Raw genomic sequence first — 57,671 nt, 5'->3', positions numbered from 1 at the left:
GCACGTGGTGCCGGCCAATGAACACTGCCCGTACCTGCGCCTGGTCACCTCCGGCATGAGCGACCTGCCGATGACCGTGCCCGCCGAGGCGGATGCGGACGTGCCGCGCTACATGGAGCTGATGGTGACCCTGCCGGCCGACTGGCCGATGTCCCAGGATGCCTTCGAGGATGAGCGCAACTATTGGCCGGTGCGCCTGCTGAAGGGCATGGCGCGGCTGCCGCACGAGTACGACACCTGGTTGGGCTTCGGCCACACCATTCCCAACGGCCATCCCAGCGAGCCCTACGCGCCGGGCGTGGGTTTCGACGGCGCCATCGTGCTGCCGCCGGTGACTACCCCGGAGAACTTCGCCACGCTGGAACTGGACGACGGCAGGATCATCAGCTTCATGAGTCTGGTTCCGCTGTATCCGGAAGAGATGGACCTGAAGCTGAAGAAGGGCGACGACGTCCTGCTCGACCGCTTCGATGCGAAACAGATCAACGATGTGATCGAGCCCGGCCGCACCAACGTGGCGAAGAAGCGTTTCGGTTTGTTCTGAGACCGGTAACATCGGGGGCCTGAACTTCGTTTCCAGGCCCCTGTCATGACCATTCTGCTCACCGGCGCTGCCGGCTTCATCGGTGCCTACACCGCCCGCGCGCTGCTGGAGGCCGGCCAGCCCGTGGTCGGCCTGGACAACTTCAACGACTACTACGACCCGCAGATCAAGCGCGACCGCGTGGCCGCGCTGTGCCCGGCACTGGACCTGCGCACCCTGGACCTGACCGATCAGCAGGGCCTGGCGGCACTGTTCGACGAGGTGCAGCCGACTGCGGTGATCCACCTGGCTGCACAGGCCGGCGTGCGCTATTCGCTGGAGAACCCGCACGCCTACGTCGACAGCAACCTGGTCGGCTTCGTCAACATGCTCGAGCTGTGCCGCCACCGTGGCGTGCAGCACCTGGTCTATGCCTCCAGCAGCTCGGTCTACGGTGATTCGGCCACGCCGCCGTTCTCCGAGGACCAGCGCGTGGACCAGCCGCGCTCGCTGTACGCGGCGACCAAGGCCGCCAACGAGCTGATGGCCTACACCTACGCGCAGCTGTACGGCCTGCATGCCACCGGCCTGCGCTTCTTCACCGTGTATGGCCCGTGGGGCCGGCCGGACATGGCACCGCTGCTGTTCTCGCGCGCGGTGCTGGCCGGGCGGCCGATCGACGTGTTCAACGAAGGCCGCATGCAGCGCGATTTCACACATGTCTCCGACATCGTGTCGGGTATTCTCGGCGCGCTCGCGCATCCGGCCGATGGTCCGGTACCGCACCGGGTGTTCAACCTCGGCAACCATACGCCGGTCGAGCTGGAGCGCTTCATCAGCGTGATCGAGCAGGCCGCCGGTCGCCCCGCGCAGAAGGTCTACAAGCCGATGCAGCCGGGCGACATGGTGCGCACGATGGCCGATACCCGGCGCGCCCATGACGCATTCGGCTTCGACGCGGTGACCCCGATCGAAGAAGGGTTGCCCCCCGTCGTGCAGTGGTGCCGCGAGTATTTTGGCGATCGCGCCTGAGGACGGATCCTCACACAGCCGGATTCATCTTCGGATAACCTCGGCTTCGGAGAATGCGCGGTCTTTGTCCCCCTTTGGCCGAGTGCCTTATGAGCCAACCCGAGCTTTCCGTTGTCGTCCCGGTGTTCAACGAACGCGACAATGTCGCCCCGCTGGTTGCCGAAATCACCGCTGCACTGCGTGGACTGCTGCCGTTCGAGATCGTCTACATCGACGACCACTCGCGCGATGACACCCTGGCGGTGCTGCAGGGCCTGAAGGCGACCACGCCGGAACTGCGGGTGCTGCACCACGTGGACCAGAGCGGGCAGAGCACCGCCGTGCGCACCGGCGTCAAGCACGCACGTGCGCCGTGGATCGCGACCCTCGATGGCGACGGGCAGAATGATCCGGCCGACATTCCCAAGCTGCTGGCCGCGCGCGATGCGGCCGAGGCGCAGGTGAAGCTGTTCGCCGGCTGGCGGGTCAACCGCCAGGACAGCGGCAGCAAGCGCTGGGCCAGCAAGTGGGCCAACGCCATCCGTGCACGCATGCTGCGCGACGATACGCCCGATACCGGCTGCGGCATCAAGCTGTTCGAGCGCAGCGCGTTCCTCGACCTGCCGTACTTCGACCATATGCACCGCTACCTGCCGGCGCTGATGCAGCGTGCCGGCTGGAAGACCATCAGTGTGCCGGTCAACCACCGCCACCGCACCGCCGGCGTCTCCAAGTACAACAACCTGGGCCGTGCGCTGGTCGGCATTCGTGATCTGCGCGGCGTGGCCTGGCTGATCACCCGCAGCAAGCGCACTGCGGTGGAAGAGCGGTGATGGGCCTGGAACTGCACTGGCTCGACCAGCCGCTGACCTGGCTGTACTGGACCGGCCTGCATGTGACCGGCTGGAAGCTGATCGGCTATACCGGCGCGCTGATGTTCGGTGGCCGCTGGCTGGTCCAGTTCGTCGCGTCCAAGCGTGCGGGCAAGCCGGTGATCCCGCGGCTGTTCTGGTACATGAGCGTGGTCGGCAGCCTGATGACGCTGAGCTACTTCCTGTTCTCGGCCAAGCAGGACTCGGTGGGCGTACTGCAGAACCTGTTCCCGGCGTTCACCGCGCTGTACAGCCTGCAGCTGGACATCAAGCACCGGGGCTGGAAGCGGGACAAGGCGAGCCACTGAGGCCTGCGGGGCCCATCCTGTAGGTGCAGGCCTTGGTCGGCGCAGGTGTATCCGGGCCCGGCGCATCTACGCATGGCGTGGATCTACTGCTTGCCTGGCTACCGTGCCTGGTAGCTGCCAACCTTGGTTGGCACACGGGGAAATCCAGCGCCAACCAAGGTTGGCCGCTACCGGGGCCCGGCCTGCTGCGCAGGCAGGACCTTCGTCCCATGCCACGGACGGTGAGCGGTGCCATCATCGGGGTCTGCCTTCCCGGGAACCTGTGCTCGTGAAAACCCGTCTTGCTGTAGCCCTGCTGCTCGCCCTGTCCGCCCCCACCGTGGCCCTGGCCGCCGCGCCGCCCGCCACCGCCGCGCCGGCCAGCGTGGCCGCCGAATCGCCCGCCGACGCCGCCTTCCGCGCGCTGTACGAGAAGGAATGGAAGTGGCGCCAGCAGGGCGGCGGTGAGGCCAGCGAGGACGAGGACGCCCCGGCCAATGCTACCCGCATGCCCGACATCGGCCCGGCCGCGCAGCAGGCGCGCCTGAAGGTGTGGGACGAGACCCTCGCCGCGCTGAAGAAGATCGACCCGAAGACCCTGTCGCCCGACAACCAGGTCAACTACGCAATCTACCGCGACCAGGTGTTCAACCTGGCCGAAGAGACGCGTCTGCGCGGCTACGAGATGCCGTTCAACGCCGACTCCTCGTTCTGGTCCAACCTGTCCTTCATGGCCCGGCGCGAGATGAAGACCGTGCAGGACTACCAGAACTACATCGCACGGCTGAACGATGTGCCGCGCTACTTCGGCCAGCAGACCGAGAACATGCGTGCCGGCCTGAAGCGTGGCTTCAGCGTGCCGCGTGCCGTGCTCGATGGCCGCGAGGTCTCCATCGCCACCGTCGCCGAGCTGATGGATCCCACCGAGTCGCCGCTGTACGCGCCGTTCAAGAAGCTGCCCAACAGCATTCCGGCCGCCGAACAGGCCAGGCTGCAGGCACAGGCGCGTGAAGCGATCAGCGGCAAGGTGGTGCCGGCGTTCCAGCAGCTGCGTACCTTCTTCGTCAACGAGTACGTGCCGCAGGCGCGTACCACGCTGGCCGCCGAAGCGATGCCCGATGGCAAGGCGTACTACAAGCAGCAGATCCACGAATACACCACGCTGGACCTGTCGCCGGATGAGATCCACCGCATCGGCCTGGATGAAGTCGCACGCATCCAGAAGGAAATGAACGACATCATCAAGCAGGTGAAGTTCAAGGGCAGCTTCGCCGAGTTCCTGACCTTCCTGCGTACCGATCCGCAGTTCTACGCCAAGACGCCGGAAGAGCTGTTGTCGCGTGCCGCGTGGATCTCCAAGCGGGCCGATGGCCAGCTTGGCAAGTACATGACGCTGCCGCGCGCGCGCTTCACCATCGTGCCGGTGCCGCCGGACATCGCCCCGTTCTGGACCGCCGGCCGCGGTGGCATGGGCACCTACTGGCTCAACACCTACAACCTGCCGTCGCGCCCGCTGTACAACCTGCCGGCACTGACCCTGCATGAGTCCGATCCGGGCCACGCGCTGCAGGGCGCGATCGCCGCCGAGCAGAAGAACCTGCCCGAGTTCCGCCGCAACGCCTACATCTCCGCCTATGGCGAAGGCTGGGCGCTGTACTGCGAGAAGCTGGGCGTGGAAATGGGCATCTACGAAACCCCCTACGAGGATTTCGGTCGCCTGACCTACGAGATGTGGCGCGCCACGCGCCTGGTGATCGACACCGGCGTGCACAGCAAGGGCTGGACCCGTGAGCAGGCGCTGGCCTACCTGCGTGACCACACCGCGCTGAGCGAGCACGAAGTGACCACCGAAGTGGACCGCTACATTTCCTGGCCGGGCCAGGCGCTGAGCTACAAACTGGGCGAGATCGCCATCGTGCGCCTGCGTGCGCAGGCCGAGAAGGAACTGGGCGACAAGTTCGACATCAAGGGCTTCCACGACACCCTGCTCAAGCAGGGCTCGGTGCCGCTGCCGGTGCTGGAACAGCAGATCCAGGCCTACATCGCCGAACGCAAGAAGGCCTGACCGCTACCGGGTAGTGCCGGCCGCTGGCCGGCAACCTGCACGCACCGCGATCGTTCGACATTGCCGGCCAGCGGCCGGCACTCCCTCGGACCGGGAAACGGGGTCGGATCACAGGATCCGACCCCGTGGTCTTTCAGCCCACCGCCCGCGGCTTGGCCACCCGTGCAGCGAAGGTCGGCAGCACCAGCAGGGTCAGCACGGTGGCGGTGATCAGGCCACCGATCACCACCGTCGCCAGCGGCTTCTGCACCTCCGCACCGGAACCGCTGGCAATCGCCATCGGAATGAAGCCGACGATCGCCACCAGCGCGGTGGTCAGCACCGCGCGGATACGGCTGGAGGCACCGTTGATCGCCGCCATCATCGGCAGGTCACCGGCATCCAGGCGCTCGCGGATCGCCTGCATCAGTACCAGGCCGTTCAACGTGGCCACGCCGGAGACGGCGATGAAGCCAACCGCCGCCGACACCGAGAACGGCATGCCACGCAGCAGCAGCGCGAGGATGCCGCCGACCAGCGCCAACGGTACGCAGCTGAACACCAGAATGGCCTCCTTGCCACTGCGCAGGGCCATGAACAGCAGGCTGCCGATCAGCAGGAACACCACCGGCACCACCGTCGCCAGTCGCTTCTCCGCGCGCTGCAGGTTCTCGAACTGGCCACCCCAGGTCAGGTAGGCACCCGGCGGCAGCGCCACGTCGGCCACCGCCGCCTGCGCCTCGCCGACGAAACCGCCCAGATCGCGGCCACGCACGTTGGCCTGCACCACCACGCGGCGGCTGCCGTTGTTGCGGCTGATCTGGTTCGGCCCTTCGCTCACCGTGATGCGCGCTACCGATGACAACGGAATCACCAACCCCGAGGGCGTAGCAATCGGCAGCGAGGCCAGCTGGTCCGGATCGTTGCGCGAGGCATCGTCCAGGCGCACCACCACGTTGAAGCGGCGGTCGCCTTCGAAGATCTTGCCGGCCGCCGTGCCACCAATGCCGGTGGACAGTGCATCACTCACATCCGCAGCAGTCAGGCCGTACTGCGCCGCCGCCACGTGGTCGATTGCCACGTTGAGCGTAGGCAGACCGGAGATCTGCTCCACCCGCACGTCGGCCGCGCCGTTCACCGCACGCAGCTTCAGCGCCACCTGGTCGGCCACCTTCTGCAGCTGGCTGAAGTCATCGCCGAAGATCATCACCGCCAGGTCGGTACGCACGCCGGAGATCAGCTCGTTGAAGCGCAGTTCGATCGGCTGGCTGAACTCGAAGCTGTTGCCCAGCTGCTGCCCGGCCAGTTTCTCGAAGCGCGCCACCAGTGCTTCCTTGTCCAGCTTCGGATCGGGCCAGTCCTTGCGTGGCTTCAGCACGATCACGCTGTCGGAGATATTGGTCGGCATCGGGTCGATGGCCGCCTCGGCGGTACCGGTACGCGAGAACACGGTCTCCACCTCCGGCTGCTTGGCAATGGCCTTTTCCAGTGCCAGCTGCATCGCCAGTGACTGCTCCAGCGAGGTCGACGGCACGCGCAGGGCCTGCATCGCCACGTTGCCTTCGTCCAGCGTCGGCATGAACTCGCGGCCCAGCAGCGTGAACGAACCGATGCCCACCACCACCATCATCACCGCACCGGCCAGCACCGTACGCGGATGTGCCACGGCCTTGCGCACCACCGGTTCGATGCGCCCACGCAGCACGCGGATCAGCTTGGTTTCGTGCTCGCCGTCGTCCGCATGTGCATCGCCATCCTTCACCTTGGGCTCGCGCACCAGCAGCGCGGCCATCGCCGGCACGAAGGTGAAGGAGAAGATGAAGGCACCGACCAGGGCCAGCATGAAGGTCGCTGCCATCGGGTGGAACGTCTTGCCCTCCACGCCTTCCAGCGTGAGGATCGGCGCGAACACCAGCAGGATGATCAACTGTCCGAACGCCGCCGGACGCGCCATCTTCATTGCCGAATCGGCGGCCACGCGCAGGCGTTCCATTGCGGTCAGCGCACGGCCCAGTTCGGCGCGGCGCTGGCCCAGCATCAGCAGCGTCGACTCGACCACGATCACCGCACCGTCCACCAGGATGCCGAAGTCCAGCGCACCCAGGCTCATCAGGTTGCCGCTGATGCCGAAGCGGTTCATGCCGATCACTGCGAACAGGAACGACAGCGGAATCACCAGCGCGGTGATCGTCGCCGCACGCAGGTTGCCCAGCAGCAGGAACAGCACCACCACCACCAGCAGCGCACCCTCGGTGAGGTTCTTGGCCACGGTCTTGATGGTGGAATTGACCAGCACGCTGCGGTCCAGCACCGGTGCCGCCACGATGTCGGCCGGCAGCGACTTGTTGACCTGCTCCAGGCGCGCGGCCGCGGCCTGGGCCACGGTGCGGCTGTTGCCACCGGCAATCATCAGTGCGGTACCGAGCACGGCTTCGTGGCCGTTGCGGCTGGCCGCACCCAGGCGCGGCGCGCGGCTCAGGTCGACGTCGGCCACATCAGCCACGCGCACCACCACGCCATTGCGGGTCGCTACCGGGGCCTGCGCCAGGTCGTCGGTGGTCAGCGCCAGGCCGTCAGCTCGTACCACCAGGCCCTCACCGGCACGCTGCACGAAACCGGCACCGGCCTGCACATTGGAACGCTGCAGGGCAGTGACCAGGTCGGCCAGGCCGAGGCCATGCGCGGCCAGCCTGGCGCTGTCCGGATGCACGCCGTATTCCTTGACGTAGCCACCGACCGTATCGACGCCGGCCAGCCCCGGGCTGGAACGCATCTGCGGCGCGATGATCCAGTCCTGCACGGTGCGCAGGTAGGTCGCACGTTCTTCGGGTGTCCGCAGCAGGTTGCCTTCCGGCGTGCGGTAGACCTCGCCGGCCTGCCAGCCGGCTTCACCGGGCTTGGCCAGCTTGGCCGGATCGAACGCGGTGAAGTCCACCGTCCACATCAGCACTTCGCCGAGACCGGTGGTGACCGGCGACAGCATCGGCGACGCGCCATCGGGCAGGTCTTCAGACGCTTCGCGCATGCGCTCGGCCACCTGCTGGCGGGCGAAGTAGATGTCGGTGGCATCGGTGAAGATCGCGGTGACCTGCGAGAAGCCATTGCGCGACAGCGAACGCGTGGTGGTCAGGCCGGGAATGCCGGCCAGCGCGGTTTCCAGCGGATAGGTCACCTGCCGCTCGATCTGCTCCGGCGTCAGCGCCGGTGCCACCGTGTTGATCTGCACCTGGCGGTTGGTGATGTCCGGCACCGCGTCGATCGGCAGCTTGCCCAGCTGGAACAGGCCCACCGCGGCGATCAGCGCCGCCATGAACACCACCAGCCAGCGGTGGCGCACCGCTGTTTCAATGATCAGCTTGAACATGGTCGCCTCCTCAGTGGCCGTGCTCGGCTTCGCCCTTGGCCAGTTCGGCCTTGAGCAGGAAGGCGTTGCTGCCAACGATGCGCTCGCTGCCGGTCAGGCCACCGAGGATCTCGATGCGGTCACCGGCACGACGGCCAGCCAGGACCGGCTGCACCTTGAAGCCGCCTTCGACGGCGACGAACACCGCACTGCTGCCATCGACGTTCTGCACGGCATCGGCCGGGACGCTAAGCGAGCCGTCCTGGCCTTCGGTGACCACCACGGCCGATACCGGCGAACCGGCCGGCGGCAGCGACGCATCCACCGGCGTGGCACGGATCACCGCGACGCCGCCCTGCTGGCGGACATCGGCGGCCGAACCGGTGACGGTGGCGGTGAAGCTGCCACCCGGTACGCTTACTTCCAGCTTCATGCCGGGCGTGACCTGTGCGGCCAGCGCCGGCGGTGCGGTGAACACCAGCTCGTTCATCGTCGGGTCGGCGACGTCGGCCACCGCGCTGCCGGCGGCGACCACGCCACCCGGGGTGACCTGCACGTTGCCGACGATGCCGGCTACCGGGCTGGTGATGCGCACGCGACCGCTGCTGTCCGGCGAACCGTTGGCGGCGGCCTGGGCCTGCGCGGCGGCGGCCTGGGCCTGTGCCGCCAGCGAACGTGCGCGCGAGGTTTCCATTTCCTGGCGGGCGACCACGCCCTGGTCGACCAGCGCCTTGTCGCGGCCATAGGCCAGGCGCGCGGCTTCGGCTTCGGCCGATGCGGCCAGCGCATTGGCGCGGAACACCGCGGCCTCGCCACTCACCACGATGGCCAGTGCCTGGTTCTGCTTCACCGCCGTGCCCGGCGCGACCAGCACGCGCTCGACGCGGCCGGTCACCGTGGAGGCCACCGAAGCGCGGGCGCCCACGGTGGGCTCGACCCTGCCGGACAGCCGGGTCGAGCCACCACCACCGCGACCGATCGCAACCACTTCGATACCGGATGCCTTGATCTGTTCCGTGGTCAGCGCAACCACGCCTTCGTCAGCATCAGCGGGGGCCTTGGCGGCTTCCGCCTTGGCTTCCTTGCTGTCGGTCGCGTGGCCATGGCCATCGTCGGTGCCCGCCTTGGCCGCGGCGGGGTCTTCATTTGCAGGTGTCTGCGCGTTGCCAGCGCAGCCGGCCAGCAGGACGGTCAGCAGCACGCCGCCGATCAGCGGGAAAGTACGGGAGAGAGTCATGGGGCCTCCACAAAAGGTGCGCGCCCTTCAAGGCGGGCAAGATCGATTTCCGCGCCGACGCGCGACAGGCGCGCGTCCACGGCGGTGCCGCGGGCGGCGATGAGGGCGCTGCGGGTGCTGCGCAGTTCCAGCTGCGAGATGCGTCCGGCATCGAAGCCGACGCGGGCCAGGCGATACGCCTCTTCGGCGGCAACCACGCTTTCATCGGCGGCGCGGGTCCGGCTGCCGGCGGCTTTCAGTCCGGCTACGGCGGACAGGCGTGCGGCCTCGCTGTCGCGGCGCTGCTGGTCCAGGCGTGCTTCGGCCGCGCGCTGGTCGGCATTGGCGGCGCGGATGCCACCGCGGTTGCGGTCGAACAGCGGGATGCTGAGGCTGACCCCGAGGTTGTAGGCACGCTCGCCGCCTTCGCGGAAGCGGGTCTGCGCGGCGGTGACACTGAGGTCGGGCAGGGCGCGCTTGCGCTCCACGTCGACCAGCTTGCCCGCCGCATCGGCTTCGGCTTCGGCGATGCGCACTGCCAGTGCCACGTCGGTGGCGCCACGCGGCAGCGGCGGCGCACGGTCGAGCAGGCTGTCGTCGATCGCCTGCACCGGCGCATCCAGCAGCGCGGCTCCGGCCAGGCGGGCCAGCGCGGCATCGCGGAAGGCCTGCGCCTCATCCAGTGAAGCACTGGCGTTGGCCACTTCGCTCTGCGCCTGCACCGCGCGAAGCTGCGGCTCGCGGCCCTGCTTGACCATCGCGTTGACGGCGTTGGCGTCATCGCGGGTGAGGGTCAGCGCTTCTTCGGCCAGGGTGTAGCGGCGCAGTGCACTTTCCGCCTGTGCGTAGACCACCGCGAGCTGGCTGGCCACATCGCTGCGACTCTGCGCGCCACGCAGGTTGGCCGCCTGTGCCTCGGCGCGGGCGGCACGGACACGCGCGCCACGCTGGCCCCAGACCTCCAGCGGCTGGGACAGGGTGAGCACGGTATCGGCCTTGCCCATGCCGCCATAGGAGCCGGTGCCCCAGGCGTTTTCGGCGGAGTAGGAAAGGGAAGGGTTGGGCAACGCACGGGCCTGGTCGGCGCGCGCATCGGCGGCCTCGGCCAGCGCCGTACCCACACGGGTGCCGGGCAGCTGGTCCAGGCGTTCAAGCAGGGTGTCGTAGGAAGGGGCGGCTTGTGCCGACGCCTGCATTGCCGGGGCCAGGCCCAGCAACACGGCGACGACCAGCCCGGCCGCGCGCGGCGACCGAGGTGTCAGGATCGACATAGGGGGATTCCGGTTGTGAGTGAAACGGGAGCCCGCGATTGCGGGACGCGCTCAACTCACGCCCGGGGGGGACGCGTCAATTCATCCTGGGCGACCGCATAGGTTGCCACGTCGCCGGCATTCATCCAGCGCGCCGGCAGCGGCGTACCGAAGGCGGCGAAATCGTTCGCTGGCAGGCTCAGCGTGGAGTGATGGCAGTGGTTATGCGTGCAGGCACCCGTGTGCTTGCTGTCGCTGTCACCGCCTGCATCGTCCGCAAGGGACTCGACATGGGCGCTGCTGGCATGCGGTTCCACCGCACACACCAGTGCGTCGGCCACCGGCACGACCACGAATGCCGCCATCAGCAGCATCATCAGGTACGTACGCAGTTGGCGGGTGATCCGGCGCATGGAAGGGAGGCTAGCAAGCGGTTTTCGCCGGATACAATATCAATGGCCACCTCGGGAATTCGTCGGAACCTCCCGTTCAGGTGGGCCGCGCACGCCAGCTCTGGCAGGTGTCGACCTCCTGCCTTGGTGGGTGCCGACCTCCTTCTATGGTGGGTATCGACCTTCTGCCCTGGTGGGTATCGACCTCCTGCCTTGGTGGGTGTCGACCTTGGTCGACACGCTTTTCGACCCCACCACGCTGCCGGCCAGCGGCCGGCACTACCCATGTCACGGCAGCTTCGCGATCACCTTGATCTCGAACTGGAACCCGTACAGCCAGGTCACGCCGATACCGGTCAGGGTCGGGTGCGGCGCCTCGCCCCAGTACTCGGGCACGATCGCCCAGGCCTTCTCGAAGTTCGTTTCCGGGTCGACCAGGAACACGGTCACGTCGACCACGTCATCGAACGTGCAGCCTGCGGCGGCCAGCACCGCATTGAGATTCTCGAAGGCGCGGTGCACCTGCGTTTCGAAGTCCGGCTCGGGCGAGCCGTCCTCGCGGCTGCCGACCTGGCCGGAAACGAACAGCAAGCCATTGGAACGGATCGCCGGCGAGTAGCGGTTGCGCTCGTACAGGGCCTGGCGGCCGGCGGGGAAAACGACATCACGCTGTGACATGGGGAAGATCCCGTGGGAGAGAACGCCATCCTCCGCGCCAGCGCTGTCTGGATAAACCGCGATGATCGGCCTAGATTGATTGCCAATTCCAAACAATCATGGCCCGCCATGGACCGTTTCGAGGCGATGCGGGCGTTTGCCCGGGTGGTGGAGACCGGCAGCTTCACCCGTGCCGCGCAGACCCTGCAGATCAGCCGCACCACAGCCACCCAGCTGGTGCAGCAGCTGGAGGCGCACCTGCGGCTGCGCCTGCTCAATCGCACTACGCGCCGGGTCAGCGTCACCGCCGATGGCGCGGCCTACTACCCGCGCATCGCCCGCTTGCTGGCCGAGCTGGAAGAGGTGGAAGGCGGGCTGGGCGACGCGGCCACCCAGCCGCGCGGGCGCCTGCGCGTGGATGTGCCCGGGCCGTATGCGCGGCTGCAGCTGGTGCCGGCGCTGCCGGATTTCCAGGCGCGCTACCCGGAGATCCAGCTGGACATCGGCGTCAGCGACCGCGAGGTCGATGTCATCGCCGACAACGTCGACTGCGTGATCCGTGGTGGCACCCCGGCCGACCCGGCACTGGTGGCGCGGCCGCTGGCGGCGCTGCCGATCGGTTTCCACGCCAGCCCGGGCTATGTGCAGCGCTTCGGCCTGCCGGCCGACCCGCACGCGCTGGAAGGGCCCGATCACCACATGGTCGGCTTTCTCAGCCCGCGCAGCGGCCGTGCCCGAGTGTTCAATGCCCAGCGCGGCGATGAGCGCGTCGAGGTGCAGGGCCGCTATACGGTCGGCTTCGACGACGGTAACGCCTATCTGGCGGCTGCGCTTGCGGGGCTGGGCGTGGTGGCGCTGCCCAGCTATATGGCCGAGCCGCATGTGGCGCGTGGCGAGCTGATGCCGGTGCTGCAGGGCTGGCAGCTGCCGCCGATGCCGATGCACGTGATGTTCCCGCCGAACCGGCACATGAGCCAGCGGCTGCGGGTGTTCATCGATTGGGTGGTGGAGGTGTTGGGGTGACACGCACCGGGCGTGCGAAAATCACCACAGCACGCAACAGGAAACAGCCCCACGCATGAGTCGCATCGTCGCACTGGATACCGAAACCACCGGCATCTCCCACCGCCTGGGGCACCGGGTGATCGAAATCGGTGCCGTCGAACTGATCGATGGCCAGCTCACCGGCCGCCAGTTCCACACCTACCTGCAGCCGCAGCGCAAGGTCGATTGGGGCGCGCAGCGGGTGCATGGCATCAGCGATGCGATGCTGGTGGGCAAGCCACTGTTTTCCAGCAAAGCCGCCGAACTGCTCGACTTCCTGCGCGGCAGCGAGATGGTCGCGCACAACGCCACCTTCGATGTGGGGTTCCTGGACAACGAGCTGCGCCTGTCCGGCATCCCTGCCAGCTTGGCCCAGCATTGCCGCATCACCTGCAGCCTGAAGCTGGCGCGTGGGCGCTGGCCGGGCCAGGGCAACAAGCTGGACGATGTGCTGCAGCGCCTGCGCATTCCCGGCAACCGGGGCCTGCACGGCGCGTTGAAGGATGCCCATCTGCTGGCTCAGGTGATCCCGCACCTGCGTTGAGCCGGCCCGGCTCTACAGGGGAGCGGCCGTAGCATTCAGTCCCGGCCTGTGGGTAACTTGCGCAAGTGCTTGAACCCGTGCATAATGCGCGGCTCGCTGTGTCCGGTTTTCTACCGGGCGGCGCCCCCGGGAGCACGTCCCCGGCCGCCCAACGCCAGCGTAACCCTTTGATTCTCTTGACGTGTGGTGGGCAACCATCGAGGCCGCCGTCTCCCGGGCTACGGGCTGACACAACTTACTATCGAGGTGCGCAATGTCCCGCGTATGCCAGGTTTCCGGCAAGCGAGTGCAGACGGGTAACAACGTCTCGCACGCCAACAACAAGACCCGTCGTCGTTTCCTGCCGAATCTGCACGAGCGCCGCTTCTGGGTTGCCAGCGAAAACCGCTGGGTGAAGCTTCGTGTTTCCGCGCATGCACTGCGCACCATCGACAAGAACGGTATCGATTCCGTTCTGGCTGAGCTGCGTGCGCGCGGCGAAAAGGTCTGAGGAGTAGACGATCATGGCAGGCAAGCGCGATAAGGTCCGTATGATTTCGACCGCTGGTACCGGTCACTTCTACACGACCGACAAGAACAAGAAGAACACCCCGGGGAAGATGGAATTCTCCAAGTACGATCCGGTCGTGCGCAAGCACGTCCCGTACAAGGAAGGCAAGATCAAGTAATCCGCAAGGATTGCTGATCCCCGCGAAGAAACCCGCCCTTGTGGCGGGTTTTTTCATGCCCGATGTTCCCGTGGTGGGTGCCTGTGGGTGCCGACCGTTGGTCGGCATGCTCCCTCCACCCCCGGTAGGTGCCAACCTCGGTCGGCACATCTGTCCCGCCCTGGTAGGTGTCGACCTTGGTCGACACGCTGGTTCAAAGCAGTCGAGCGCAGCTCGACTCTACACACCCCGCTGGGCAGAATGGCCCATCACCTCCCGACGGGCGACGCGATGCTGTTCGAGTGGTTGCTGGGTTCGTACCTGCTGCTGATCGACTGGCTGATCCGGCTGGTCGCGCTGTGCTGGATCCCCACCCGCACCACGCCGGGTGCGGCGCGCAGCTGGCTGCTGCTGGTCGGCTTCGTGCCCCTGCTGGGCCTGCCGCTGTACCTGCTGTTCGGCCACCCGTGGCTGTCGCGTGAGCGCATCCGCCGCCAGGCCGAGGCCTCGCAGGTCATCCGCGAGGAGCAGGCGCTGCAGCATCGCCTGCGTTGGACCCCGCAGCCGGACACCGCCTGCGCCGAGATCGTGCCGCTGGTGCAGCGCCAGGGCGACTTCATGCCGGTGCACGGCAACGCGGTCGACCTGCTGACCGACTACGACGAATCGCTGCACACGCTGATCGCCGACATCGACCAGGCCGAAGACCGCGTGCACCTGCTGTACTACCTGATGTTCGACGACGCGGTGGGCGAGGCGGTGGTCGAGGCACTGCAGCGTGCCGCCGCCCGTGGCGTGCAGTGCCGTGTGCTGCTCGACGCGGTGGGTGCCAAGCGTGGCCTGCGTGCCTATCGCAAGCGCCTGCAGGCGCGCGACATCGAAGTGCGCGCGATGCTGCCCGGTGGCCTGCGCTGGCGCCGCAGCGGGCGCATGGACCTGCGCAACCATCGAAAGATCGCGGTGATCGACAACGAAGTGGCCTATGTAGGTTCGCAGAACCTGGCGGGCCCGCAGTTCGTGCCCGGCCACCCGAACCGCGAGCTGGTGGCGCGCGTGCGCGGCCCGGCGGTGGCGCATCTGGAAGCCGTGTTCGCCAGTGACTGGTACATGGAGACCGGCCAGCGCCTGGATGTGATCACCGATGTGCCCGAATGCGGCGACGATATCGCCACCCAGCTGCTGCCCAGCGGCCCGGCCTACCCGTACAGCAACGCGCGCGACGCGGTAGCCGCGCTGATCCATCTGGCACGGCGCCGGCTGGTGATGGTCACCCCGTACTTCGTGCCGGACGAAGCCACGCTCAGCGCCTTGCGCATTGCGGCGTTGTCCGGCGTGCAGGTGCAGCTGATCCTGTCGGCCAGCAACAATCAGCGGCTGACTTCGTGGGCGCAGGAGGCGTACTACGACGAGCTGCTGCGCTGTGGCGTGCGCATCGCCTTGTACGAACCGCAGTTCCTGCACGCCAAGCACATGAGCGTGGACGAGGACATCGCCGTGCTCGGTTCGATCAACATGGATATCCGCTCGTTCGCGCTGAATGCCGAAATCGGCCTGATCTGCTACGACCGCGCGCTGGTGCAACAGCTGTGCGCGATCGAGGATGGCTATCTGCGTGAGTCGCGGCAGCTGGATCTGCAGCAGTGGCGCAGCCGCCCCACGTGGCGGCGCAGCCGCGAGGGCATCGCACGGCTGGCCGATGCGTTGATGTAAGGCACTGCCGGCCGCCCATTTCGGCAATCCGGCCTGTCATCGCCGATGGCCTACAATCGGCACATGACTGATTCACCGCGTAATGGCGAACTGGACCTGGCGATCATCGGTGGTGGTGCGGCCGGGGTGCTGGTGGCGATCCAGGTATTGCGCCAGGCCAAGGCGTCGTTGGCGCTGGCCATCTTCGAACCCGCCTCGCAGCTGGCCCAGGGCATCGCCTATGCCACGCCGTGGCCGGAGCATCTGCTGAACGTGCCGGCGGCGAAGATGAGTGCGTTTGCCGACCAGCCCGGCGACTTCCTCGACTACCTGGTGGCCGCCAACGCTTACCCGGGCGAGGCGCGCGAGGTGCTGGGCGAGCGCTATGTGTGCCGCCACTACTTTGCTGCCTACCTGCAGCAGCGCCTGCAGGAGGCCGCCGCCGCCAGCCCGGCGCAGCTGCGGGTGATCGCGCAGCCGGTGCTGGGACTGCAGCCGGATGACCATGGCTACCGTCTGCAGCTGGGCGATGGCCAGGCGCTGCACGCCGCGCAGGCGGTGCTCGCCACCGGCAACAGCATGCGGCCGCTGCCGGTGGCCGGTGCCGAGGCACTGCCCGCCGATGACGTGATCGAGGCCTGGGACTACGACGGCGTACGCACCCTGGCCGGCGAGCAGGCCGTGGCCATCGTCGGGTCCGGCCTGAGCATGGCCGACACCGTGTTGGCATTGGTCGCCGCCGGCCACACCGGCCCGCTGCACGTGATCTCGCGCCACGGCCTGCTGCCGTTGCCGCATGCGCATGGTGGTCTGCCCACGTTCGACCCGGCTGCGCTGTTGCCGATGAACCTGCGCCAGCGCCTGCGCGCGTTGCGCGGGTTCGCACGCCAGGCACAGGCCGACGGCCTGCCATGGCAGGGCGTGATGGACCGTATCCGTCCGCACGGGCAGGCGCTGTGGTGCAGCCTCGATGAGGCCGACCAGCGTCGTTTCCTGCGCCATGTGGTGCGCTACTGGGACGTACATCGCCACCGCATCGCCGAAGAGGTGGACGCGCAGCTGCAGTCCCTGCAGGACAGCGGCCAACTGCGCATCCATCGGTCACGCCTGCAGCGCGTCTGGCGCGAAGGCGATGCCCTGCGGCTGTCTGGCCGCTCTCCCTCCGGCAATGAACAGCAGTGGACGATTGGCGGGGTGATCAACGCCACCGGTGTGGAAACCCGTGCCAGTGCACTGCGCAATCCGTTGCTGCAGCAGCTGCAGGCCGATGGGCTTGCCCGCCCCGGCCCACATGGGCTGGGCCTGGACAGCACGGTGCCGGGCGACCGCCTGCTCGCAGTGGGTGGCCAGCCGCAGGCGCGGCTGGGCGTGCTTGGCAGCCTGCGCATCGGCAGCCTGTGGGAAAGCCTGGCGGTGCCTGAACTGCGTCAGCAGGCGCAGGCACTGGCCACCCAGGTGGTCGCAGGAGCCGCGACGGCGATGCCGTAAAATGGGGGCATGGATGTCTCCCACCTGCTTGATGGCCTGAACCCGGCCCAGCGCGAAGCCGTCTCCGCTCCCCCCGGCCACCACCTGGTGCTGGCCGGTGCCGGTTCCGGCAAGACCCGCGTACTCACCCACCGCATCGCCTGGCTGCATGAAGTCGATGGCGTGCCGACCCACGGCATTTTCGCGGTGACCTTCACCAACAAGGCGGCCGGCGAAATGCGCCACCGCATCGACGCACAGCTGCCCAACGGCAGCCGTGGCATGTGGATCGGTACCTTCCACGGCCTGGCCAACCGCCTGCTGCGCCTGCACTGGCAGGACGCGAAGCTGCCCGAAGGCTTCCAGGTGATGGATTCGGACGACCAGCTGCGGCTGGTCAAGCGCGTGGTGCAGGCGCTGGAACTGGATGACGGCAAGTACCCACCCAAGCAGATTGCGTGGTGGATCAACGAACAGAAGGACGAAGGCCGTCGCCCGCAGCACATCCAGCCCGAGCCGCACGACGCGTGGCTGGAAACCATGCGCCAGGCCTACATCGAGTACCAGGCGCGCTGCGACCGCGCCGGCCTGGTCGACTTCGCCGAGCTGCTGCTGCGCGCGCACGAACTGCTGCGCGACAACCCGGCGCTGCTGGCGCACTACCGCGCCCGCTTCCGCGAGATCCTGGTGGACGAGTTCCAGGACACCAATGCCATCCAGTACGCCTTCGTGCGCGTGCTGGCCGGCGATTCCGGCCACGTGTTCGTGGTCGGCGACGATGACCAGGCCATCTACGGCTGGCGCGGTGCCAAGGTCGAGAACGTGCAGGGCTTCCTGCGCGACTTCCCGGGCGCGCAGACCATCCGCCTGGAACAGAACTACCGCTCCACCGCCAACATCCTCGGTGCCGCCAATGCGGTGATCGCGCACAACCCGGATCGCATCGGCAAGCAGCTGTGGACCGACAGCGGCGACGGCGAGCCGATCGACCTGTACGCCGCGTACAACGAGATGGACGAGGCGCGCTACATCGTCGAGCGTGCTCGCCAGTGGGTGCGCGATGGCGGCAGCTACACCGAAGTGGCTGTGCTCTACCGCAGCAACGCGCAGTCGCGCGCGCTGGAAGAAGCGCTGCTGAGCGAACAGGTGCCGTACCGCGTGTACGGCGGCATGCGCTTCTTCGAGCGTGCCGAAATCAAGGACGCGCTGGCCTACCTGCGCCTGCTGTCCAACCGCAACGATGACGCCGCCTTCGAGCGCGTGGTCAATACGCCCACCCGTGGCATTGGCGATCGCACGCTGGACGAAGTGCGCCGCGAGGCACGCGCGCAGGGCATTTCGCTGTGGGAAGCGACCATGCTGGTCACCCAGGGCAGCACGCTGGCCGCACGCGCGCGCAATGCGCTGGCCGGTTTCCTGGTGCTGGTCAACGAGCTGCAGGCGCAGACCCTGCACATGACCCTGGCCGAGCGCGTGGACCATGTGCTGGCGCGCTCGCAGCTGCGCGAGCATTGGAGCAAGGAAAGCCGCAACGCGCTGGACTCCGAATCGCGCACCGACAACCTCGACGAACTGGTCTCGGTGGCCTCGCGCTTCGTGCGCCGCGCAGACGATATCGAGGAAGTGGGCGAGGACATGGATGAGCTGGTGGCCTTCCTGGGCTATGCCGCGCTGGAGGCCGGTGAGGGCCAGGCGCAGGCGGGCGAGGAGGGCGTGCAGCTGATGACCCTGCACTCGGCCAAGGGCCTGGAATTCCCGCTGGTGTTTCTGGCTGGCGTGGAAGAGGGGCTGTTCCCCAGCGCACGTTCGCTGGAGGAAAGCGGGCGGCTGGAAGAAGAGCGCCGCCTGGCCTACGTCGGCATCACCCGCGCGCGCCAGAAACTGGTGCTGAGCTATGCCGAGTCGCGCCGCATTCATGGCCAGGACAACTACAGCCTGCCATCGCGCTTCCTGCGCGAGATTCCGCGCGAGTTGCTGCACGAAGTGCGCCCGAAGGTGCAGGTCTCGCGGCCGGCCTCGATGGGCGCAAGCCGGGTGATGGGCCATGCCTCGATCGAGGCACCGCCGCTGAAGCTCGGCGCGCTGGTCACCCATCCCAAGTTCGGCGAAGGCATGGTGACCGACTACGAAGGCAGCGGCGCCCACGCTCGCGTGCAGGTCGAGTTTGCCGATGCCGGCAGCAAGTGGCTGGTGATGGCCTACGCCAACCTGACGGTGATCTGATCACCGCAGGCATCCTGTAGAGCCGAGCCCATGCTCGGCTGCCTGTACCGGGAAAATCAGCCGAGCATGGGCTCGGCTCTACAAGGGCGAGTACCCATGACCCGCAACGTGCTCTTCCTCTGTAGCCAGAACCGCCTTCGCAGCCCGACGGCCGAGCAGGTATTCGCCGATTGGCCGGGCATCGAGACCGCCTCGGCCGGGCTGCTGGCCGACGCCGAGGAAGTGCTCAGCCCGGAGCTGCTGCAGTGGGCCGACCTGGTGTTCGTGATGGAGCGCGCCCACCGCAACCGGCTGTCCAGCCGCTACAAGGCCTGGTTGAACGGCAAGCGGGTGATCTGCCTGGATATCCCGGATGACTACGACTACATGGACCCGGTGCTGGTGGAGTTGCTGAAGCGCAAGGTGGCGCCGTTCCTGCGTTGACGGGATGTTGTGGAGCCGAGTCCATGCTCGGCTGCTTCTGGCGGGAAAGGCAGTCGAGCAAGCTCGACTCTACAATGGGGCCTGACATCTTCCAGGAACGCCCCCATGACCGAACCCACGCTGTACGTCACCGTGAAGTTGAACGCCCGACTGCAGCCGGAGCATCGCCACGAACTGTTCGAGGATCCGCTCGACGCGTTGCTGCAGGCGGCCCAGGTGGGCGAGCTGACTGGCGGCGGCACCGCGATGTCCGACCTCGGTGAGGTCGAATACGGTGATATCGAAGTTGCCCTGGTCGATGCGGCCGGCGTGCCGAAGCTGATCGACCTGCTGGAACAGCTGGGTGCGCCGAAGGTTTCGCAGCTGCAGGGTGCGGGCGAGGCCGACCGCAGCTTCGGCGTGACCGAGGGCCTGGGCATCTACCTGGATGGCCTGAACCTGCCGGACGAAGTCTACGAACAGTGCGATTCGAACCACGTGTTCGAACAGCTGTCGGAGAACATCGACGGCCTTGGCGAGATCTGCAGCTGGTGGCAGGGCCCGACCGAGACCGCGCTGTACATGTACGGCGAATCGTTCGAAGCGATGCGTGATGCGATTGCCGAATTCGTGGCCAGTTATCCGCTGTGCCAGAACGCACGCGTGGTGCAGATCGCCTGAAGATGGGGGCGCCGTAGAGTCGAGCTTGCTCGACTGCCTTTTGTGAGCAGAAGCAGTCGAGCAAGCTCGACTACGGCAGCAGGTTATCGGCCGGCTGACTGCCGGGCGTTGTCGCGCTGGGCAAGATCCTTGCCCAGATAATAGCCGCCGCAGAACAGCACGAAGGCGGCGATGAGGCTCCACAGGATGATCCTGAGCGTTCTTGGTGGTGTCGGCTTGCTGTCCTGCATGCGGGGTCTCCCAGGGCGGCCCGATACCGCTTGGTCAGCATGCGCCGCGGTCAGTGGGTACGCAAGCCGGCGGTGCGCACACGCCGCTGCGCGGCGCCGGATTGATCCTGCTCAAGGCGCGCCCTGCACATCCGGTGTGCAATGGTGTTGTTCCCATCTGGCAGACCGCCACGGAGCCCCACCATGTACAAGCGCATCCTGATTGCCACCGACGGATCCGAGCTGGCCGACAAGGGCCTGGCCAAGGGCCTGGAGCTGGCCAAGGACCTCAACGCCGAGGTCGATATCGTGACCGTTTCCGAGCCGTGGGCCGTCGGCATGTACGACGCCATGGGCTGGAGCGTGGGCTACATGAACAGCCCCGAGTACAAGGCCGACCGCGAGGAAGGCGCGCAGAAGGTGCTGCAGCCGGCGCTGGCCAAGGCCGCCGAGCAGGGCATTACCGCCAATCCGGTGCATGTGCTGGACCGCTATGCGGCTGACGGCATCATCGAGACCGCCGGCGAGCGCAATAGCGACCTGATCGTGATGACCTCGCATGGCCGCCGTGGCGTGACCCGCGTGCTGCTGGGCAGCCAGACTGCCGAGGTGCTGGCACGCAGCACGCTGCCGGTGCTGGTCATCCGCTGATTCAAGCGTTCCCGGGGAGGGGACCCGACGCCGGCCGCAGGATGCGCGCCGGCGTCACCTTTTGTGGGCCGCACAAACGGCCATCCACGCATGGCGTGGATCCAATACCGCGGTTCCGGTAGATCCACGCCATGCGTGGATGCGGCCAGGCCCCTCATGAAAGGTGCATTGGCTGGCCGCGGCAGGCACGGCGCCACTGCGCCGGTGACATCCCATAACGGGCCTGGAAGGCACGCTGGAACTGGCGCTCCGAGGCGAAGCCCACTTCATACAGCAGCCAGGTGACGCTGCAGCAGGGGTCGCGGTCGAGGTGGCGGTGGGCCAGCCACAGGCGCCGTTCGCGGATGTAGCGGGCGACCCCGCCCAAGGCCTGGAACAACCGGTACAGCGTGGGCCGCGAGAGCGCGAAGGCATCGCGGATCATGCGCTCGTCCAGTTCGCACTCACCCAGGTGCGCATCGATGAAATCGAGGATCCGCCGCAGCCGCGGATCGGAAGGCGAGGCCGCCGACGCCGACGGCAGTGAAGCAAAGGCAGCGGTACCAAGGTCGGCGGCAAGTACGCCGACCAGCGAGGGGCAGTGCTGGAGTGTCATGGCAGCGTCTTCACGGCCCATCCCCTGGGCCTGTCCTGTCGATACCGACAGTTGCGCTGAAAACCCATCATCGGCCCGCCGCGAACCCCGGCGACCACGCTGAGACGAATTGTCGGGAGGCCTGCGTGGCGGTCTCCCAGACTTGCCCGGCATCGAGGCCGACGCCCGCGGGCGCCCGGCACGACCCGTTTCCATCGGAGGCCAGGCCATGGCGAACAGCCAGAAGTTCATTGCCCGCAATCGGGCACCGCGGGTGCAGATCGAGTACGACGTTGAGGTCTACGGGGCGCAGAAGAAGGTACAGCTGCCCTTCGTGATGGGCGTGATGTCCGACCTGTCCGGCGCCAACGCCGGCGACCTGCCGTCACTGGAAGAGCGCAAGGCGCTGGAGATCGATGTCGACAACTTCGACAGCCGGCTGCAGTCGATGAAGCCGCGGGTCGCCTTCAGCGTGCCAAACACGCTGACCGGCGAAGGCAGCCTGAGCGTGGACATCACCTTTGAGAGCATGGACGACTTCTCGCCGGCCGCCGTGGCGCGCCGCGTCGAGCCGTTGGCCAAGCTGCTGCAGGCGCGTGCGCAACTGGCGAACCTGGATACCTACATGGACGGCAAGGCCGGTGCGGAGGCGTTGATCGCGCAGGCGATCCGTGACCCGGCGCTGCTGCAGGCACTGGTCGCCGCGCCGAACAGCGATGGCAAGGACGGGGAGTAACACCATGTCGACCGAACAGCTGATCGAAGCCGGCAGCGATACCGGCACCGCACTGGAATCGGGCGGCTTCGCCGAACTGCTGAACAAGCAGTTCCGGCCGAAGAGCGACCGTGCCCAGCAGGAAGTGGAATCGGCGGTACGCACGCTGGCCGAACAGGTGCTCAGCCGCGCGGACATCGTCAGCGACGATGTCTCGCAGACGATCAAGGCCTACATCGCCGAGATCGATCGAACGCTGACTGCACAGCTCAACCAGATCCTGCACCATCCGGACTTCCAGCAGCTGGAAGGTGCCTGGCGCGGCCTGCATTACCTGGTCAACAACACCGAGACCGATACCCAGCTGAAGATCCGGGTCTTCAATGTATCGAAGAAGGAACTGGGCAAGACCCTGAAGCGCTACAAGGGCACCGCCTGGGACCAGAGCCCGATCTTCAAGAAGGTCTACGAGCACGAGTACGGCCAGCTGGGCGGCGAGCCCTACGGCTGCCTGGTGGGTGATTACTACTTCGACCAGAGCCCGCAGGATGTCGAGCTGCTGGCCGGCATGGCCCAGGTGGCGTCGGCAGCGCATGCACCGTTCCTGTCGGCGGCGGCACCGCGCCTGCTGGGCATGGATGGCTGGGATGAACTGGCCAACCCGCGCGATCTGGCCAAGATCTTCACCACGCCCGACTACGCCGCCTGGCGCTCGCTGCGCGACTCGGAAGATTCCAAGTACATCGGGCTGGCGATGCCGCGCACGCTGGCGCGCCTGCCCTACGGCGCCGCCACCGATCCGGTGGACGAGTTCGATTTCGAAGAAGACACCTCCGGTGCCGATTCGAGCCGCTACACCTGGCAGAACGCGGCTTATGCGATGGCGGTCAACATCAACCGCTCGTTCAAGCAGTACGGCTGGTGCTCCAGGATCCGCGGCATCGAGTCCGGTGGCGCGGTGGAAGGCCTGCCCACGCATACCTTCCCGACTGACGACGGTGGCGTGGACATGAAGTGCCCGACCGAGGTGGCGATCACCGACCGTCGCTCCGCCGAGCTGGACAAGCTCGGCCTGATGCCACTCGTCCATCGCAAGAACTCGGACATGGCGGCCTTCATCAGCGCGCAGTCGTTGAACAAGCCCGCCGAGTACGACAACCCCGATGCCACCGCCAACGCAGCGCTGGCGGCCCGGCTGCCGTATATGTTCGCCTGCAACCGCTTCGCGCACTACCTCAAGTGCATCGTGCGCGACAAGATCGGTTCGTTCTCCAGCCGCGAGCAGATGCAGAAATGGCTGGGCAACTGGATTCTCAACTACGTCGACGGCGATCCGGCCAACTCCAGCGAGGAGTACAAGGCCAGCCATCCGCTCGCCGCTGCCGAGGTGGTGGTGGAGGAGGTGGAAGGTGCGCCTGGCTATTACACCTCCAAGTTCTTCCTGAAACCGCACTACCAGCTGGAAGGACTGACCGTTTCGCTGCGGCTGGTTTCGCGCCTGCCATCACAGGCCAAGGCCTGATCTTCCCGTTCCCCTTCCCGCGCTGGCCAGGCCCTGGCCGGCGAACCGATTCGACAGCCGATTGAAGGAGCAGTTCCATGGCATTCGACATGCATCTGAAGTTCAAGGGTGGCAGCGTCACCATCGAAGGTGGCTCGACCCACGCCAAGCACAAGAACGAGATTCCGGTACTGGCCTGGTCGTGGGGCGTCAGCAACAGCGGCGACCTGCACAGCGGTGGCGTCAGTTCCGGTGGCAAGGCCCACGTGCAGGACATCTCCATCACCAAGTACGTGGACAAGAGCTCCAACGCGCTGCTGCAGGCTGCCAGCACCGGTGCACGCATCGAGGAGGCGTGGTTGTACGTGACCAACGCCACCGGCGAGCAGACCGACTACGTGACCCTGCACCTGTCCAACGGCGTGCTGATCACATCGGTATCCACCGGCGGCTCCGGCGGTGAGGACCGCCTGACCGAGAACATCACCCTGCATTTCGGCAAGTTCCAGTATGGGTTCCAGCCGCAGAAGCCCGACGGCACCGCCGACGGCGCGGCCAAGACCTTCACCTACGACATGCAGGCCGTGGCCAAGGGCTGATGCATGAACGTGCCGCCCACCACCGCTTCCGCACCGGCCGTGGACCTGCTGCGGGCCGGTGACCTGGGCGGCGCGCTGCAGGCGCAGCGCGAACGTGTGCGTGCCGCACCGACCGCCGCCGCTGAACGTGTTTTCCTGTTCCAGCTGCTGGCCGTGCTCGGCCAGTGGCAACGGGCCGGGGCCCAGCTGCAGGCGGCCGTGCAGCTCGACGCCAGCCTGTCGCTGCTGGGCAGTGCCGGCCACGCCCTGCTGTGTGCCGAGCAGGTACGCGCCGAGGTATTCGCCGGCACGCGCCTGCCGCCTGTACTGGGCACGCCGCAACCCTGGCTGGCACCGCTGCTGCAGGCGCTGCAGCTGCAGCAGCAGGGCCACATCGACGCAGCCATTGAACTGCGCGAACAGGCGTTCTCGCAGGCACCGGCAATCGCGGGTGACTGTGATGGCGAGCCGTTCGAGTGGATCGCCGATGCCGACCCGCGTTTCGGCCCCTGCCTGGAAGTGATCACCCCCAGCGGCTATGCGTGGCTGCCGCTGGATGGCCTGGCTGAACTGCGCATCGATCCTCCCGAAGACCTGCGTGACCTGGTCTGGGCACCGGCCGAACTGCACCTGCGCCAGGGCAGTGCGCTGCGTGCGTTCGTGCCGGTACGTTATCCGGGCAGCGAAGCCGGCGATGACAGCGGCCTGCAGCTGGCCCGGCGCAGTGAATGGGACGAGCACGGCATCGGCAGTGGCCAACGCATGCTGGCCACCGACAGCGGTGATCATCCTCTGCTGCAGATCCGGCAGCTGCGGCTGCAGCGTGCGGACTGAGATGCGCCGATGGCCGAGCTGACCACCACCGAGCGCCTGCAGCCGTCCCTGCTGGACCGGTTGACCGACGATGCACCGCTGCAGCGCGACGAAAGCCGCGAACAGCGAGTGATCTCCGCCAGCCGACTGCGCGAGTGCGTGATGCGCGACCTGTCGTGGCTGCTCAACAGCGTGCACCTGGCGGCCAGCATGCGCCTGGACGATGCGCCCGACGTCGCCGGCTCGGTGCTCAACTACGGCATTCCGGACCTGACCGGGCTGGAGCTGGCCGGACTGGATGTCGCAACGCTGCAGCGGCGGCTGCGCGAGGCCATCCTCGCCTTCGAGCCGCGCCTGATCGCACACACGCTGCAGGTTACCGTCCAGGCCAACGCGCAACGGATGGACCGGCGCTCGCTGGTGTTCGACATCCGCTCGGAAATGTGGGCGCAGCCGATCCCGCTGAATCTCTACCTGAAGACCGAGGTGGACCTGGAGACCGGCCGCATGGACCTGGTCGAGGGCAATGCCTGATGGATCCGCGCCTGCTCCGCCACTACAACCGCGAGCTGCAGCACATCCGTGGCATGGGCGCAGAGTTCGCCCGCGAGTTCCCGAAGATCGCCGGGCGCCTCGGCATGGATGGCATGGAGTGTGCCGATCCCTATGTCGAGCGCCTGCTGGAAGGCTTTGCCTTCCTTGCCGCTCGCGTGCAGGTGAAGCTGGAGGCGCAGTTTCCGGTATTCACCCAGCACCTGCTGGAGATGGTGTATCCGCATTTCCTGGCGCCGGTCCCTTCCATGGCCGTCGTGCAGCTGCAGCCAGACCTGAAGGACGCCAAGCTGGCTGCGGGCCACCGTGTGCCCCGCCACAGCCGCCTCGTTGCCACGCCAATGGCCGGTGAGCGCACGGCCTGTGAGTACCGCACCGCGCATGAGGTGACGTTGTGGCCACTGCAGCTGGTGGAAGCGCGCTATTTCGAGAATCCGGCGGCATTGGCTGCGGCGGAGGTCGCAATTCCCACCGACAGCGCGGCGCGTGCGGGGCTGCGCCTGCGCCTGCAGGCACAGGCGGGCGTACCGCTGGAGACGTTGTCGCTCGATCGCCTGCCGTTGTTCCTGGCCGGCACCGATGGCCTGCCACGGCGGCTGTATGAGCAGCTGATGGGTAACGCGTGTGGCTGCTGGCTGCGCGCGGGAGGCCCGGCCCACTGGCAGCCCGCTGAGGCCCTGCAGCCGGCCGGTTTCGATGACACGCAGGCATTGCTGCCGTATGACGGGCGTTCGTTCAGTGGCTACCGGCTGCTGCAGGAGTATTTCGCCTGCCCGGAGCGGTTCCTGTTCGTCGAACTGACCGGGTTGAGGCCGGTGCTGCAGCGGGCCACCGGCAACCAGCTGGAAGTCGTGATCCTGTTCGATCGCAGTGAGCCCGGCCTGCACAATGCGTTGGGCGCGGACAACTTCCGCCTGTACTGCACGCCGGCCATCAACCTGTTTCCGCAGGCGGCCGACCGCGTGCACCTGTCGCCCGGACGCCACGAATACCATGTGCTGCCCGACCGTACCCGTCCGCTGGACCTGGAAGTGCATAGCGTCATCGCCGTGGACGGCTACGGTGACGGCCAGTCGCCCGAGCAGCGCTTCGCGCCGTTCTATGGCAGCCAGGCGCGTACCTGGCACGATCCGCAAGGCGCGTACTACACGCTGCGTCGCGAGCCGCGCCAGCTGTCGGCTCGCCAGCGGCGGCAGGGCGCACGCTCCAGCTATGTGGGCAGCGAGATGTTCATCAGCCTGGTCGATGCTGCCGACCGACCCTTCCCCAGCCGGCTGCGCCAGCTGGGGCTGCAGCTGCTGTGCAGCAATCGTGACCTGCCGTTGCAGATGCCGGTGGGCAAGGGACGCACCGACTTCAGCCTGGACGATGGTGCACCGGTCACCGCGATCCGCTGCGTGGCCGGACCGACCCGTCCACAGCCGGCCGGCGACGGCGGCGAAAGTGCCTGGAAACTGCTCAGCCACCTGCAGCTGAACTACCTGTCGCTGTTCGAGGACGGCGACGCACGCGGTACCGATGCGTTGCGCGAAATGCTGGCGCTGTACTGCGATCCACATGATGCCGGCGCGCAGCGCCAGCTGGAGGGACTGCGGGGCGTGTCAGCGCGTTCGATCGTGCGCCGCATCCCGGTGCCCGGCCCAATCACCTTCGGCCGTGGGCTGGAGATCACCCTGACCTGCGAGGATGCTGCTTTCGAAGGAACCGGGGCCTATCTGCTGGCGGCAGTGATGCGCCAGTTCTTCGCACGCTACGTTTCGATCAATGCCTTCACCGAAACCGTGCTGCGCACCGTTGAACGCAACGAGGTGGCCCGATGGACGGCCAGACCGGGCGCGCTGCTGGCGCTGTAGGCGCGCGCGCTGCGCTGCTGCAGGCGCTGGCCGCGGCACCGCACGCGTTCGAGGCGTTCACAGCGCTGCGCCTGCTGGAACGGGCGCACCCACACCTGCCGCGCTGGGGGTGCTCGACGCGCCCGGAGGAGGATCCGCTGCGGTTGCGGCAGGCACCGAGCCTGGCCTTCGCCCCCCGGGATGTCGATGCGATGGTCCCGGCAACCCGCACGTGCCCACCGCAGTTGCGCACGCTCGGCTTCGGCCTGTTCGGACCGAACGGTCCCTTGCCACTGCACCTGACCGAGTACGCACTGCAGCGGCAGCGCAGCGCACGCGATGACAGCCTGGTGGCGTTCGCCGACCTGTTCCATCACCGTCTGATGAGCCTGTTCTACCGCGCCTGGGCTGATGCACAACCCGTGGTACAGGCCGACCGGCCAGAGGACGACCGCTTCCGCCTGTACCTGGGGGCGTTGGTCGGCATCGCATCCCCCGCACTGCAGCGCCGTGATGCGCTGGACGATGACTTCCGCCGCCATCACGCCGGGCACCTGTTGCCGATGGCGCGCAATGCCGGGGGCCTGCGTGCGCTGACAGAAGCGGCGTTGCAGGTGCCGGCACAGGTGATCGGCTTTGTCGCCGAATGGATGCGCCTGCCCGAGGATGCGCAGCTGCACCTGGGGGTGCGCAGCAACCGGCTGGGCCGCAGTGCGGTGCTGGGCGCGCAGGTACGCGGGTGCCAGCATCGTTTCCGCCTGCGCATCGGCCCGCTTGACCTGGCCAGCTTCCGCCGCTGGTTGCCGGGTGGCACGCAGCTGCCACGCCTGGCAGCCCTGATACGCAGCCACAGCGGCGACACCCAGGCCTGGGATGTGCAGCTGCTGCTGCGCGCCGACCAAGTGCCGACGCTGCGACTGGCCCGCAGTGGGCGCCTTGGCCTGGACACCTGGCTGGGTCGACGCGCCTGGAGCGTGGCCGACGCCGACGACGTGGTCGTGCATCCGCGCGCCGCGATGGCCTTCACCGACCGACCTGGACCCCTGCCATGACCGAGATCCGCCGCAGTGCGCTGTTCGGCAAGCTCAACCCGCTTGCCTACCGTGCCATCGAAAGCGCCACCGTGTTCTGCAAGCTGCGCGGCAACCCCAACGTGGAGCTGGTGCATTGGCTGCACCAGCTGTTGCAGCTGCAGGATTCGGACCTGCACCGCATCGTGCGCCATGCGCAGCTGGACCCGGCGCGGCTGGCGCGTGACGTCACCGATGCGCTGGAGCGCCTGCCGCGCGGAGCGGGTGCTGTCACCGATCTGTCCAGTGCGGTGGAGGAGGCGGTCGAACGCGCCTGGATCCAGGCGTCGCTCGGTTTCGGCGAAGCGCAGGTGCGCAGTGCGTACCTGTTGCTCGGCGTGCTTTCCAGCCGCAGCCTGCGTAGCGGGCTGTCGGCGATCTCGCGCGAGTTCGACAAGCTGAAGCCGGAAGCGCTCAGCGAGGGCTTGGCCGGCATCATCGCCGGCTCGCCGGAAGAGGGCCAGCGACCGACCGATGGCTTCGCACTGGGAAATGCTGCCGCACCGGGCGATGCCAGCGGTGCCATCGCACCCGCTGCGATGGGCAAGCAGGAAGCGCTGGCGCGGTTCACCACCGACCTGACCGCCCAGGCCCGCGATGGCAAGCTCGATCCGATCATCGGACGCGATGATGAGATCCGCCAGGTGGTCGACATCCTGATGCGGCGGCGGCAGAACAACCCGATCCTGGTCGGCGAAGCGGGGGTCGGCAAGACCGCCGTGGTCGAGGGCCTGGCCCAGCGCATCGCACGCGGCGACATACCCCCCGCGCTGAAGGATGTGCAGCTGCGCGCGCTGGACGTTGGCCTGCTGCAGGCGGGCGCCAGCATGAAGGGGGAGTTCGAGCAGCGCCTGCGCGCGGTGATCGACGAAGTGCAGGCCAGCCCGGCGCCGATCATCCTGTTCGTGGACGAGACCCACACCCTGGTGGGTGCCGGGGGTGCGGCCGGCACCGGCGATGCGGCCAACCTGCTGAAGCCGGCATTGGCGCGCGGCACGCTGCGCACGGTGGGCGCCACCACCTGGGCCGAGTACAAGAAGTACATCGAGAAAGACCCTGCGCTGACCCGGCGATTCCAGGCGGTGCAGGTGGAGGAGCCGGACGAGGCGCGTGCGGTGCGGATGATGCGCGGCGTGGCCAGCATGATGGAGAAGCACCACCAGGTGCAGATCCTGGATGAAGCGCTGGAAGCTGCGGTCAGGCTGAGCCATCGCTACATCCCGGCGCGGCAGCTGCCGGACAAGTCGGTCAGCCTGCTCGATACCGCGTGCGCACGCGTGGCGGTGAGCCTGCACGCGGTGCCAGCGGAGGTGGACGACAGCCGCAGGCGGATTGAATCGCTGCAGACCGAGCAGGCCATCATCGACCGCGAATCCGCGATCGGCATCGTGGTGGCCGAGCGCGGCGCGACCTGCGCGCAGGCGCTGGCGGATGAGCAGCAGCGCCTGTCCAGGCTGGAGCAGCGCTGGCAGGCCGAGAAAGCGCTGGTCGATGAGTTGCTGGATCTGCGTGCGCAGCTGCGCAGCGGCAACGTGCCCGTGGAAGGTACCGGCAGCGCACTGGAAGCGGCGGCGGCACAGGCCGATGGTGATGCCGTGGTGGCCTCGGTACCGGTGCAGGCACGCGACCGTGATGTGTTGCTGGCACGCCTGCAGCTGGTACAGGCCGAACTGGCGGCACTGCAGGGCGAGGCCCCGCTGATCCTGCCGACGGTCGATCACCAGGCGGTGGCGGCGGTGGTGGCCGACTGGACCGGCATTCCGGTTGGGCGCATGGCACGCAACGAGATCGACACCGTTCTGCGACTGCCGGAGTTGCTTGGCCAACGCGTGATCGGCCAGGACCATGCGATGGAGATGATCGCCAAGCGCATCCAGACCAGCCGCGCAGGCCTGGACAACCCGGACAAGCCGATCGGTGTGTTCCTGCTGGCGGGCACCTCTGGCGTGGGCAAGACCGAAACCGCGCTGGCGCTGGCCGAGGCGCTGTACGGCGGCGAGCAGAACCTGATCACCATCAACATGAGCGAGTACCAGGAAGCACATACGGTGTCGTCACTGAAGGGGGCGCCGCCGGGCTATGTGGGTTATGGCGAGGGTGGTGTGCTGACCGAAGCGGTGCGCCGCAAGCCGTACTCGGTGGTGCTGCTGGACGAGGTGGAGAAGGCACACCCGGATGTGCACGAGCTGTTCTTCCAGGTGTTCGACAAGGGCTGGATGGAAGACGGCGAAGGCCGCCGCATCGACTTCCGCAACACGCTGATCCTGCTGACCAGCAACGCCGGCACCGAACTGATCGCCAGCCTGTGCGCCGATCCGGAACTGGTTCCCGACCCGGAAAGCATGGCCAAGGCATTGCGCGCGCCACTGCTGAAGGTGTTTCCGCCGGCGCTGCTGGGGCGGCTGGTGGCGATTCCGTACTACCCGCTGAGCGCGGACATGCTGGGCCGCATCGTGCGGTTGCAGTTGAACCGCATCAAGAAGCGGGTGGAGGCACGCTATCGCATTCCGTTCGAATACGACGACTCGGTGGTGGAGCTGGTGGTGAGCCGCTGCACCGAAGGCGAATCGGGTGGGCGGATGATCGACGCGATATTGACCAATTCGATGTTGCCGGAGATCAGTCGGGAGTTTCTGGCGCGGCTTGTATCGGGGGAGGGCGTTGTCGGCGCCAACGTGGCCGCAAGCGAGGGCCGATTCAACTACCAGTTCTAGATGCTTGGGTTCGCACTGGCCGGGCTTCCACGCACAAACGGAGAACATCGATGCCGAACATCAAAAAGCCTTACACAATCGAGGAAGCGGCTATCGCGATTGACAGGAGCAATGGTCAAAAACTTGATCACGGCCCCGACGATCCGCGGACACGGAATGCATACAACAACACAGGGAAAAAGCTTGGGCATGAGTATATGCACAGAGGTGCCGTTGGAATCTACAACACGACGGGTGACCATCCGACCGGCATGCGCGTGTTGACTCCGCTCGAGAACAACGTGCTGAACAAGAGCCGGGCGGCCAATCGATCCTGCTCCTACCGGCTTGCGCACTTTCTGTTGAACTCCAGCCAGGTGCAGGTCGAACTTGGAAATGCTGATGCCGGGATCGGGCCCGCGCAGAAATGGTTGAAGACAGTTGCAGTCACGGATTCGTCCATCTATGGCTACGAGGCGGGGTCGGATGTGCCAAAGCGCGTATGCGAAGCGGCGATAAACTTCAGAAAAATAGGCGATGAACTTTTCATCGCTTCCCTCTATCCGACAAAGTTCCTCGCGGAAGAGGAACTTCAGATATCGTCGCTCTTTGAAGGACCCTAGCAGCCTCTTCGTGGGCATCTGAGCAGAACTTGGGATACCGGCCCGGGAAACAGGAAGAACTGCACATGTCAGCTGATCCGAACGATCTATCAAAGAAGTTGAACCAGACTTCCACGACTTTCAACGTGGCCAACCACATGATGATGATGGGCCTGGTCGGGAAACTGCCAATGCTCCGCAGGTCTATCCAGTGCTCACCGATACGCCACGCATCAAGTGCAACCAGCATTGTGACTTCGAAATCAGATACAGCAGCGGATGTCGCCAGCATCGCCATGAGTGCTTATACGTACATCGGCCATGTGCCTGTTCTCTTTGGAAAATCCGCATTCCGATTTGCGCCGGTCATCGGCCAACTGATGTTTGCCAAAGACGCTTACACATTGGCAAACGGAGTGATCGACGCACGCGCGGCGGCAGGCAACGAACATTGCCAGGTACTGAAGATGCATATCGGAAGCATGGAAGAATGTGTGACTCGGGGGGCGACCAAGATGATCGACATGCTTTCCAATATTCAGCCAACCGACCTTGGTCCGGGCCCATGGGATTGATACGGATCTGACGATGCAACCCGCCGCCCGCCTGACCGATCTCCACACCTGCCCGATGGTCACCGGCGTGGTTCCCCACGTCGGTGGCCCGATCACTGCGCCTGGCGCACCGGCCGTGCTGATCGGTGGCCTGCCGGCAGCGAGGGTGGGCGACCTGTGCACCTGCGTCGGTCCGCCCGACAGCATCGTCAAAGGTTCGGTGAAGGTCTTCATCAAGGGCCAACCGGCGGCGCGCCTGGGTGACAGCACCGCGCATGGCGGTGTGATCGTGCTCGGGTGCTTCACCGTGCTGGTTGGCTGAGCTGGTGCGCGAAGGCCACCACCAGGACATCTGCGGACATTCCCCAAAGGCTTCGGGTCAATTCCGGTCAGACGATGCAACGATCGTCGGGACGGATGGAGATCGCCCGTACAACCGGCTTCTGTGATGCGTGACCACTTTAGGTCGATCCAAATCTCCGTCATCGCGTTCAAGTGAGACGAATCGCCGCCTGATACTCCTTCACACCGTCGGAGAATTCAGCCTATATGCGTCACGTCCTGACTATTTCTACACGCTTTGCTCGCGTAGGATCGACCGCGCCGCGCCTGGGGATCCGCGGCCACGTCCCGGATGACCGCCCTCCCGATACTGTCGCCCCAGCGGCCAGCGCGACGTCTCTTCGTTGCGGGCGGGCAGCGTTTCGCCATGCATCCCTGCATGGCGGCGCATCCGGCGTCGAGCGAGGGATTGCCATGAATGACACGCTGCCGCCCGTCGAGGGCATCACCCACCTGCTTGCGCGCTGGCAGGACGGCGAAGCACCGGCCAGCGATACGCTGGCGCGACTGGTCTACGACGAACTGCACCAGATCGCGGTGCGCAGCCTGGCACGTGGCGTGGCCGATGGTTTCCAGCCGACCGAGCTGGTCAACGAGGCCTGGATGCGGCTGTCGGCACGCGAGCATGGCTTCGCATCGCGCGGGCATTTCTATGCAGTGGCATCGTTGCAGATGCGCCACCTTCTGGTGGACCTTGCGCGCATGCGCGATCGTGGCAAGCGGCGCGGGCAGCAGGTCACGCTGACGGTGAAGCTGGTCGATCCCGGCGTGCAGCCGGTGGACCTGCTCAGCATCGCCGAGGCGTTCGATGAGCTGGCCAGGCTGGATGCCCGCAAGGCGCGTGCGTTCGCGATGACCGAACTGGTCGGGCTGACCGTGGCTGAAACCGCAAATCTGCTGGACATTTCCATTCCCACCGCCGAGCGCGATCTGCGTTTCGTGCGCGTCTGGTTGGCCGCACGGTTGTCGTCATGCTGAGCCTGGAGCGCTGGCGCCAGTTGGAAAGTCTCTTCCACCGGGCCAGCGCACTGAGCGGCGCGGCGCGTGCGGCGTTCGTACAGGCGGAGGTCGGACATGACCCGCCATTGCGTCGCGAACTGGAGGCGATGCTGGCGGTGGAGGCCGAAGCTACGGTGCGCCTGCGGGTGCCGCTGCGCCAGGCGGTCTCAGAGATCGGCCGCGAACCGCCCCCGATCCTGCCACCGGGTACCCGCTGCGGCCCGTGGGCGGTAGACGCGATGATCGGCACGGGCGGCATGGGCCGGGTCTACCTTGGCCATCGTGCCGACGGCGCCTATCGGCAGCAGGTGGCCATCAAGATGATGGCCAACCCGGGGCTGGATGAGAAAAGCCGAGCGTTCTTCGAGTTCGAATGCCAGATGCAGGCACAGATGCATCACCCAGCCATCGCGCAGATCTATGACGCGGGGATGCATGAGGACGAACGTCCCTACCTGGTAATGGAGTACATCGACGGCGAGGGCATCGACCGCTGGTGCGCCCAACGTCGCGCACCGCTGGACCTGCGGGTGCGGCTGATGATGCAGGTCTGCCAGGGCGTGCAGCATGCACACCAGAAGGGTGTGATCCATCGCGACCTGAAGCCGAGCAATGTGCTGGTGGGTGCCGTGGATGGCGCACCGCAGCCGAAGATCATCGACTTCGGCATCGCCATTGCCGGCAGCCATGACGATACCGATCGCTGGTCCGGCGGCACGCCGGGCTACATGAGCCCGGAGCAGACAGGCCTGGAGATCGATATCGACGCGCGCAGTGACGTGTACTCGCTGGGCGCGATGCTGCATGAGCTGCTGTGCGGGCAACGGCCACCGGCACGGATGCCGGAGCCGCTGTCGCCGTTGGCAGTGTTCCTCGATCTGACGGTCGAGGCGCAGGCCGGGCTGGCTGCTTCCTGCCAGTGCAGCCGACGTGAACTGCGGCGCGCTCTGGAGGAAGGCCTGGATGCCATCGTGCGTCGTTCCACCGACCCGCAGCGCTCGGGACGCTATGACGGTGTATCGGCGCTGCTGGCCGACCTCGACCGCTGGTGTCGCAACATTCCGCCGTTGGTCTCACGCCAGCAGCGGTTGCTGGTGGCCCGCAAGTTCCTGCAGCGGCACCGGTTGCCGGTGGTCCTGGCGGCCTTGACCCTGGGCTGCGTGGTCGTTGGCCTGGCGGCATCGCTGTGGGCGCTGCAGCAGGCGCGCAGCCAACAGGCCGTGGCCAGTCACCGCCAGCAGCAACTGGAGCGCATGGTCGAATTCCAGCAGGAGATGCTGCAGAGCGTGGACGTCGATGCGATGGGGCACGCGATGGCCGCGGCCAACGGCGAGGCGATGCAGCGGGCGTTGCAGGATTCAGCTGACGCGCCGCTGGATCTGGAATCACTGCGGGCCAAGGTTCCGGCCTCGGACATCGCTCGTGATCTGCTGGAGCGCTACGTGGTGGCCCATGCACTGGATCGCCTGCAGCAGGACTTTGCCGATGATCCATCCCTGTCTGCGGACCTGCGCCAGTCGCTGGCCCGCGTGCTGATCTCGATCGGCCGTTACCCGGCAGCGGTGCGCGAGCTGCAGTCGGTGCTGTCGGTGCAGCGCGAGCAGCATGCAGGCGGCCTGCGCCTGGTATCGGCGCTGGCGGATCTGGCCGATGCGCTGTATCGCCGCGGCAACCTGGTCGAGGCGCGCGGCCTGCTGGATGAAGCCATGTCACTCCAGCGGCCGGAGCTGGCGCCGGATAACCCGCTGTGGCTGCGCGTAGGCGCGCAGCAGGCGCAGGTGATGGCGGGGCAGGGAGAACTGGAGAAGGCCCTGCAGCGGCAGCAGGCCCTGGTCACGGCGTGGACGCCGCGCCTGGAGAAGGATGCCCCGGCGCTGCTGGAGCTGGAGCTGGGCATGGTGACCACGCTCAGTGAGCTGACCCGCCGTGAAGAAGCCCTGGCGCGGCTGGAGCCCTTGCTGCCCCGGTTCCGCACGCGTTTCGGCGACAACGCGCCGCGCACGCTGGCGGCGATGCTGATGCTGGCGCGCCTGCAGAACACGTTCAACGAATACGAGAACTCGCTGGCGCTGGCCAGCGAAGTGCGCCAGCGGCGCGAGCGCAGCCTCGGCTCCGAACATCCAGACACGCTGTCGGCGGCTGCCCTGCAGGGCTTCAACATGGTGCGTCTGGCGCAGGCTGAGCCGGCATTCACCCAGACCCAGGCCTTCATGGAGCACCTGCTGGGCGAGCAGCAGCGCGTGCTGGGGGCCGACCATCCGGATGCCCTGCAGACCAAGGCGGAGCTGATCCGGGTGCTGGCCAAGCAGGATCAGCCGCAGCGCTTCGAGCGCGCCGTGCAACTGCAGCGCGAGCTGCTGCAGCAGCGCACGCGCACGCTCGGGCGGATGCATCCGGACACGCTGTTCACCCTGGGCGGACTGGCCAGCATGCTGGCCAGGACCGATCACTACGATGAGGCGCGCGAGGCGGCGTATGCCGCGCTGGAAGGCAACCAACGGCTGATGCCGGACGACTACCGCCTGATCTCGGCGACCTGGGACGTGGTGGGGCGGGTCGAGAATCGTGCCGGCCGCTTGCCGGCCGCGCGCGATGCCCATGCCAAGGCATTGGAACTGCGCGCGTCCAGCCGCGGCGTACTCGACGCACACACGACGGAGAGCGCGTCGCGGCTCTACGCCGTGCTCAAGCGCATGCATGCCACCGAGGCGATGGCCGACATCGAGCGGCACTATCTCGATCCGGTGATCGCACGGGATCCGGCAACGCTCAATACCTCGCAGCGCAGCGTGCGCGATGAAGCACTGAGGGCGCTGAAGGAACCGGGGGAGCCGGGCAGCCTCGGCCGGTGAGACGAAATGCCGGTTGCGCGCCGGCAACGCGTGGGAGCATCCGGTCGCGGATCCGGCCAGCACCCGCGCGGGCCGGACGAATCTTCTCCACCGTGGACGGGCATGGCGCGCACGATCTCCCTGCAGTCGGACCTGGGCGGACGACTGCGCTTCCAGCAGCTTCAGGGCCGTGAGTCGCTCGGCCAACCCTACCGCTATGTGCTGTCGGCACTGTGTAGTGGAGATCCGCCGGATCCCTCCCGTCTGCTTGGCACGCCGTTCGGCATCAGCCTGGTGCACGACAACGGCAACCGACACCTGCATGGCATCGTCGCGGCCGTCGCCCTGCTGGGGCAGCGCGAGGTAGGCGAAGAGCGCTTCACCACGATCGAAGTCACCCTGGTACCGCGTCTATGGTTGCTTGGCCAGCAGCACGACAGCCGCATATTCTCCGGGCAATCGGTGGTGGACATCGTGCGCACGCTGCTGTCGGAGATCGGTTGCACCGATGTGCGGGTGCAGCTGGGCGGGAATCCTGTCGTGCGCGATTACTGCGTCCAGTACGATGAGCCGAGCCTGGACTTCATCCATCGGCTGTTGCAGCAGGAAGGCCTCTACTACTACTTCGAGCACACTGCAGATCGCCACACGCTGGTACTGGCCGATGGCCTGGGCGCCCATGCCACGGCGGCACCGTTCGAGCGCCTGCCCTGGCAGGCCGAGCGTGAGCCCCCGGCGCTGGGAGCACCGGGCATGGCCGACTGGCAGCAGCAGCACCAGCTGCGCCCGACGCACTGGCAGCTGGATGAGTTCGATCCGGCGAAGCCGCGCGCGGTGCTGCTGGGAGAGGCACAGGCCGATGGCGATGACGGTGCCGGTACGCGTTCCATCTACCGTGGCCATGGCCGGCAGCAGAGCGCCGAACAAGGCCGGCAGCGGGCACAGGTGCGCGTTGAAGCCGAGCAGGCTGCACGTGCGCAGTGGCATGGCCGTACCCGCGCCTGGAACCTGGGTGCCGGCCATCTGTTCGACCTCGAAGGCTGCCCGCAGGCCGGCTGCAACCGGCAGTATCTGGTGGTGACCAGCGAGCTTGAAGTCGTCGAGGCGGCTCCCGGCTCCGTAACGGCCAGTGTGGGTCCATCACTGCAGTGCCGGTTGCAGGTACTCGACAGTCGCGTGCCGTACCGTTCACTGGCCGACACGCGGTGGCCGCGCATTGCAGGCCTGCAGAGCGCCATCGTGGCCGGCGACACCGACGAAGACATTGCCGTGGATGTGCAGGGACGGGTGAACGTGCATTTCCACTGGAGTCGCGCGGCCCGCAGCCATGGTCGGGCTTCGTGCCCGGTACGCGTGGCGACCTCCTGGGCGGGCAAGGGGTGGGGCGCGCAGAGCCTGCCGCGGGTTGGCCAGGAGGTACTGGTCGCGTTCCTCGAGGGCGACCCGGACCGGCCACTCATTGTCGGCAGCGTCTTCAATGCAGACCACGTGCCGCCCTATGCGTTGCCGGAACAGCGGACGCGGTCGGGCATCCGTAGCCGCAGCCATCCCGATGGGGGCGCGGATGACTACAACGAGATCTGCTTCGAGGACCGCAAGGGCGCCGAGGAGCTGCGCCTGCACGCGCAACGCGACCTGCATGTGGAGGCCGAGCACGATCGCATCCTGAAGGTCGGCCATGACCAGCAGGCCACCATCGGCAACGACCAGACCCTCACCGTCGAGCATGACCAGCGCGCCACGATCCGCCACGACCGCAGCATCAAGGTCGACAATGAAGACACGCTGGACGTGGGCACCCATGCGCGGATCCACGTCGGCCAACGCTTCCGGCTGGAGGCCGGGCAGGAGATCGAGCTGGTCACCGGCGCGTCGCGCATCGTGATGAACAGTGCCGGTGACATCGCGGTCGAGGGCGTGAACGTGCGCATCGGTGGCAACAGCACGGTGGAGATCGAAGGAGGGGTGGAGGTCCGCGTCAAGGCGGGCGCCAGCATGGATATCGGCGCGGGGGCCAGCCTGAAGATGCACTCCGACGCCACCCTGCAGGTGCAGGGTGGGGCGATGGCCGAGGTCAAGGCGCCGATGCTGACCCTGTCCGGCGACGCATTGGCCAAGCTGGCCGCCGCGCTGGTGACGATCGGATGAGCATGCACATGGATACCGTCGCGCAGGCCTGTGCGGACATGCAGATCGACGCGCAGGCCTGCGCAGTGCTGGCGCCCGGGCTGCCGCCGGCCCAGGCAGTACAGGTGCTGCTGCAGGCCGGCTACGTGCAGGCCGCATTGCAGCTGGCCGCGCGCCTGTTGCCCAAGCGCTACGTAGTGGCCTGGCTGTGCCAGTGCGCACGTGGTGAAACGCTGGCGCCGGAAGCACGTGCGGGCGCCATGCTGGCCGAGCGCTGGTTGCGCGAGCCCAGTGAAGGTAACCGCCGTGCTGCCTTCGAATTCGCCAATGCCGGTGGCTACCGCAGCGTGGGTGCCTGGCTGGCAGCCAGTGCCGGCTGGGCCGAGGGCAGCCTGGCACCGGCGGGGCAACCGGTGGTGGTGGTGCCGCCGGACCATCTGGTGGCGTGCGCCGCCGTCGCAGCGCTGGGGCTGCTTGCCGCCGAGCAGCCGCAGGCCTTCCAGCAACGCCGGCGTGGCTATGCCGAACAGGCGCTGGCGCTGCTGGACGCAGCGCGATGAACCGCTGTTCCACGCATGACGCCTACATTGACGTTGCTGACGGAGCACTGCCGCTGTGAATGCCATCCACAATCTGATCATGACCGTCAGTGGCCGCCAGGCCGCGCAGTTCGGGCCCGCGGCACAGAAGGTCTTCATGCAGGGCGGGGGCAGCCTGGGCCGTTCCGACGAGTGTGACTGGGTGTTGCCTGCCTCGGGTGTGTCGCGGACCCACGCGGTGGTGCGCTTCCTCAACGGCATGTACTTCATCGAGGACTGCAGCACCAACGGGCTGCTGCTCAACGGCCAGGCGCTGGTGCGTGGCGAGCCGGCCGCACTCGGCGACGGTGACCGCCTGCAGCTGGACAGTTTCGAGATCGATGTCCGCCTGCAGAGCGTGGGGCCATCGTCGATGCCGCTGCCGGGCGCCGACGCCGGCAATCCCGATCTGACCCAGGTAGTGGTGGCCGCGCTGCCACGGCACGAGGGTGCAGCCGTGCCTGCGTTGGAGGATCCGTTTGATGTGCTGTGGGGACGCGCGACGGGAACGGCCTCCGCCGCGCCGGATGCCATGGTGGCGGACCTGGGACTGGCGCCGCAGGACGAACTGGATCCGTTGCGTCTGCTGCCCGCCAGTGCAGCAGCGCCCGCACCGCCGCGCAGTGACGCCGATGGCTGGCACCATGCCGCCGCCAGCCACGATCATTTCCGTCCGCCCGCACCGGTACAGGCGACGCAGCCGTTGCCCGACGACTGGGATCTGACCCAGGGGGACTTCAGTGCGGCAGCGCCATCGGCACCCGCCGCTGCCCCCGCCCGCATGCCGGGGACAGCGATGCCGGAAGATCTGGACCGGGTGTTTGCGATCGTGGTGGAAGGGGTGATGGACGTGCTGCGCGCCCGTGCGGAGATCAAGAACACCTTCCGCCTTCCGGTCACCGTGATCCAGCGTTCGGAGAACAACCCACTGAAGTTCGCCGCCACCACGCAGGAGGCGATGCAGAAGCTGTCGGCGCCCGCCGGTGGTGCGTTCCTCAGCGGCGCTGCGGCGTTCGATGATGCCTTCGATGACATTCGCTGCCACCAGATGGCCATGCTGGCCGGCATGCGCGCCGCCTACGAGGCAATGCTGTTCCACTTCAGTCCAGACCGGATCGAGCAGGAGGCCGATGGCAACGGTCGCCGTCTGGCGTTCGCTGGCAAGGGACGCTACTGGGACCGCTATCGCGAGAACTTCCAGCGCATGGTCAAGGATCCGGACGACTGCTTCCGCCGCTTGTTCGGTGATGAGTTCGCGCGGGCCTATGAAACCCAGCTGGCTCGCTATCGCAGCAGTCGCAGCAGCGGCGGTCCACGCCAGGGCTGAGACGAATTGTCGGGCCGACACCGGTGTTGCTGCCGACAATCGCGGGCAGCTGGCGCATGGGGTCGTGGCGTATTCGCGCATCGCCCACGCATGCGCCATGTCCCGCCGCCACCTGTGAGCCGCACGGATGACCCAGAACAACAAGGTCGTATGGAGCGAGGGGCTGTTCCTGCGGCCACAGCACCTGCAGCAGCAGGAGCGCTACCTGGAGCGCTACGTCGACCTGCGCGTCGCGCAGCCGCCGTCACGCGCCTGGGGTTTCACCGAACTGGAACTGGAGAGTGACCTGCTGGCGGTCGGCAAGCTCGGCCTACGACGTGCGCGCGGGGTGTTCCCCGATGGCACGCCGTTCGCGATGCCAGCCGATGACCCACTGCCGGCCGCACTCGATCTCGATCCCAACGGACGCGACCAGACGATCTACCTGACCCTGCCGTTGCGCCTGGCATCGCAGGTGGATGTGGGACGTCCTGAATCACCCGGTGATCAGCTGTATCGCTACCGGGTGCGCGAAAGTGAAGCGCTGGATGCATCCGGAAGCGTGGACGAGCGCGTGCTGATGGAGGTGGGTGGCCTCAACGCCCGCCTGCTGCCCGAATCGCAACCGCAGGAAGGATTGGCCCGGATCGCGGTGGCGCACGTGGTGGAAACCCGGGCGGATCGTCGCGTGGTGCTCGATGAGGCCTTCATTCCCAGCGTGGCGTCCAGTGCGTCGTCGTCGCGACTGGCAACCTTCCTGGTCGAACTGCTGGGTCTGTTGCATCAGCGCGGTGAGGCGCTGGCGGCGCGGGTAGCGGTCACTGATCGCGGTGGCGCTGCGGAGATCGCCGACTTCCTGCTGCTGCAGGTGGTCAACCGCTGGCAGCCGGTGCTGTCGCACTGGGCTGCACAGCCGCAGCTGCATCCGGAAGCACTGTATCGCGCGCTGCTGGCTCTGGCCGGCGAGCTGAGCACTTTCACCGCAGCCGGGAAACGCCCGCCGGTGTTCGCGGGCTACCGTCACGAAGCACTGCGCGAGAGCTTCGAGCCGATCATTGCGGCCCTGCGCGGCAGCCTCAGCGCGGTGCTGGAACAGACTGCACTGGCGATTCCGGTGCAGGAACGCAAATTCGGGGTATGGGTGGCGGTGATCCCTGATCCCGGCCTGCTGGACAGTGCCCAGTTCGTGCTCGCGGTGCGCGTGGACCTGCCCAGCGAGGAACTGCGGCGGCGGCTGCCGTCGACCGCCAAGATTGGTCCCGTCGAGCAGATCCGTGATCTGGTCAATCTGCAGCTGCCGGGCATCGGGCTGGAACCGATGGCGGTGGCACCACGGCAGATTCCCTACCACGCCGGCCACGTCTACTTCGAGTTCGAAACGCAATCGCCCTTGTGGCGGGCACTGCGTGGCGCCGGTGGCCTGGCTCTGCATCTGGGCAACGAGTTTCCCGGTCTGGGTGTGCAGCTGTGGGCGATCCGGGGGTAGCCGATGAACGCACGGGACATGCGCAATCCGCTGATGCAGGATCGGCCCGGCAATGCGCCTGCCGATTCACCGGATTCGCGCGCGGAGATCAGCGAGTTCCTGGGTGACAGCCTCAACCCTCTGGTGCAGGCGGCAACGCCACTGCTGCTGCTGGCGGTACAGCTGCGCCACAGTGCGCAGGTTCCTGACGTTGCGCGCCTGCGGGAACAGGCCGAGCTGCAGGTTCGGCGTCTGGAGGCCCGGCTGCGCGAAGCGCGCTATCCGGCTGATGTGGTGATGACCGCACGCTACGTGCTGTGTGCGGTGGTCGACGAAGCTGTGCTCAACGCGCCGTGGGGCGAACGCAGTGGATGGGCCCAGCGCACCCTGCTGACCGCCTTCCACGGTGAATCCTATGGAGGCGCCAAGTTCTTCGTGATCCTTGAACGGCTGCTGCAGGATCCAGCCCGGCATCTGGAACTGCTGGAGCTGCTGTACCTGTGCCTGGCAATGGGATTCGCTGGCCGCTACCAGATCGAGGCCGATGGCAGCCTGCGCCTGTCGGCGATCCAGGACGATCTGTATCGCCGCATCCGCAGTCAGCGTGGCGCACCGCCGGAAGAGCTCTCGCCACGCTGGCAGGGCGTGGCCGAGCGGACCTGGCGCGGCCGTTGGCATCTGCCGCTGTGGGTCAGCGCGGCGGTTGCAGCCAGCGTGCTGCTGGTGGCGTTCCTGTGGGCGAACGCGCGCCTGAATGCACTGGCGGCACCCATCAATGCCGAAGCGGCGCGGATGGGCCTGCAGACCAGCCACGTACCGAACGCAGCCGTGCAGGCACCGACGCTGGGCCTGAAGCAGCGATTGGCTGCGGAGGAGCGTGCCGGCCTTCTCAGCGTGGAGCAGGCCGCTGATGGCAGTGCCCGCATACGACTGAATGCTGCAGCCATGTTCAGTTCGGGTGGTATCGAGCTGGAGGCCGCGCAGCGGCCGCTGCTGGCCTCCATTGCGCGTGCGATCGATCCACTGCGGGGCCGGGTGGTGGTGGTGGGCCATACCGATGACCAACCCGTGCGGTCGGCGCTGTGGAGGGACAACTATGCCCTGTCGGCTGCACGCGCGCGGGCGGTGGCCGATGTGCTGGGCGCCGGCTTGCGCGATCGCGCCCGGGTCGAGACCGTCGGCGCCGGCGATTCGCAGCCATTGGCCACGCCGCCGCAGCTGCCGGCCAACCGTGCACGCAATCGCCGTGTCGACATCCTGTTCCAGCCGGGGGACTGAACCATGCAGGCAATCATGGGCGCGCTGCGCCGGGTGAACTGGGTGGTTGCCGCCGGCGTGTTGCTGCTGGCGCTGCTGGTGTGGTTCGGCGGCCCCTGGGTCGCCATTGCCGGACACGTGCCGCTTGCGGGCGTGATGGCGCGGCTGCTGGTGCTCCTGGTACTGGTGCTGACGGTGATGGGAATCGTGCTGGTGCGCCGCTGGCGCAGGCGCCGCCGCGAGCAGCGCATGGGCGAAGCGCTGCGCCAGGGGGATGACCCGACGCAACGCCTTGCCAGCGAGCGCAGCCAGCTTGAGCGCCGCTTCGAGGAGGCGTTGGCCCTGCTGCGCCGGCGCCGTGGCGGTGGCATCGGCCAGCTGCCGTGGTACCTGCTGATCGGTCCGCCTGGATCGGGAAAGACCACGCTGCTGCAGAATTCCGGCCTGCAGTTCCCGCTGGCCGCGCGGCTTGGCAACGATGCCGTGCGCGGTGTGGGCGGCACCCGCCAGTGCGACTGGTGGTTCACCGATCAGGCCGTGTTCCTCGACACCGCTGGCCGATATACCACCCAGGATTCGGACCGTACGGTGGACGCGGCGGGTTGGCGGGACTTCCTGCAGCTGCTGCGTCGCCATCGCCGCGCGCGCCCATTGAATGGCGTTGTGGTCAGCATGAGCCTGTCCGATCTGCTGCAGCTTGATGCAGGCGAGCGTGAGCAGCATGCACGTGCGATCCGGCAGCGCCTGGATGAGTTGGCCGAGCACCTGCAGCTGCAGGTGCCGGTCTACCTGGTGCTGACCAAGTGCGATCTGCTGGCGGGGTTCGGTGAGTTCTTCGACGACCTGGGTACAGACCAGCGCAGCCAGGTCTGGGGCACTACCTTCCCGCTGCAGAAGACGCTCGATGGCAGCGCGGCGCGTAGTTTCGCCGATGCCTATGCGCGGCTGCTGGACCGGCTCAACGCGCGGGTACTGCAACGCCTGCACGATGAGCGCGAACGTGGCCGTCGTGCGGCGCTGCTCGCGTTCCCGCCGCAGTTCGCTGCGTTGGGCGAGAGCGCGCGGCAGTTCATCGAGTCCGCCTTCGCCGGACATGCCTACGCCCCCGCCCCCCTGCTGCGGGGGGTGTACTTCACCTCGGGTACCCAGGAAGGCACGCCGATCGACCGCATGCTCGGTGCGGTGGCACGCAGCTTCGGCCTGGATGCAGCACGCGCACCTGCGCCTTCGGCTGCCCCACGGACCTTCTTCGTCGAGCGGCTGCTGCGCGACGTGGTGCTGCCCGAGCATGGACTGGCCGGCTTCCAGCCGCAGGCCCAGCGCCGTCGTCGGCGCTGGCACTGGGCTGCCCAGGCTGCCGTGCTGGTGGTGTGTGCAGGAGGGCTGGCGGCGATGGCGGCCAGCTACCAGGGAAACCGTGACTACCTGCTGCAGGCGCGGCAGGTGATGCAGCAGCGCCCGCAGACTCCGGATCCGGGCGCAGCGACCGACCTGCGCGGCTATCTGGAGCGGGCGGTGCAGCGAGGCCAGGCAAGTGCCGCTGCGGTGGCGGCTGCTGCACCCACGCAGCCGGTGCCGTGGCGCATGCGCTGGGGCCTGTACCAGGGGGATGCCGTGCAGCAGACGTTGCGCGAGGCCTACCTGCGCGAACTCAACGCGACGCTGTTGCCTGGTGTGGCCGCGCAGCTGCGCGAGGGTCTTGGCGACAGCGCGTCCGATCCGCAGCGTCTTTATTACTACCTGAAGGGCTACCTGATGCTGGGCGAGTCCGCGCGCCTGCAGCCGACGCAGCTCGGCCTGCTGGCAGGGCTCGACGCACGGCGCCGTTTCGGCGGTGACACAGTGCTGGCCGACGCCTATGACGCGCAACTGTCGGCATTGCTGGCTGCGAAGGGGCAGCTGCGCGCGATCCGTCCCGATCCGGTGCGCGTGGAACAGGCGCGAGCCAGCCTGCGCGCAGCGGAGCTGGCGACGCTGGTCTACAGCGACCTGAGCCTGCAGGCCCGTGCGCAGCCTGCCACGCTGCGCCTGGACAAGGCGCTGGGCCTGCAGGCCGACGCGTTCGAGCGGCGTAGTGGCGTGCCGTTGTCGTCGCCGTGGCCGGCGCTCTACACGCAACCCGTGTTCGCCCAGCTTGCCCGCGAAGGCGTGGACGATGCCGTTGCGCGCTTCGTTGCCGATGACTGGGTGCTGGGCCCGCAGCGGATCGACGCCCTGGGGCGTGCGCGGCTGGTACAGCAGGTCCTGCGTCTCTATGAGCGTGACTACATCCGCGCCTGGGATGAACTGCTGGCCGATCTGCAGTTGCGACCCGGTGCCGATGATGCGGAGGCTTCCGCGCAGCTGGCACGCATTGCAGGCCCGACCTCGCCGCTGCGCCTGCTGCTGGTGCTGTTGCGCGATCAGACCCAGGATCTGCTGCGTGTGCCCGCCGGCAATGCGGCCAGTGCAACGGCTGATGCCGCGAAGGCCAAGGTGGGTGCGGCGGCGCTGGCCAAGGCCGGGGCGGGTGGCGCGGCGCTGCAGGCCGCGCTGGCACCGGCTGCGGGGGGGGCGGCCGCACGCCCTGCCGGAGCAGCGATCAGCGATCACTTCGCCGCACTGGCCCAACTGTGTGCAGGCGCTCCCGGCGCGACGCCGCTCGACCAGGCCTTGGCCAGCTTCGCGCAATTGGGTGAGCGGTTGCTGGCGCCCCCTGCGGCGGGCTCGGTTGATACCCGGCTGCAGCAGGCCAGGCAGCAGGCTGCGCAACTGCCCCCACCCGTTTCGACCTGGTTGCTGGCGCTGACCGGCCAGAGCGCCGCGGCCATCGGCGCGCAGGACCAGGCCGTGCTCGACGAGCGTGTCGCCACCAGTGTGGGCCAGGTCTGCGGTGAATTCACTGGTCACCGTTATCCATTCGATCGCAGTGCCAGCGAGGACACGCCGCTGCAGAATTTTGCCGAACTGTTCGGCAACGGCGGGCGTTTTGATGGCCTGTTCCGTCAGACCCTGGCGCCGCTGCTCGATACGCGTACGTCCACCTGGCAGTGGAAAGAGGATGCGCCGCCTGGCAGTGACCCGGCGCTGCCGGCGCGCATGCAGCTGGCCGATGCGATCCGCCAGAAATACTTCCGTGGCGGCGAACAGCCGCTGGTCGAGTTCACCCTGCTGGCACCGCAGCTGGATGAAGGCGTGGCACGGCTGCAGATCGATATCGAGGGACAGACGCTGGACTATACCGCCGGTGCCGTAGCCAGCCTGCCGGTCAGATGGCCGGGCCCGACTCCCGGCCATGTTTCGGTAGCGGCGTTCGACGCAACCGGTACGCCACTGGGCGCGCTGCAGTTCCAGGGCGACTGGGCACTGTTCCGCGCGTTGCAGGCGGGCATGCTGGAGGCGCGCTCGGATCTGCGCTACGTGCTGCATCTGGACATCGGTGGCCACCCCATGGCGCTGCCGCTGCAGGCCCGCAACCTGCGCCATCCCTTCAATGACGCCGACCTGGCACGGTTCCGCTGTGGCAGCTGATGCGCCGTCCCTGGCGCCGGTGGTCGGCTTCCACGGCAAGTTGCCCGGTATCGGCGATTTCGCGCGGCGCCGCCTGTCTGATGCCCTCGTGCAGGCCTGGGACGCGCATGCCAGCGTGCAGTTGTCCCGTCATTCCCAGCTGGCCGGGGCAGATGGCACCGGCTGGTCGTTCGCTCTGGCCGCCGGGCTCTGCGACGTGCTGGGCTGGGCGGGCGTGGTGGCGCCATCGCGTGATCGGGTGGGCCGCGCCTTCCCCTTGCTGCTGGCATTGCCATTGACTGCTGAGGACGCGATGCAGGCTCCGCAACTTCCCTCTGCGTGCTGGTTCGACGCGTTGCACGCGCTGCAGGCACAGGTGAGGCAGGGCGCGCTGCAGCTGCCGGATGCGTTGGACAGCGCCTGTCACCAACTGCCGCCGGCATGGCCGGGACAGGCCGGCCCCGTAGCGTGGCAGACGTGCTGGGCGCAGCACGGCAGCCTGTGGTGGCGCGATGCGCATGCACCCTGCAGGCTGCCGGGCCTGCCTGTTGACGGTGTACTGCCGCACGCGATCCAGGCCCCGTGCATTCTCGAAGAGCGTGCGCCATGAATGCCGTGGGTACCCGCTATGCATCGGCCGGCCACACCGATACCGGAAAGGTACGCCGGCTCAACGAGGACGCGATCCTGCTGCGTGACGACGTTGGCCTCTGGGTGGTTGCCGATGGCCTGGGTGGCCACGCCGCTGGTGATTTCGCCAGTGGCCTGATCGTCGAGCGGTTGTCGCGCCTGCAGCGGCAGGAGGACGTGGTCGATTTCATCGAGGCCATCGAGGACACGCTGCAGCAGGTCAACCAGGAACTGCTGCGACGCGCGCATGACCTGCGTGTGGACCTGATCGGCTCGACCGTGGTGGTGCTGGTGCAGGACCGCGATTTCATGCTGTGCGGCTGGGTGGGGGACAGCCGCGCCTATGGCATGGAAGACGGCTGCCTGCGCCAGCTGACCCGTGACCATGTGCACGGCATCAAGGACGACGCCACCCAGTTCGCCGGCTCTGCCGCCGTGGCCGCGCCTGGCACGCTGACCCGGGCAGTCGGCGCGCAGGAGGACCTGCTGGTCGATTGGATCGTTGCCAGCCATGCCACTGGCACGCCGTTCCTGCTGTGCAGCGACGGAGTCAACAAGGAAATCCCCGATGCCGAGCTTGATATGGAATGCCGTCGCCAGCGCGAGCCACGCGTGCTGCTGGCGCGGCTGTTCGAACTGGCCCTGGGACGCGCCGCCCGCGACAACGTGTCGGCGGTCATCGTGTGCAGGCAGGAGTGAACGACGTGCAAGAGGACACGACCTCCGTGGTTGAACTGGTCACCGCCTTCAGCAGGGGAACGCTGGACCTGCCTGCACTGCTGCAGGCGCTGGCCCGGCATGACCATGTGGCCGATGCCGATTATCGCAACGGCGTGGACACACTGTGGCGCATGCGCCAGCAGCAGGCGATCGATGAGGTGTCGATGAACACCCTGCTGCAGCGTCTGCAGGATCTGCGCGATGCCAGTGGCAGCACGCTGTCGCGCGATGACGATGTCACCGTGGTCAAGCCCGCACGCAGCACCGTGCCGGACGAGATGACACGTGTGCAGCCCGGCGAGGATGCCGCGCGCACGGATGCCGCTGCCGAGGGGCGCACCAGCGGTACCGCGTCGCAGAGTTCGAGCCTCTCGGCATGGCAGCAGGTTGCGGCAGCCGCGGGCCAGACAGTGACGGTTGGCAGCCTGCTGAAGGGACGCTTCCAGCTGGAACGCGAACTGGGCCGCGGCGGCATGGGGGTGGTGTACCTGGCCCGCGATGCGCGCAAGGTGGAGGCGCGCGATCGCGACCCCTGGCTGGCGGTGAAGGTGCTCAGCGATGAGTTCCGTCGCCACCCCGATGCGCTGGTGGCGCTGCAGCGCGAGGCGCGACGCTCGCAGCAGCTGGGGCACGACAACATCGTACGCGTGTATGACTTCGACAAGGATGGCGCCATCGTGTTCATGACGATGGAGTACGTCGATGGCCAGGACCTGCGTACGCTGATCCGCGAGCAGGCCTTCGATGGCATGCCGATGGCCCGTGCCTGGCCGCTGATCGAGGGCATGGCCGGCGCACTGCGCCGCGCGCACGCCTCGGGCATCGTCCATTCCGACTTCAAGCCCGGCAACGTGATGGTCACCGCGCAGGGGGTACCGAAGGTATTCGACTTCGGCATTGCCCGCGCCGGCAAGCATGCGGTGGATGTGGCGGGCGAACAGACCGTGTTCGATGCCGCCTCGCTGGGGGCGCTGACACCGGCGTACGCCAGTCTGGAGATGCTGCGCGGCCAGCCGCCGACGCCGGCCGACGATGTCTATGCGCTCGGTTGCGTCTGCTTCGAATTGCTCGGTGGCCGCCATCCCTACGACAAGGCCAGCGCCGAAGTTGCACTGCGCGAGGGTCGGCGCCCGCCCGCGCTGCGTGGCCTCGGACGGCGCCAGTACCGTGCCCTCTGCGCGGCGGTGGCCTTGCCTGCAGACAGGCGTCTGACCAACGTCGATGCGCTGCTTGAGGGCCTGCGCCCGCGCAGCTGGCGTGAACGCGTACTGCCACGGGTGGGTTATGCCTCTGCGGCGGTGGTGGTGCTGGCCGGCGCCGGTGTGCTGGTCAACCGCCATGTGCACGAGCAGCGCCTGGCCGAAGTGAGTTCGCGGTTGGGAGCCGACGATCCGCAGCGCTATGAAGACGCCGCGCAGGCCTGGGAAGGTCTTTCCAGTCTCGATCACGAACAGCGTGCCAAACTGCTGCTGGACCACCCGGGACTGATCGAAGGCTTCCTGCTGCGGCGCCTGGATGCGCTGTGGGCACCCTCCGCCGGCCGCTACGACTACCCGGGGACGCAGGAAGTGTTCGCGCTGCGCGATCGCCTGCGACTGTACTCACCCACGCTCGATACGCGGCGCGAACGCCTGCAGGCCGAGCGGGACCAGGTGCTCAACACGCTCGACACCCAGCGCCAGCGGCACATTGCCGAGGAGGATCTGTTCGGTCATGGCAGTGGCAGCCTGTCAGGAGCACTGGCAGCCATTGCCGCGATCGATCCGCGCAATCCGCTGCTGCGCGATCCGGCGCTGGAGCAGGCCTATGAACAGGCCATCGCCAGTGCATTGGGACAGGGTGACACCGCGCAGGCGGAATCACGGCTGCAGCAGGCGCAGCGCAGCTTCCCTGATTCGCTGGGGCTGCGCCTGCAGGCGGCGCAGCTGCGGGTGGCATCGCAGCCGGATCTGCAGGTGACCGCGCTGCCCGCCACCGTCGCGCAGGCGCGGGAGCACCTGCAGCAACGCCTGGCCAACCCCAGCGCCGATGCGGCCTGGCAGACCGATGTCGCGGCGGCACTGCAGGTGATCCGGCGCGATGCCGGCGCCGAACTGCCTGCGGCGCAGAACGCGCTGGCCACCGCCGTCGCTGCCATCCTGGGGGGGCACCGGGAACCGACGCAGCTACCTGATGACCTTGTGCTGCTCGACTTCGCACGTCGCCAGGCGCCGGACACGGCCGCGTTGGCGGCGGCGGCCGGCCAGCTGCAGCAGCGCCAGCAGGCACTGCAGCAGTCGCTGGCCGACAGCCGCAGTGATGCTGCATTGGCTGCGCAGAGTGAATCGCTGCGGCGCGCAATCGCCGCTGGGGACCTGGACAAGGCACAACGCACCTGGCAGCAGCTGCATGCGGTGCAGCCCGATGCCCCGTTCGTGCGTGAGCAGGCGCCCGCACTGCTGGACCAGGCGACCCAGGACCAGGCGGTGCTGCGGCTTGCCCAGGGTGATCCGGCGGCCGCCGACGCACTGCTGGCGCGCGCGCTGCAGGTGATGGGCGCGCGTCCCGTACTGCAGGCGGCACGTGCACGTCTGGATGTGGTGGCTGCGGTACTGGCCGCCAGCACGCAGGCATCGACGAAAGACAGCGAGCGCGAGCGGCTGCGCCAGCAGCTCGATGCACAGTACCGCCGCGATCCGCAGGCGATGGAGCGGTTGGAGAAGGCGCTGCGTGCGCATGGGCGTTTGAAGGGTGATTCGCTGCAGTCGCTGCTGCAGGGAGAGAAGGGCGCGACCGTGGCAGCACAACCACCACCGGCCTCAGCAACGGCCACCGGCACGCCGCATGCACCCCGCAATACACCGCGTCCGCCTGCGGCAACGCCGGTCAGCGCCGCCGTCGCTGCGGCGGCCGATGCGGACGATGCGCCATTGCCACCGGTGCCCGACGGCCCCGATCCCTGTGCGGGTCTGGCTGGACGCGCACAGCCCTGCTACGACGCGCTGACCGATGCCCGTGGACCGATGCTGGTGGTGGTGCCCGGGGTGTCGGGCGGGCCTGCGTATGCACTTTCGCGCGGGGAGATCGCGGTGGATGACTTCAACCGCTACTGCCGGGCCAGTGGTCGCTGCAGTGTGCAGCCGGCATCCGGCGAGCAGGGGCGATGGCCCGCACGCAATCTCAGCCTCGCCCAGGCGCAGGGCTACGCGCGTTGGCTGACCCGTGCCAGCGGCGGCTGGCGCTACCGCTTGGCGAGCGATGCCGAGTGGCTGCACGCCGCGCAGGCGCAGCAACAGTGGCGGCAGGCACCGGACAGCAACTGTATTCCGCCCAGTGCCAGCACTGGTAGCGGTACGCCGGTGGGTGTACGTGGCCGCGAGCCGAATCCGTGGGGCCTGGTCAACATGACCGGCAACGTCTGGGAATGGACCAGCAATGGCAGCGTACGTGGCGGCAGCTACGCCAGTTTCTGGTCGGACTGCACGGTGCAGGCGCAACGCGCGCTGGCGGGTGCCGCGCAGCCGGATGTCGGCTTCCGGGTGTTGAGGGAGCTGAAGTGAGCGGCTGGGAAGAGCACGCCAACCGCAGTCTGCAGTCGCTGGCCGACGCCCTCCAGCGCGGCCAGATCGATCTGCAGGAATACCGTGCACGGCGCCGTCGGGTACTGCAGGGCGTGCGTGAACGTTGCATGCAGACCCAGCGGCACCGGCCTGCAGCCCCTGGCGTTGGAGCCCCTGCGGCTCCGACGAACGGTCATTCACGAAGTGCGCTGGTTCTCATTTTGTATGTCATGCTGACGATGGGGTTGTTGCTGTGCATCTATGTCTTGGCAGTTGGCTGATGGCCACCTGGACGCCAGGGGCGCGTCGCCGTGCCCGGATCTTTCTTTGTCTGTGCCGCCCGCGGAGGGGCCGTACGGAGGACGCGACGCCCCGGCATCCATTGTCATCGGAGGACAGAGCCATGCCATTGAAGCGTTCGTCGTATGCGTTGCTGCTGTCGGCAGCCCTGCCAGTCACGGCGATGGCCCAGCAGGCCGAGGGGGTGCCGGCGACCGCGCTGCCTGACATGGCCGCGCGCACCGGCAACCAGACCCTGCAGGTGCGCGGCTTCCGTGCCAGCGACGTTGGTGAGCATCCGCGGCGTGGCATCACACCTGCGCAGGTGCAGGCCGTACTGGATGACTACTTCGCCGGCTTGGCGCATGGCGCGGATGCGGTCGCGATGGACTTCGCGCAACTGCAGGGGGCGGCCGATGCGGTTACTGCGGCGTATCGCAAAGCGGGCTTCCTGGTCAGCGTTGCCTACCTGCCACCACAGAAACTCGATGCCGAGGGCCGCATCGAAGTCCGCGTGCTGGAAGGGCGCATCGGCAAGGTGGTGGTGCAGGGCAACCAGCGCTACCGCACGCATACACTCAGCAACGTGGCAGAGCGCCTGCGCGGGCAGCCGCTGCGTCAGGCCGACATCGACAGCGCATTGCTGTACGCACGTGACCTGCCGGGCGTGTCCGTGTCTTCGGTGCTGCAGCCTGGTGAGAATGTCGGAGAAACCGACCTGGTGCTGGTCGCGCGTGAAAGCGGCCGGCCGTATGAGGTCAGCACCAGCGTGGACAACCACGGCACTGAACTGACCGGGCGCGGGCGTGCACAGTTGGGCGTCACCTGGAACAGCCCGCTGGGCCTGGGCGACGTATTCGCGGCCAATGGGACCTATGCGTTCGATCCGCAGGCCAGTCGCGCCGGTGCGCTGTCCTACAGCGTGCCGTTGCAGGCGGTACAGGGACTGTCGGTACTGGCAGGTGCCAACCGCAGCGAGCTGGAGGTAGACGACGGCATCCTGCGTGGTTTCAAGCTCAGGGGGCCCGCCTCGCAGGCGTATGCCGGCACCGACTGGAAGTTCATCAACCGCCCCGACCTGCAGGTCACCAGTTCGGCGCGTTACATCCGCGAGAGCTCGCGTTTTGAAGCATTGGGCCTGGTGCTGTCCAAACAGAAGTACGACGTGGCCGAGGTGGGCGCCAGCCTGCGTCATAACGATGCGCGCTGGCATGGCATCAACCTGGCACAGTTGAGCGTGCGCCACTCGCTGCGCGATCGCTCGGCCGATTTCGATGCGATCAACCCCACCCGCGACAGCCGGTTCAACGTGGTGCGCCTGGGCCTGCTGCGGCTGCAGTACCTCAGCCGCAGCCAGCGCCTGCTGTTCAAGTTCAATGGCCAGTACAGCAACAACTCGCTGCCGGCGCTGGAGCAGTTCCAGGTGGGTGGCAACGACAGCGTGCGGGGGTATGCGCAGGGCGAGACGCTGGGCGATCGTGGCTGGTACGGAGCGCTGGAGTACCACGTCGATGCGCCGGGTTTCGGCGACGTGGCCTCGCCGTTCCGCGGGGTGCCGTGGCGCGAAGTGCTGGAGCTGGACGTGTTCGCCGACCAGGCGCGCGTGTTCGATGTTGATGGGTTGGAGGCACCGGCCGATCTGGCATCGGTGGGCATGGGCGCGACTTTCCGCCTGCGCCAGTGGAAGAACCTCGAACTGCGCGTGGCGGCGGCCAAGCCGACCAGCGCCCTGCGACCGGGTGACGGCCGCGATGTCCGCGTGTATGCGCGGCTTGGCCTGACCTTCTGAGGAGCGACCATGAACCGTATCTACCGACTCGTCTTCAATCCTTCGCTGGGCCAGGTGCAGGTGGCTGCGGAATTCGCACGTGGGCCGCGCCGCTGTGCGCCACAACGCACGCGCCGCACGCTGTGGCTGGCGCCGCTGACGGCAGCGCTGCTGCTGACCGGCAGCCTGCCTGCCATGGCGCAGGTTGTCCTGCCACAGAACGGCAGCATCATCGCAGGCTCCGGGGCGATCAACACCAACGGCAACGTGATGACCGTCACCCAGGCCAGCCAGTCCGCGCTCATCCAGTGGAGCAGCTTCAGCATCGGCACCGGCGATGTCGTGCAGTTCAACATGCAGCAGGGCTCGCAATCGACGGCCATCAACCTGGTCACCGGCAGTTCGGCCAGCATCATCAGTGGCCAGCTGCTGTCATCCGGCCAGGTGTTCCTGATCAACCCGGCGGGCATCACCTTCACTGGCACTGCCAGCGTCAATGTTGGCGGACTGCTGGCCAGTACCCTGATGCCGGGTACGCCGGGACTGCCGATGGATGGTGGTCCACTGCCGGCCGCCTTCCAGCTGGCTGGCGGTGGCAGTACTGGCGTGGTCAGCAATCTGGGGGGCACGCTGCGCGCTGCGGCCGGTGGCATCAGCCTGATTGGTGGCGCGGTCTCCAACAGCGGTTCCATCTACGCGGCCAACGGCAACATCGATCTGGTGGCCGCCGGTGCAGCCACGGTGGTGAGCGGCGTGTCCCCGGACGGCATGTCGCGCCTGGCATTTGCCGCCACTGCACCCAGCACCGTGGCCGGTACCGGCGTCAGCAACGTCGGCGTCCTCGATGCACGCAGCATCAGCATGACCGCCTTGATGGGCCCGGGTTTGTCCAGCACAGGCATTAATGCCGGCGGTACGATCACCGCCAATGCGATCAACGCCGGTGATGGCAGTCTCACCATCCACAGCACGGCCCCGGTGGTGACCAGCAATGCCGCCATCACCGCCGATACGGTGGCGGTGGTCGGCAACGCAGTCGGCGGCCCCGTTGCGATCCAGATCGATGGTGGCCGTCTCCAGGCCGGCTCCGTCGCGCTCAATGGCGGAGCCAACGGTGACGTCATGCTTAACGGTGACGTCAAGGCCGACTCGATCAACGTTGCAGCGAACAATGTCGTGCAGGCCAGCGGCGCGCTGGAGGGAGCACTGACCCTGGCCCTCCAGGGCGGCGCAACCCTGGGGCAGGGCAGCAACCGCATCGGAAGCATCGGCGGCAGCGTGGGCTCCGACCTGACGCTGGCCACGTCCATCGGTCTGTCCAACGGCGACGCCTTGTCGGTCGGCGGCTTCACCGCGCTTGACGCCGGCACCGGCAACATCACCTTGACCCATTCCGGAAACAGCTTCGGCAACCGGGTCAGTGCCAATGGCGGTGGTATCGCGCTGGTCAGCAGCGGCACGCTCGGGTTGGGCAACATCAACGCCCGCAGCCTGGCCGCGCAGGGCAGCACCATCGACCTGAGCGGCACGATCATCACCACCGGTGATCAGACCTATCAGTCACCGGTGATACTGCGGGGTAACTCGACGCTGCAGGGCAGTACGGTCCAGTTCGATGGCAGTGTCGATGGCAGCTACCATCTGGCGGTTGAATCCAGCGGGCTGACGACCTTCTCCCGTGCCATCGGTGGAAACACCGCTCTGCAGAGCCTGTCCGTCACCACCGGTACCGGCGCTCGCCTGTTCGGCGATGTCAGTGCCACCGGCATGCTCGCTTTCGATGGTCCCGTGCAGGTGTTCGGTTCGCGCAACCTGTCATCCGTGGGTGGCAGCCTGCGCTTCGGTGGCACACTCGATGGCGATGGTGGCTCGCTGAACCTGAGCGCTCGCCAGCTCACGCTGGGTGGCGCAGTGGGGACCCGCGGCGCATTCGATCGCATCTACGGCGGTGCCGACACCCTCACACTGGGCAGCCGCATCGTCGCCAATGGTGAAATCCTGCTGCAGGGTGACGTGCGCCTGGCCGGCGCTACCCAGCTGGTCAGCACCGGTGGCGGCACCATCACCACCGACGGCATCTCCAGCAATGTCAGCGGCGGCTACAACCTGGCGCTGAGCACCTCTGGCCGGGTCCAGGTCAACGGCAACATCAGTGCCGCCGATGTCAGCATCACCGGACAGCTCTTCAACGGTCGCGGCATCATCAGCAAGGGCAATCTCGACATCGATTCCGTGGCGAGCCTGGTCCAGCTGGGCAGCTACCAGGTCGATGGCCGCGCGCGGTTCAAGAGCCTGGGCGACATCAACCTGGTTGACGGAGGAAACCGCTTCAGCGGCGAGGTCAGCCTCCTGGGCAGGAAAGCCGAACTGCGTGCGGGCAATCTGCAGCTGGGCAACACCATCCTGTCGGACAACCTGCGGCTGAATCTGGGTGGATCGCTCCAGCAGACCGCCGGTAGTGCGCTGGATATCGGTGGGACCACTCACATCGACGCCAGTGGTTCGGTCATTCTGAACCAGGTGGACAGCATGGGCAGGCCGGTCAACCAGTTTGCCGGTGCGGTGTCGCTGAAGGGCGGTGCCAGCTACCTCTACGCCAAAGGCACGCTGGCGTTCTCCGATTTCGACGTGACCAGCCTGTGGACGATCGCCGACACGGTGCAGCTCCCCGCCAGTGGCAGGAGCATCGGCCTGCAGTACTTCCAGGGCGATGCCGTGCTCACCGGCGACAGCACGCTGAACAGCCAGCTCGGCCAGATCAACTTCCGCGGCCGTATCGATGGGTCGCATGCGTTGACGCTCACGAGCGGACTCGACGTGGTGTTTGCCGGTGACGTCGGCAGTCGCCAGGCGCTTGCCAGCCTGGGCATCAACAGTGCCGGTCCGCTCCAGCTCGGCGGCAGCATCACGACCGACGGCGCGATCCAACTGGGCAACGTCAACCTGGCCGCGAGCACGCCGCGCTGGCTCAGCATCCGCAGCAACAATGGCAATGTGGTGGTCGGTCGCGTCGACGGCAGCGGTGACGGGCTGAGCAGCCTGGCGCTCAACGCGCACGGCACGCTTGAATTGCAATCGGGAGCAGGGACCACCGCTGGCGCCTGGTTGACCGATCTGGAGCTGAAGGGCTCGAGCGTGACCACCAAGGCGATCCGGACGACCGGTCGGCTTGACGTCACCAGCAGCTCCGGCTTCACCCAGGGCGGTGCGTTCACCGTTGGTGGCGGCGCCAGCTTCAGCGCAGGCCCCACCGGCAATCTGGTACTCGATGCCTATCCGAACACCTTCGGCGGCAAGGTTGCCCTGACGGGCGCCACAGCACGCATCCAGGCGCTGTCGGGCCTGGCGCTGGACGGCATCAATACCACCACGCTGGACGCCTACAGTGGCGGTGCGATGTCGCTGGCCAATGCCAATGTCGCTGCAGCTGCAAGTCTCAACGGCACATCGCTGCTGTTGGACGGCGCATCCATTGGTGGCGCGCTGTTGGCGACCGCACGCACCGGCGACATCCGCCAGGGCACCGGTATCGTGGCCATCGGCAGCAACAGCCAGCTGACCGCCAGCACTGATATCACGCTGGGCGGAACCGGCAATCAACTGGGCAGCGCACTGCAGGTACAGGGCCGTGACATCACCCTGTCCAGCAGCACGGCACTGGACGTCCAGCAGCTGCAGGCTGCGCGCGATGCTGTGCTGGCGGGT

General features: G+C 67.3%; 47 protein-coding genes (1 of these 47 running past the window's edge). 40 read left to right on the top strand and 7 right to left on the bottom strand.

Annotated features, from left to right (window positions below; genetic code table 11):
• The 5 genes from EKL94_RS04695 to EKL94_RS04675 all read left to right on the top strand — a co-directional run.
• Positions 1–544 carry the 3' portion of a suppressor of fused domain protein gene (locus tag EKL94_RS04695; protein WP_126928188.1) on the top strand. It extends 191 nt beyond the left edge of the window, so only the last 544 of its 735 coding nucleotides appear in the window; its start codon lies off the left edge, out of view; its stop codon occupies positions 542–544.
• A 45-nt stretch (positions 545–589) separates the two neighbouring features.
• Positions 590–1,555, top strand: a complete 966-nt coding sequence (locus tag EKL94_RS04690) for an NAD-dependent epimerase/dehydratase family protein (protein WP_126928187.1) — start codon at positions 590–592, stop codon at positions 1,553–1,555.
• Positions 1,556–1,644: 89 nt separating this feature from the next.
• Entirely contained in the window at positions 1,645–2,367 is a 723-nt protein-coding gene (locus EKL94_RS04685; RefSeq protein WP_126928186.1) for a glycosyltransferase family 2 protein, read from the top strand.
• A complete protein-coding gene (locus tag EKL94_RS04680) occupies positions 2,367–2,714 on the top strand; it encodes a lipid-A-disaccharide synthase N-terminal domain-containing protein (RefSeq protein WP_057500910.1) in 348 nt (115 codons plus the stop codon). Before EKL94_RS04685 ends, EKL94_RS04680 begins: the two co-directional genes overlap by 1 nt.
• 268 nt (positions 2,715–2,982) lie before the next feature.
• Positions 2,983–4,758 (top strand): DUF885 domain-containing protein, encoded by a 1,776-nt coding sequence (locus EKL94_RS04675; RefSeq protein WP_126928185.1) that lies wholly within the window; start codon positions 2,983–2,985, stop codon positions 4,756–4,758.
• Positions 4,759–4,891: 133 nt separating this feature from the next.
• Here the strand turns inward: EKL94_RS04675 and EKL94_RS04670 are convergent, their stop codons facing one another.
• The 5 genes from EKL94_RS04670 to EKL94_RS04650 form a co-directional block, all read right to left on the bottom strand.
• On the bottom strand, positions 4,892–8,101 hold the full coding sequence (locus EKL94_RS04670; RefSeq protein ID WP_126928184.1) for an efflux RND transporter permease subunit: 3,210 nt from the start codon (positions 8,099–8,101) through the stop codon (positions 4,892–4,894).
• A gap of 10 nt (positions 8,102–8,111) precedes the next feature.
• Entirely contained in the window at positions 8,112–9,317 is a 1,206-nt protein-coding gene (locus EKL94_RS04665; protein WP_126928183.1) for an efflux RND transporter periplasmic adaptor subunit, read from the bottom strand.
• Entirely contained in the window at positions 9,314–10,567 is a 1,254-nt protein-coding gene (locus EKL94_RS04660; RefSeq protein WP_126928182.1) for a TolC family protein, read from the bottom strand. Before EKL94_RS04660 ends, EKL94_RS04665 begins: the two co-directional genes overlap by 4 nt.
• 56 nt (positions 10,568–10,623) lie before the next feature.
• The gene (locus tag EKL94_RS04655) at positions 10,624–10,959 is read right to left on the bottom strand and encodes a hypothetical protein (protein WP_006402574.1); all 336 of its coding nucleotides are present in this window, start codon (positions 10,957–10,959) and stop codon (positions 10,624–10,626) included.
• 267 nt (positions 10,960–11,226) lie between these two features.
• Complete coding sequence (locus tag EKL94_RS04650; protein ID WP_126928181.1) at positions 11,227–11,616, bottom strand: RidA family protein; 390 nt, start codon at positions 11,614–11,616, stop codon at positions 11,227–11,229.
• A gap of 108 nt (positions 11,617–11,724) precedes the next feature.
• Between EKL94_RS04650 and EKL94_RS04645 the strand changes: the two genes are divergently transcribed.
• From EKL94_RS04645 to EKL94_RS04605, 9 genes are all read left to right on the top strand, one after another.
• Positions 11,725–12,618, top strand: a complete 894-nt coding sequence (locus tag EKL94_RS04645) for a LysR family transcriptional regulator (RefSeq protein WP_126928180.1) — start codon at positions 11,725–11,727, stop codon at positions 12,616–12,618.
• Between the two features lie 55 nt (positions 12,619–12,673).
• Positions 12,674–13,183 carry a DNA polymerase III subunit epsilon gene (gene dnaQ / locus EKL94_RS04640; RefSeq protein WP_126928179.1) on the top strand — a complete coding sequence of 170 codons (510 nt, stop codon included), beginning with the start codon at positions 12,674–12,676 and terminating at the stop codon, positions 13,181–13,183.
• 253 nt (positions 13,184–13,436) lie between these two features.
• Positions 13,437–13,673, top strand: a complete 237-nt coding sequence (rpmB, locus tag EKL94_RS04635) for a 50S ribosomal protein L28 (protein WP_005411638.1) — start codon at positions 13,437–13,439, stop codon at positions 13,671–13,673.
• Positions 13,674–13,683: 10 nt separating this feature from the next.
• Complete coding sequence (gene rpmG, locus EKL94_RS04630; protein ID WP_170272460.1) at positions 13,684–13,851, top strand: 50S ribosomal protein L33; 168 nt, start codon at positions 13,684–13,686, stop codon at positions 13,849–13,851.
• 270 nt (positions 13,852–14,121) lie between these two features.
• Positions 14,122–15,540, top strand: coding sequence for a cardiolipin synthase (cls, locus tag EKL94_RS04625; RefSeq protein WP_126928209.1), 1,419 nt, complete (start codon positions 14,122–14,124; stop codon positions 15,538–15,540).
• Between the two features lie 45 nt (positions 15,541–15,585).
• Positions 15,586–17,007, top strand: a complete 1,422-nt coding sequence (locus EKL94_RS04620; protein WP_126928178.1) for an FAD/NAD(P)-binding protein — start codon at positions 15,586–15,588, stop codon at positions 17,005–17,007.
• A 9-nt stretch (positions 17,008–17,016) separates the two neighbouring features.
• Positions 17,017–19,209, top strand: a complete 2,193-nt coding sequence (uvrD, locus tag EKL94_RS04615) for a DNA helicase II (protein ID WP_126928177.1) — start codon at positions 17,017–17,019, stop codon at positions 19,207–19,209.
• 96 nt (positions 19,210–19,305) lie between these two features.
• The gene (locus tag EKL94_RS04610) at positions 19,306–19,632 is read left to right on the top strand and encodes a low molecular weight protein tyrosine phosphatase family protein (protein WP_057500899.1); all 327 of its coding nucleotides are present in this window, start codon (positions 19,306–19,308) and stop codon (positions 19,630–19,632) included.
• A gap of 105 nt (positions 19,633–19,737) precedes the next feature.
• The gene (locus tag EKL94_RS04605; RefSeq protein WP_126928176.1) at positions 19,738–20,292 is read left to right on the top strand and encodes a hypothetical protein; all 555 of its coding nucleotides are present in this window, start codon (positions 19,738–19,740) and stop codon (positions 20,290–20,292) included.
• A gap of 83 nt (positions 20,293–20,375) precedes the next feature.
• Here the strand turns inward: EKL94_RS04605 and EKL94_RS22335 are convergent, their stop codons facing one another.
• Complete coding sequence (locus EKL94_RS22335; protein WP_185829990.1) at positions 20,376–20,522, bottom strand: hypothetical protein; 147 nt, start codon at positions 20,520–20,522, stop codon at positions 20,376–20,378.
• A gap of 183 nt (positions 20,523–20,705) precedes the next feature.
• Here EKL94_RS22335 and EKL94_RS04600 point away from each other — a divergent pair, with 183 nt between their 5' ends.
• Positions 20,706–21,152 (top strand): universal stress protein, encoded by a 447-nt coding sequence (locus EKL94_RS04600; protein ID WP_005411629.1) that lies wholly within the window; start codon positions 20,706–20,708, stop codon positions 21,150–21,152.
• A gap of 154 nt (positions 21,153–21,306) precedes the next feature.
• On the opposite strand, the gene EKL94_RS04595 is transcribed toward EKL94_RS04600, so the two are convergent.
• Positions 21,307–21,747 (bottom strand): helix-turn-helix domain-containing protein, encoded by a 441-nt coding sequence (locus EKL94_RS04595; protein ID WP_440086869.1) that lies wholly within the window; start codon positions 21,745–21,747, stop codon positions 21,307–21,309.
• 208 nt (positions 21,748–21,955) lie between these two features.
• Here EKL94_RS04595 and tssB point away from each other — a divergent pair, with 208 nt between their 5' ends.
• The 25 genes from tssB to EKL94_RS04470 form a co-directional block, all read left to right on the top strand.
• Positions 21,956–22,462 carry a type VI secretion system contractile sheath small subunit gene (tssB, locus tag EKL94_RS04590; protein WP_126928174.1) on the top strand — a complete coding sequence of 169 codons (507 nt, stop codon included), beginning with the start codon at positions 21,956–21,958 and terminating at the stop codon, positions 22,460–22,462.
• 4 nt (positions 22,463–22,466) lie between these two features.
• Positions 22,467–23,963, top strand: a complete 1,497-nt coding sequence (tssC, locus tag EKL94_RS04585) for a type VI secretion system contractile sheath large subunit (protein WP_110714162.1) — start codon at positions 22,467–22,469, stop codon at positions 23,961–23,963.
• Between the two features lie 77 nt (positions 23,964–24,040).
• Positions 24,041–24,541, top strand: coding sequence for an Hcp family type VI secretion system effector (locus EKL94_RS04580; RefSeq protein WP_126928173.1), 501 nt, complete (start codon positions 24,041–24,043; stop codon positions 24,539–24,541).
• 3 nt (positions 24,542–24,544) lie between these two features.
• Positions 24,545–25,354, top strand: coding sequence for a type VI secretion system accessory protein TagJ (locus EKL94_RS04575; RefSeq protein ID WP_126928172.1), 810 nt, complete (start codon positions 24,545–24,547; stop codon positions 25,352–25,354).
• A gap of 9 nt (positions 25,355–25,363) precedes the next feature.
• Positions 25,364–25,867: a type VI secretion system baseplate subunit TssE gene (tssE, locus tag EKL94_RS04570; RefSeq protein ID WP_126928171.1), complete on the top strand. Its 504-nt coding sequence runs from the start codon at positions 25,364–25,366 to the stop codon at positions 25,865–25,867.
• The gene (gene tssF, locus EKL94_RS04565; protein WP_126928170.1) at positions 25,867–27,738 is read left to right on the top strand and encodes a type VI secretion system baseplate subunit TssF; all 1,872 of its coding nucleotides are present in this window, start codon (positions 25,867–25,869) and stop codon (positions 27,736–27,738) included. Before tssE ends, tssF begins: the two co-directional genes overlap by 1 nt.
• Positions 27,702–28,769: a type VI secretion system baseplate subunit TssG gene (gene tssG, locus EKL94_RS04560; protein WP_126928169.1), complete on the top strand. Its 1,068-nt coding sequence runs from the start codon at positions 27,702–27,704 to the stop codon at positions 28,767–28,769. Before tssF ends, tssG begins: the two co-directional genes overlap by 37 nt.
• Positions 28,766–31,501 (top strand): type VI secretion system ATPase TssH, encoded by a 2,736-nt coding sequence (gene tssH, locus EKL94_RS04555; protein ID WP_126928168.1) that lies wholly within the window; start codon positions 28,766–28,768, stop codon positions 31,499–31,501. The genes tssG and tssH overlap by 4 nt, the downstream gene beginning before the upstream one ends.
• Positions 31,502–31,551: 50 nt before the next feature.
• The gene (locus EKL94_RS04550; RefSeq protein ID WP_126928167.1) at positions 31,552–32,103 is read left to right on the top strand and encodes a hypothetical protein; all 552 of its coding nucleotides are present in this window, start codon (positions 31,552–31,554) and stop codon (positions 32,101–32,103) included.
• Positions 32,104–32,168: 65 nt separating this feature from the next.
• Entirely contained in the window at positions 32,169–32,657 is a 489-nt protein-coding gene (locus tag EKL94_RS04545) for a hypothetical protein (RefSeq protein WP_126928166.1), read from the top strand.
• A 13-nt stretch (positions 32,658–32,670) separates the two neighbouring features.
• The gene (locus tag EKL94_RS04540) at positions 32,671–32,958 is read left to right on the top strand and encodes a PAAR domain-containing protein (RefSeq protein ID WP_126928165.1); all 288 of its coding nucleotides are present in this window, start codon (positions 32,671–32,673) and stop codon (positions 32,956–32,958) included.
• Between the two features lie 434 nt (positions 32,959–33,392).
• On the top strand, positions 33,393–33,956 hold the full coding sequence (locus EKL94_RS04535) for an ECF-type sigma factor (RefSeq protein WP_126928164.1): 564 nt from the start codon (positions 33,393–33,395) through the stop codon (positions 33,954–33,956).
• The gene (locus EKL94_RS04530; protein WP_126928163.1) at positions 33,950–36,829 is read left to right on the top strand and encodes a protein kinase domain-containing protein; all 2,880 of its coding nucleotides are present in this window, start codon (positions 33,950–33,952) and stop codon (positions 36,827–36,829) included. The genes EKL94_RS04535 and EKL94_RS04530 overlap by 7 nt, the downstream gene beginning before the upstream one ends.
• 102 nt (positions 36,830–36,931) lie before the next feature.
• The gene (locus EKL94_RS04525) at positions 36,932–38,956 is read left to right on the top strand and encodes a type VI secretion system Vgr family protein (protein ID WP_185829989.1); all 2,025 of its coding nucleotides are present in this window, start codon (positions 36,932–36,934) and stop codon (positions 38,954–38,956) included.
• Positions 38,953–39,495 (top strand): DUF6931 family protein, encoded by a 543-nt coding sequence (locus EKL94_RS04520; protein ID WP_126928161.1) that lies wholly within the window; start codon positions 38,953–38,955, stop codon positions 39,493–39,495. Before EKL94_RS04525 ends, EKL94_RS04520 begins: the two co-directional genes overlap by 4 nt.
• A 79-nt stretch (positions 39,496–39,574) precedes the next feature.
• Positions 39,575–40,840 (top strand): type VI secretion system-associated FHA domain protein TagH, encoded by a 1,266-nt coding sequence (gene tagH, locus EKL94_RS04515; RefSeq protein ID WP_126928208.1) that lies wholly within the window; start codon positions 39,575–39,577, stop codon positions 40,838–40,840.
• Between the two features lie 127 nt (positions 40,841–40,967).
• Complete coding sequence (tssK, locus tag EKL94_RS04510) at positions 40,968–42,305, top strand: type VI secretion system baseplate subunit TssK (RefSeq protein WP_126928160.1); 1,338 nt, start codon at positions 40,968–40,970, stop codon at positions 42,303–42,305.
• 18 nt (positions 42,306–42,323) lie between these two features.
• Entirely contained in the window at positions 42,324–43,562 is a 1,239-nt protein-coding gene (icmH, locus tag EKL94_RS04505) for a type IVB secretion system protein IcmH/DotU (RefSeq protein ID WP_440087515.1), read from the top strand.
• A 3-nt stretch (positions 43,563–43,565) separates the two neighbouring features.
• Complete coding sequence (gene tssM / locus EKL94_RS04500; RefSeq protein ID WP_126928158.1) at positions 43,566–47,051, top strand: type VI secretion system membrane subunit TssM; 3,486 nt, start codon at positions 43,566–43,568, stop codon at positions 47,049–47,051.
• The gene (gene tagF, locus EKL94_RS04495) at positions 47,041–47,640 is read left to right on the top strand and encodes a type VI secretion system-associated protein TagF (protein ID WP_185829988.1); all 600 of its coding nucleotides are present in this window, start codon (positions 47,041–47,043) and stop codon (positions 47,638–47,640) included. The genes tssM and tagF overlap by 11 nt, the downstream gene beginning before the upstream one ends.
• A complete protein-coding gene (locus EKL94_RS04490; protein ID WP_126928156.1) occupies positions 47,637–48,359 on the top strand; it encodes a PP2C family protein-serine/threonine phosphatase in 723 nt (240 codons plus the stop codon). Before tagF ends, EKL94_RS04490 begins: the two co-directional genes overlap by 4 nt.
• Positions 48,360–48,364: 5 nt before the next feature.
• Positions 48,365–51,919: a bifunctional serine/threonine-protein kinase/formylglycine-generating enzyme family protein gene (locus EKL94_RS04485; protein WP_126928155.1), complete on the top strand. Its 3,555-nt coding sequence runs from the start codon at positions 48,365–48,367 to the stop codon at positions 51,917–51,919.
• The gene (locus EKL94_RS04480; RefSeq protein WP_126928154.1) at positions 51,916–52,200 is read left to right on the top strand and encodes a hypothetical protein; all 285 of its coding nucleotides are present in this window, start codon (positions 51,916–51,918) and stop codon (positions 52,198–52,200) included. Before EKL94_RS04485 ends, EKL94_RS04480 begins: the two co-directional genes overlap by 4 nt.
• 122 nt (positions 52,201–52,322) lie before the next feature.
• The gene (locus EKL94_RS04475) at positions 52,323–53,987 is read left to right on the top strand and encodes a ShlB/FhaC/HecB family hemolysin secretion/activation protein (RefSeq protein WP_260473375.1); all 1,665 of its coding nucleotides are present in this window, start codon (positions 52,323–52,325) and stop codon (positions 53,985–53,987) included.
• Between the two features lie 9 nt (positions 53,988–53,996).
• On the top strand, positions 53,997–57,671 hold a 3,675-nt coding region (locus tag EKL94_RS04470; protein WP_126928153.1), incomplete at its 3' end, for a two-partner secretion domain-containing protein.

It is taken from the genome of Stenotrophomonas maltophilia, assembly GCF_003970865.1.
Taxonomy (GTDB): domain Bacteria; phylum Pseudomonadota; class Gammaproteobacteria; order Xanthomonadales; family Xanthomonadaceae; genus Stenotrophomonas; species Stenotrophomonas maltophilia_AR.
This window is presented reverse-complemented; position numbering and strand designations above follow the sequence as displayed.

Bases quoted from the DNA above. Each gene is read 5' to 3' on its own strand.
- EKL94_RS04610 (WP_057500899.1), top strand. From the start codon at position 19,306: ATGACCCGCAACGTGCTCTTCCTCTGTAGCCAGAACCGCCTTCGCAGC.
- EKL94_RS04670 (WP_126928184.1), bottom strand. From the start codon at position 8,101: ATGTTCAAGCTGATCATTGAAACAGCGGTGCGCCACCGCTGGCTGGTG.
- EKL94_RS04595 (WP_440086869.1), bottom strand. From the start codon at position 21,747: ATGACACTCCAGCACTGCCCCTCGCTGGTCGGCGTACTTGCCGCCGAC.
- tssH (WP_126928168.1), top strand. From the start codon at position 28,766: ATGACCGAGATCCGCCGCAGTGCGCTGTTCGGCAAGCTCAACCCGCTT.
- EKL94_RS04580 (WP_126928173.1), top strand. From the start codon at position 24,041: ATGGCATTCGACATGCATCTGAAGTTCAAGGGTGGCAGCGTCACCATC.
- cls (WP_126928209.1), top strand. From the start codon at position 14,122: ATGCTGTTCGAGTGGTTGCTGGGTTCGTACCTGCTGCTGATCGACTGG.
- EKL94_RS04605 (WP_126928176.1), top strand. From the start codon at position 19,738: ATGACCGAACCCACGCTGTACGTCACCGTGAAGTTGAACGCCCGACTG.
- EKL94_RS04475 (WP_260473375.1), top strand. From the start codon at position 52,323: ATGCCATTGAAGCGTTCGTCGTATGCGTTGCTGCTGTCGGCAGCCCTG.
- EKL94_RS04665 (WP_126928183.1), bottom strand. From the start codon at position 9,317: ATGACTCTCTCCCGTACTTTCCCGCTGATCGGCGGCGTGCTGCTGACC.
- uvrD (WP_126928177.1), top strand. From the start codon at position 17,017: ATGGATGTCTCCCACCTGCTTGATGGCCTGAACCCGGCCCAGCGCGAA.
- EKL94_RS04545 (WP_126928166.1), top strand. From the start codon at position 32,169: ATGTCAGCTGATCCGAACGATCTATCAAAGAAGTTGAACCAGACTTCC.
- EKL94_RS04655 (WP_006402574.1), bottom strand. From the start codon at position 10,959: ATGCGCCGGATCACCCGCCAACTGCGTACGTACCTGATGATGCTGCTG.
- tssB (WP_126928174.1), top strand. From the start codon at position 21,956: ATGGCGAACAGCCAGAAGTTCATTGCCCGCAATCGGGCACCGCGGGTG.
- EKL94_RS04690 (WP_126928187.1), top strand. From the start codon at position 590: ATGACCATTCTGCTCACCGGCGCTGCCGGCTTCATCGGTGCCTACACC.
- EKL94_RS04680 (WP_057500910.1), top strand. From the start codon at position 2,367: ATGGGCCTGGAACTGCACTGGCTCGACCAGCCGCTGACCTGGCTGTAC.
- EKL94_RS04540 (WP_126928165.1), top strand. From the start codon at position 32,671: ATGCAACCCGCCGCCCGCCTGACCGATCTCCACACCTGCCCGATGGTC.
- EKL94_RS04660 (WP_126928182.1), bottom strand. From the start codon at position 10,567: ATGTCGATCCTGACACCTCGGTCGCCGCGCGCGGCCGGGCTGGTCGTC.
- EKL94_RS04550 (WP_126928167.1), top strand. From the start codon at position 31,552: ATGCCGAACATCAAAAAGCCTTACACAATCGAGGAAGCGGCTATCGCG.
- icmH (WP_440087515.1), top strand. From the start codon at position 42,324: ATGCGCAATCCGCTGATGCAGGATCGGCCCGGCAATGCGCCTGCCGAT.
- dnaQ (WP_126928179.1), top strand. From the start codon at position 12,674: ATGAGTCGCATCGTCGCACTGGATACCGAAACCACCGGCATCTCCCAC.
- EKL94_RS04600 (WP_005411629.1), top strand. From the start codon at position 20,706: ATGTACAAGCGCATCCTGATTGCCACCGACGGATCCGAGCTGGCCGAC.
- tssM (WP_126928158.1), top strand. From the start codon at position 43,566: ATGCAGGCAATCATGGGCGCGCTGCGCCGGGTGAACTGGGTGGTTGCC.
- EKL94_RS04535 (WP_126928164.1), top strand. From the start codon at position 33,393: ATGAATGACACGCTGCCGCCCGTCGAGGGCATCACCCACCTGCTTGCG.
- EKL94_RS22335 (WP_185829990.1), bottom strand. From the start codon at position 20,522: ATGCAGGACAGCAAGCCGACACCACCAAGAACGCTCAGGATCATCCTG.
- EKL94_RS04650 (WP_126928181.1), bottom strand. From the start codon at position 11,616: ATGTCACAGCGTGATGTCGTTTTCCCCGCCGGCCGCCAGGCCCTGTAC.
- tssK (WP_126928160.1), top strand. From the start codon at position 40,968: ATGACCCAGAACAACAAGGTCGTATGGAGCGAGGGGCTGTTCCTGCGG.
- tssC (WP_110714162.1), top strand. From the start codon at position 22,467: ATGTCGACCGAACAGCTGATCGAAGCCGGCAGCGATACCGGCACCGCA.
- tssG (WP_126928169.1), top strand. From the start codon at position 27,702: ATGGACGGCCAGACCGGGCGCGCTGCTGGCGCTGTAGGCGCGCGCGCT.
- EKL94_RS04530 (WP_126928163.1), top strand. From the start codon at position 33,950: ATGCTGAGCCTGGAGCGCTGGCGCCAGTTGGAAAGTCTCTTCCACCGG.
- EKL94_RS04685 (WP_126928186.1), top strand. From the start codon at position 1,645: ATGAGCCAACCCGAGCTTTCCGTTGTCGTCCCGGTGTTCAACGAACGC.
- tssF (WP_126928170.1), top strand. From the start codon at position 25,867: ATGGATCCGCGCCTGCTCCGCCACTACAACCGCGAGCTGCAGCACATC.
- rpmB (WP_005411638.1), top strand. From the start codon at position 13,437: ATGTCCCGCGTATGCCAGGTTTCCGGCAAGCGAGTGCAGACGGGTAAC.
- EKL94_RS04520 (WP_126928161.1), top strand. From the start codon at position 38,953: ATGAGCATGCACATGGATACCGTCGCGCAGGCCTGTGCGGACATGCAG.
- EKL94_RS04490 (WP_126928156.1), top strand. From the start codon at position 47,637: ATGAATGCCGTGGGTACCCGCTATGCATCGGCCGGCCACACCGATACC.
- tagH (WP_126928208.1), top strand. From the start codon at position 39,575: ATGACCGTCAGTGGCCGCCAGGCCGCGCAGTTCGGGCCCGCGGCACAG.
- EKL94_RS04525 (WP_185829989.1), top strand. From the start codon at position 36,932: ATGGCGCGCACGATCTCCCTGCAGTCGGACCTGGGCGGACGACTGCGC.
- tssE (WP_126928171.1), top strand. From the start codon at position 25,364: ATGGCCGAGCTGACCACCACCGAGCGCCTGCAGCCGTCCCTGCTGGAC.
- EKL94_RS04575 (WP_126928172.1), top strand. From the start codon at position 24,545: ATGAACGTGCCGCCCACCACCGCTTCCGCACCGGCCGTGGACCTGCTG.
- EKL94_RS04645 (WP_126928180.1), top strand. From the start codon at position 11,725: ATGGACCGTTTCGAGGCGATGCGGGCGTTTGCCCGGGTGGTGGAGACC.
- EKL94_RS04620 (WP_126928178.1), top strand. From the start codon at position 15,586: ATGGCCTACAATCGGCACATGACTGATTCACCGCGTAATGGCGAACTG.